This window comes from Sphingorhabdus wooponensis, from assembly GCF_003933235.1.
Classification (GTDB): Bacteria; Pseudomonadota; Alphaproteobacteria; order Sphingomonadales; family Sphingomonadaceae; genus Sphingorhabdus_B; species Sphingorhabdus_B wooponensis.
Window position 1 is genome coordinate 187,672 of the sequence record NZ_RWJI01000001.1, and the last position, 54,932, is coordinate 242,603.

Sequence of the window (54,932 nt, forward strand, 5' to 3'; positions counted from 1 at the left end):
CCGAATTGCCGATGATTAAGGCACCCGCACAGGCGCCGCCAATGATGAGCATTTCGGCCGGTAAGGCTTTCATCACCGGTGCCAAATTGCCGCCGGTAATTGCAAAGCCGCCAAACACCATGACGAGCAAAACAATGATACCGATGATGGCTAACATGGAAAATCTGGCCTCTGCGTGGAACTGTCGGCTGGTTAAACGGCTGGGCCCAGAGATTATTGCGGCAATTTAAGCAAGAAAATCCATTAAAGTCCGTCGGTTGATGCGCGCAAATGCACCCTGTGCGGCTTCAAGCGTCAATGTCATACTGTTCAGCTCAGCAATGGCTGTACTCAGGTCGGTGTCGGCAAGCTTAGAAAGTTCTTCGCTCAGCGTGATTTCCCGCTGCGTTGCATATTCCTGTAATCGGTCGAGCCGCGCCGCATTGATGCCGATTTCCGCTTGCGCATCGGCGGCATGGTTCACCGCCCCGCTCAGCGCCGTTAACGCTGCACCTATTAAGGGCATGTCGCCTGCCGCAATGGCGCTGGCTGCGTCCCGCATGATGTGCGTTATCGCGATGCCACCCGTTTCGAAAATGGCCTGACGGGGGGGCACGGGTGCGAAGGCGATGGCGTCGTCAAAGCGGATGGGGTTCGCATTGCCGTCTGGAAATAATGCCTCGCCAAGCGGAGACTTCACCGCCGCCATGGCCTCAATTTCATCGGCCATAGACACTATTTCACGCGACATGGTCGTGCGGTCAGACGCGCTCAGGCCGGCGCTTGCCGCAGAAATAGTAAGCTCACGCGTGCGTGCCAAAAGGTCGGACAAATTACGCAACTGCCCGTCGGCTTGCGCTGCAAGGCTGATTCCCAAGCTAATGTTGCGCGCGCGCGCGCTGTCATTGGTCTGTGTGCGGGTCAGGTCTGTTATGCGCGCTGCCGCCCCGGGATCATCGGATGCGCGTTGCAGACGCTTGCCGGAGGATATTTGCGTTTGCTTTGCGGCAATTTGCGCCGCCAGACGCGCTTGGCGGCTGACCTCTTGCGTCATGCGGCTTCCGGTTCCGTTAATCATCGCCTTGGCTTTCAGAAGATGTTGAGCATGGTTTGCATGGTTTCCCGTGCGACCTGAATTGTGCGGGCGGCCGCCTCATAAGCTTGTTGAAACCGCAGAAGATCTGCAGCTTCGCGGTCCAGGTCGACGGCGCCAACGGCATCGCGTGCGGCAAACGCACCGTCGCGCCGTCCGCTGGCGGCGGCCTCCTGCGCGCGGACGGCGGATGTTATCTGCGCCTGCTGTGTGATGAAGGCGCTGATATCCTGTTCAATACCGCTGCTCGCGCGGACGGCGTTGAAGGCCAGAATATTGCCGTTGCTGCCCGTGGCGTTCGCGGTCGCAACCTCTGCGATGGCCAGCGCGGTTGCCGTCAATTCGGCGGCGGAACCGTTATAATTCAATAATGGCTTTCCAGGCGCGCCATTGGCGTCGACGCCTGTCTGATGTGCGCTATTCAGCGTCGTACCAAATTGTGCCGCAAGCGCATCCAGTGCCGTATGTTGGCCGGATATATGGGCGGCGCCATCGGCCAAGCCCGCCAGCCGACCCGAGGCGGGTATTAGTAAAGTTGCTGGAGCAATGCCGAAAGACAAAAGCCCGCCTGTGGACACACCCAGCGTCACAGTGGCGACATTATCCCCTTCGACCAATGGATCGCCAGCAGAGGTGCGGACGATGGCGGCATTGTTCGCATCATAACCGACATCAATGTCGATTGCGGTGGCGATGTTCCCGACAAGGCGATCCCGTTCGTCGAGCAAGCTTGCTTCATTGCTTGACCCAGCGCGCGCGCGGCGCAGGCCGTCATTGACTCGCGAAAGCGCCGATAAGTCGGTGTTGAGTTGGTCCACGGCGCTACGCGCTTCCATCGCAACACCATTTGCGGCGGAACTTAATGCATCGGCCGTTTGCCGAAATGCACTGGCGCTGTCGTCGACATTGTTGAGAAATTGACGTCGTAAAGTGGCATCATTCGGATTGGCGCTGAGCTGATCTGCGGTTGCAAAAATCGCGGTTACGGTGGCGCTGATATCATTGCCGCCATTGCCAAGCGCGTTTTCGGTTGCGGATATCCAGTTCAGACGGGCTGACTGTCGCGCAGCCTCGCCCGAGGCGATGCGCGCATCATCGATCAGCCATTGGTCAAACTCGCGCGTGACACCCGCGGCGCTGACGCCGCCCGGGCGGAGATTGTTGCGCGATAGGCCCATATCTCTGGCGGCGGGAGATTCTTCTAACCGCACCGTCCGCCGAACATAGCCATCGGTTTGGGCGTTGGCGATGTTATCACCCACAACCGAGAGCGCGCGGCCATAAGCCTTGACGCCCGAAGCACCGATGGCGAGTAAGTCGCTCATCGTGCGGCCTTAAGTTGTTTTTCGACCAGATCGGCAATGCCGAATTGCCGCAATGCCGATATGCTATCGGCCACGCGCGCATCGGCCATTTCACGAAAATTGTCGGTGGCGCTTGAACCCATGATATCGTCGGCAAGCTTTGCCTTGCGCATGCTCGCCATCATCTGGCGGAGCATGACGGCTTCGAACGCTTCGGCAGCTTTGCGCAATTCTGGGTCAGGTTTTTGCGCGGCAATGGTCGGGGCGCTGATGGGTTTAAGCGTCATCATATGACCACCAGCTCCGCGCTCAACGCACCTGCCTGTGACAAGGCTTCCAATATGGCGACCAGATCGCCGGGTGAAACATTCAACCGGTTGATGGCTTTGACGATTTCGGAAAGCGACGCACCCTTATCCCATAGATATGCAGGGTTTCGTGTTTCTTCGACGCTAATTTCGCTGGATTGCTCAACCATGGTCTGGCCCGCGCTCAAGGGCGCAGGTTGCACCACCATCGGGTTCTCGTCGACACGGACGGTCAATGTGCCATGGCTGACGGCGGCAGGGCCAACGCGCACTGCGCCGTTTATGACGACTGTACCTGTCCGTGCATTGACGATAACGCGGGCAGGCGGTGCGGTGCGCTTAATCTCAATATTTTCGATGATGCCCATCAAACGAATGCGTGCTTCGCCGCCCACGGGCGTGTTGATGCGGATTGATGCGCCATCCATCGCGGCGGCCGTTCCTGCACCCAATTTCTTGTTAATTGCGTCTGCGACCAAACCTGCATTGCTGATGTCAAATTGCGCCAGATTGAATATCAAGCTTTCGGATTGCGCAAAGCCCGTGTCGACGGCGCGCTCCACCGACGCACCGCCGCTGATGCGGCCCGCCGACGGAATATTGACCGACAGTTTGGAACCATCGGCCGCATCGACGCCAAGCCCGCCAACCACCAAATTGCCCTGCGCCATCGCGTAAATTTCGCCATCCGCGCCATAAAGCGGGGCCATAATCAGCGTCCCGCCGCGTAAGGATTTGGCCTTGCCCAGGGCGGATACGGTAATGTCCAGCCGTTGCCCGGGTTTGGCGAAGGGCGGAAGCTCCGCTGTGATCATCACCGCGGCGGCATTTTTGAGCGCGGGGTTAATGCCAGCCGGTAAGTTGATGCCAAAGCGCGATACCGCGCCTTTCACGCCTTGGGTGGCGTAATCCAGGCTATCATCACCCGTGCCAGCTAGGCCGACCACGATGCCATAGCCCGTCAACTGGTTGGTGCGCAGCCCTTGAAACTGACCAATATCCTTAATGCGCTCCGCATAAGCCGGCGGCGCAAACAGCAAGGCAAGGCAAAGCAAGAGCGCGCGCATCAGAAGGGGCTCATTTTGGAAAAGAAACGTTGCAGCCAGCCCTGTTGGCTTGCACGGGCAATTTCGCCTTTGCCCGTGTAGAAGATACGCGCGGCGGCCACGCGTGTCGAAAGCACGCGATTATCGATGCTGATGTCGGCAGGGCGGACGATTCCGGTAAATTGCACATTTTCGTCGCCGCGGTTGAGCGTCAAAGCCTTTTCACCCTTCACCAGCATATTGCCATTGGGATAGACAGACGCGACGGTCACGCTCAATTCTCCGAACAGGGCGTTGGACTGGGCCGTTTCGCCTTTGCCGTTAAACGACTGATCGCCGCTTATGTTTACATCGCCGGCATTGAAGAAGCTCAATGGCCCGCTGACGGGCGGACTAAGACCAATACTGCCATTGCGGCCAGTGGTCGCACTGGTGCTTTTTGTGGCGCTGGTGCGTTCGACCAAAGTGATGGTGATGATGTCACCAACGCGGCTGGCCCGCGCGCCGGATGTGAGCGGGCTGTAATGGCCGATCTGGAAAATCGCACCATTGGACGACGCAGGCGATGGCGCGGCGGGCAAAGTCGGGCCGTAATCGGGTTCAGCCGCTTTGTTCTTTTTGGCCTCGGCGCTTATGGGCAGCGCCAGCAAGGCCAGCAGAATAAGGTTAAAGCGTCTGCGTGGCATTGCGCATCATCTCATCAGTCGCTTGGATCATCTTGGAATTGACCTCATACGCGCGCTGGGTTTCGATCATGTCGACCAATTCTTCGACGACATTGACGTTGCTGGCTTCCAATGCGCCAGAGCGCAGGCCGCCGCGTCCTTCTTCGCCCGCTGCGCCAATTTGCGGAGCACCGGATGCAGGGGTTTCGAGCAACAGATTATTGCCAATGGATTGCAGCCCTGCCGCATTTGTGAACCGCGCAAGTTCAAGCCGTCCGACCTGCGTCTGTTCGGACTGGCCTGCCACTTGCACAGAAACCGTGCCATCGGCGCCGACCGATATGGCGGTTGCGTCTTGTGGGATTTGGATTTGCGGCTGAACGGGCATGCCGTCACTGGTGACCAACGTGCCTTCGGCGGACAGGCTAAAGTCCCCCGCCCGAGTAAACGCATTGCGGCCATCGGGCATTTGTATTTGAAAATAGCCAGCGCCTTCGATCGCGAGATCAAGGCTGTTGCCCGTGTTGGTCAGCGTCCCTTGCGTATCAATACGCGCAGTGCCGTTGATTTGAACGCCCGTGCCAAGATTGGTGCCAATGGCATATTGGTTTTCCGCCGAAGACGCCGCACCCGCCACCGTCCTGGCTTGATAGGCCAAGGTTTCAAAACTCGCACGGTCGCGTTTAAAGCCAACGGTGTTCACATTCGCCAGATTGTTGGCGATGACCTGCATCCGCATATTTTGCGCATCAAGGCCCGTACGGGCGACGTGGAGGGCTCCATTAGACATCAGACTTCATCCTTTTCGGGCAGGTTTATTGGGTAAGCGACATGAGGTCGGCGGTCGCCGCATCCATGTCGCGTGCGTCGTTCAGCATTTTCAATTGCGTGTCCCATGACCGGCTGGCCTCAATCATTTCGACCAAGGCTTCGGTCGCACTGACGTTGGAACTTTCAAGGCTTCGCGTGATGACACGCGCATCGGGATCGGCCGGCAAAGTGCCGCCGCCGCGCACGCGGAACAGGCCGTCATTGCCCTTCACCACGTCGGAACCTGTTGGGCTAACCAACAATATTTGGTCCAATTGCTGCGGCTGTGTTGCATCGCCGCCCACGGGCACGATCCAGACGCGGCCTTGATCGTCGATGTTGATGGCGTCCGACGGCGGCAAGGTCAGTGGGCCCTGTGTGCCCTGCACAGGACGACCATCGCCTGTGGTCAGCAATCCTGTAGACGACAGCATCAGGTCGCCCCGCCGCGTGTAACCTATTTCACCATTTTCGGCTTGCACCGCCAACATGCCATCACCCGACAATGCGATGTCCAAATCGCGGCCTGTGGCGACCACGGTACCTGCCTTCATATCGGCGGCCTGCACCGCTTCGGATGCAAAAGCGCGGCTATTGAGTTGCTGGCCTTCGAGCCATAACGATTGTGCCTCGGCGAGATCGGCGCGGAAACCGGGGGTGTTGGCATTGGCCAGATTGTGCGCGATGGCCGTCTGCCGGGCCATGGAGCCGCGCATAGCGGTCAGGCTGGTATAAATAAGACGGTCCATCGTTCAGTCCTTACCGAATAGACACAATGGCTTGGGTCATGTTCGACGCGGTTTCGATGGCCTTTGCATTGGCCTGAAAATTGCGTTGCGCGGAAATCAAGGCGACCAATTCCTCGGTCACATCGACATTGGCGCGTTCCAATGCACCAGAACGGACGGAGCCTAAGGGGCCATTGGTGGGCGAATCAATGGCTGGTTGTCCGCTCTCACCCGTGGATTGCCAGTGCGCGTCACCAATAGGGCGAAGCCCCTCTTGCGCGGTAAAGCTTGCCATAGCAATTTTGCCCAGCATTTGGTCGGAACCATCGGCATAAGTGGCGGTGACAAGCCCATCAATGCCGATGGACACGTTGATGAGGGAGACATTCGGGTTGGTGGGTGAGGCGGTGGGCAGAACGAAGTTCGTCGCGCTGGCAATTGTTGCCGACGTCACATTGCCATTTGCATCCACCGGCAGCAATTGCAGTGTCGACCCAATTGTATCGACGACCTGGCGGTTGGTATTGACCTGAAACGCGCCATTACGTGTGTATGTAACCGCCGCGCGCGGCGGCTCACCGCGGGTTACGAAAAATCCTTCACCGGCAATGGCAAGGTCAAGCGTCTTGTCCGTTGCCTCCAGCGTGCCTTGCGTGAATTGCTGCACCACAGCGTTCAGGCGACTACCTTGCCCGGCCTGTGTTTTAGAACTTTGCGTCGGCGATCCTGCAAACACATCGCTGAATTGGGCGCGGCTTTTTTTAAAGCCTGCCGAGCCGACATTGGCGAGGTTGTTGGATATGACCGATAAATCCGTCTGTGCGCCCTTTAGGCCCGATAATGAGGTGAAAAATGACATGTCTATGCTCCCGCAGGTTTAGGTGTGGACGCGGCTTTGATGTCCGCCAGTAAAGCGGTCTGCGCGCTGATTTGTTCGGAGATGGATTTCAACGCGACATTCATTTCCGAAATGCCCGCAACGCTTGAAAATTGCGCCATTTGCGCAACCATCGCTTGGTTATCGACAGGGCTGAATGGGTCTTGCGCCTTCAACTGCGTTGTCATCAGCCGTAGGAAATCGGTTTGGCCCAATTTCTTTTCGGCCATGTCCTTTGACAAAACGGGCAGGTTTTTAGAATTTACTGGGGCTATGCTGGTCATGATTATGCCTTTCATTGGCCGAGGCGTAAGGTTTCGCTGATCAGGCCTTTTGCGGTGGCAAGGACCTGCACATTATTTTGATATTGGCGGGAGATTTCGAGCATCTCGACCATTTCGGCGGTGCTATCGACGGCCGCTTCCCAGACATTGCCGTCTTGGTCAGCCAGCGGATGATTGGGGTCATTGCGTTTGACGGGCGTCGCCTTGCTGGTATCGATGCGTTCAACCTGAACGGTCGCCTGACCTGCCTCCCCCATCACGGTGCGGAACACAGGTTTCATCGCGCGAAAGGCCTTGGCCTCGCTGCCCGATACTGTTCCCGCATTGGCAAGGTTGGTGGCTGATGTGTTCAGCCGGATAAGCTGCGCCGCCATGGCGCGGCCGCTAATGTCAAAAATGGAAAGTCCGTCGGCCATTTTCATTCCCCTTTCAGCGCGCGGGTGAGTGTGCCGATGCGGCCTTGGAGAAAGGACAGGCTGGAACGATAGGCCAGCGCATTTTCGGCAAAGGCGGTTTGCTCAGTCGCCATTTCAACGGTGTTGCCATCCAATGATGCCTGCAGCGGCACACGATAAAGCATTGCGCTTTCGGTCGACTGGCTATTTTCGGCGAGCCGGAGCGCCGAAGAAAAATCAATGTCGCGCGCTTTATATCCTGGCGTCGACGCATTGGCGATGTTCGAGCCGAGAATAGATAATCTTTGCTCACGCAGTTTCAGCGCGGTGGCATGAATTCCAAATATGTTATCCAAGGCCGGCATGGCCATTCCTTTCGTAGCAGCATCACGCCTGTGGGCGCGAACGAAAGGGATATTGCAATGGCTGTGCCAGTTTTAGAAAAACAACATAAAATCAATATATTATATTGAAATGACATGTACCTGACAGGCCCATGTCAAAATTCCGACGCGGCTTAATCGCGTCGCAGCAGGAACACCGCATGTTCCGCGAGGAGATTGGCAAGGCGTTCATTGCGCGGCTTGTCACCCGACAAAAACCATTGCCCCTCGATGCGAATATCGCGCTCGGCCAAAAAACTGCGAAAATCGTCGATGGTCACATGGTGAATGTTGGGCGTGTCATACCAACTGTGGGGAAGCTGCTCCGTCACAGGCATGCGTCCGCCAAACATATGGGCCAAACGCATGCGCCATTGTGCGAAATTGGGGAAGGAGACAAAAGCCTGCCGTCCAATCCGCACCAGATGATCCAACACGAGATCCGGCCTTTTGGTGGTCTGCAACGTCTGGCTTAAAATCGCATAGTCAAAGCTACCGTCGGGATAATCGGCCAAATCCGTATCGGCGTCGCCTTGCACCACCGAAAGGCCGCGTGCGACCGCGGTCGCAACATCGCGCGTATCTAGCTCCATTCCCCGCGCGTCGGCGTGCTTGGTGTCGCGCAATGCCGCCATCAACAGGCCATCGCCACAGCCGACATCCAAGATGCGGGCATGGGGGCGCACTTCGCGGGCGATAATCGCAAGGTCGGAGCGTAACGTGGTCACCGGCTTTCCCCCGCACGCAAAAAGCCGTCTACAATGCGGTTCATTTCGGGCGCTTCCAACAAAAATGCGTCATGGCCAAAGGGGCTGGACAGTTCCACAAAACTCGCTGCCGCGCCTGCGGCGTTCAGGGCATGCACAATGCGCCGCGATTCCGCCGTTGGATATAACCAGTCGCTGTCAAAACTGATGAGGCAAAAACGCGTTTTGGTGCCTGAAAATGCCTTGGCAAGCACGCCGTCATGCGGCTCAGCCAGATCGAAATAGTCCATCGCGCGTGTTATATAGAGATAGCTGTTGGCATCAAAGCGGTCGACGAAGCTAAGGCCCTGGTGACGCAAATAGCTTTCGACCTGAAAATCGGCATCAAAGCCAAAGCTTTTGGCATCGCGATTTTGCAAACGACGACCGAATTTCTCCGTCAGGCCCGCTTCCGACAAATAAGTGATGTGCGCCGCCATGCGGGCAACGGCAAGGCCAGCAGCCGGCGCCTCATGCCCATAATAAGCGCCATTGTTCCAGCTTGGGTCCGCCATAATTGCTTGACGCCCAACCTCGTGAAAGGCGATGTTCTGTGCCGAATGCCGCGCGGTGGATGCAATGATGACTGCTGAGCGGACACGTTCGGGGTAGAGGGCAGCCCAGCTTAATGCTTGCATTCCGCCCATGGATCCGCCCACCACGGCCTCCAATGTTTCGATGCCCAAATGGTTCAGCAAAAGCGCCTGCGCACGAACCATGTCGGCGATCGTGATAACGGGAAAACCCATCGCATAGGGCGCGCCTGTGACCGGATCGATGCTGGCGGGGCCAGATGATCCCATGCAGCTGCCCAGAACATTTATGCTAATGATGCAATGGCGCGCGGGGTCGATGGGTTTGCCGGGGCCAACCATCCGCGTCCACCAGCCTGCCTTGCCAGTAACGGGGTGGTTCGACGCCACATATTGGTCACCGGTCAGCGCGTGGCAAATCAGGATGGCGTTGGATTTGTCGGCGTTCAGCGTACCATAAGTTTCATAGGCAAAGTCGACAGGCGCAAATGCAACGCCGCTGTCGAGCTGCACTGGCCCAGGCAACTGTGTCTTTTTATCCAGACCGAAACGCGTATCATTCTGCATGAGGAACGCCATATCAGCGGTTTCGTGCGAAACAACAGAAACTCGCAAAAGAAGTGTTAGGGTCGGGACCACTTAAATATTTAATAGGTCCTGACACCAGCGCGTTGGCGACACGTTGCGCTTCGCCGCTGCCGCCGCTATGGCCGCGGGCATGAACACACCCATAGCCAAACCATGGATTGAAGCGATCAGCGCCTATACACCCGGCAAAGCAAAGTCGGACGATGGCCGCGTGCTGATTAAATTATCGGCGAACGAAAACCCGTTGGGGTGCAGCCCTGCGGCTGCGACAGCGCTGGTGGACAAAAGCACGTCTTTGGCCCGCTATCCTGACCCGGCTTGCACTGCTTTGCGTGAAGCATTGGGCGCGGCCTATGAGATTGATAGCGATCAAATCGTCTGCGGCACGGGTTCGGATGAGCTGCTGAACCTCATTGCCATGGGCTATGCGGGCGCAGGCGATGATATCATTTATGTCCGTTATGGTTTCTCGGTCTATGACATTGCGGCTCGCAAAGCGGCAGCCAATGTGATTGTCGCGCCGGACAAGGATTATGGTACCGATGTCGATGCGTTGCTCGCTTTGGTGACCGATAAAACACGCGTGGTTTTTGTGGCGAACCCCAATAATCCTACGGGCACATATACCGATGACGCCGAAATTGCGCGGCTGCATGCGGGCTTGCCCGGAAATTGCGTTCTGGTGCTGGATCAGGCTTATGGCGAATATCTGGAAGATGACGGTCCCGCCGCATTGGAACTGGCACGCCGCCATGACAATGTCCTGATCACGCGGACTTTCTCAAAAATTTACGGCCTTGCGGCAGAACGCATTGGCTGGTGCTATGGCCATGCGGGCCTGATCGCGACGCTCAACCGCGTGCGTGCGCCATTTAATGTGACAGCCGCAGGACAGGCGGCTGCGATTGCTGCACTTGCGGACACAGATTTCGTGACGCGCAGCCGTCAGCATAATGCCATATGGCGTGACTGGATGGTCACAGAATTTGCGGCCTTGTCCAACCATGGATTGAAGGTCATTCCATCCTGGGGCAATTTCCTGATGGTCTTGTTTGAAGGCACCTGCAGCGCAGAAACCGCATATCATGCGTTAATGGCCGAAGGCTATATCGTCCGCTGGTTGCCTGGGCAGGGGCTGGGCAATGGCTTGCGGATCACCATCGGCACGGAAGATGAAAATCGCGGTGTCATGTCGGCCTTGCGTCAGATTTTAGACGCGAACGCATAATGTTACCCTTTGCGCGCCTCACAATCATTGGCCTTGGGCTTATTGGCTCGTCGGTGGCGCGCGGGGTCAGGGCGCAGATGCCAGCGGTGCGTATTACGGGGCATGATGCCGACCCGGCTGTACGCAAACGTGCGGTTGCGTTGGGTATCTGCGATGATGTGACCGACACCTCGGGCGCGGCGGTGCTGGACGCGGACCTCGTCATTTTGTGCGTACCTGTTGGCGCGATGGGCGCGGTAGCGGCGGAGTTCGCGGCAGACCTGCCTGCCGATGCGATTGTGAGTGACGTGGGTTCGTGCAAGCAAAGCGTGGCAGAGGCGCTTTCTGCGGTGCTGCCGGACGCGATCATCATTCCGGCCCATCCCGTAGCGGGTACCGAAAAAAGTGGTCCCGACGCTGGTTTTTCCACCTTATTCAAGGGCCGTTGGTGCATATTAACGCCGCCTGAAAATGCGCCTGAAGTTGCTATTGAGCGCCTGCGCATTTTTTGGCAGCAGCTTGGCGCTGATGTCGAACTTATGGATGCGCGCCATCATGACATGGTTCTTGCCGTCACCAGCCATTTGCCGCATTTGATTGCCTATACCATCGTTGGCACAGCTGATGATTTGGAAGGCGTGACACAAAGCGAAGTGATTAAATATTCCGCCGGTGGTTTTCGCGATTTTACCCGTATCGCCGCGTCCGACCCCGTCATGTGGCGCGATGTGTTCTTGTCTAACAAGGACGCCGTCTTGGAAATGCTGCAGCGTTTTTCCGAAGATTTAAGCGCGCTGCAACGCGCGATCCGGTACGGCAAAGGCGATGAGCTTGAGTCATTATTTGCCCGCACCCGCAATATCCGGCGGTCGATTGTTGAACAGGGGCAGGATGATGATGCGCCTGATTTCGGACGCAAGCATTAGGGTCAGGACCACATAAATACACCTTCGCGGTATGCGGCCATTTTGACGCCGCGAAGGTGTATTTATGTGGCCCTGACCCTAAACGTTCAATGCATTAATGGCCGCATGCACGCGCGCCTCAATTTCCGCGCGTGGCAGGCCCGTCGGAAGCTCTTCGCCCACTTTATATGTTATCGTTCCTGATTTCCAGATGCCGGCCTTGCGCGGGCTTAACGTGCCACTGTTCACCGCAATCGGGACAACGGGTAGGTTGATAAGTTTATACAGTCCCGCAAAGCCCGACTGCAATGGTGGTTGGCTGCCAGGGGCAACGCGGGTGCCCTCGGGGAAGATTACGATTGGCCGTCCATCGGCAATCATTTTTTTGGCCAGAATGAGCATGGACCGTAACGCTGCCGCGCCGCCATTGCGGTCCACAGGAATCATACCATAGGCCCGTGCGGCTGGGCCCCATAACGGAATGTCGAACAGCTCCTTTTTCGTGACCACTGCGGGTTTACGAAACATACGGGGCATGTCGATGGTCTCAAACATGCTTTCATGCTTGATGGCATAGAGCACCGGTTTTTGCGGCAATTCGCCCTCAATCTTGATGTCGATACCCAATATCCGGCGGTAGCAAGCATATTGCCATCGCGACCAGCCACGCACGGCCCATTGCATCAACGGGATAGAGAACCATTGCGCGAAGAATGCGGTCACCACGAAAAACACCGATATGGTGTAGAATAGCAGGATATACACAGCAGACCGGATGACTGCCATCATGGCTTAAAGCCCAAGAAGCGACGCGACGGCGCGCAACCAATATTTATTATATTCCTTGAACAAGCCGCGAAGCGACGGTTGCGTCGGCACCGCATCATTGGTGACGGTGACGCCGCTGGGCAAGGCCCGGTCAAGTTCGAAGCGCGCACGGCGCATGTGCCAATCATGCGTAACAAGTCGAATAGTGCGCATATTGTTCCGCTTTGCCCATGCTGCCGTTTCCAATGCATTGGACCTTGTATCCACCGATTGGAAACCCAGCGCGATGCAGCATTGGAAATATTGGGCAGATTTGGGATATTGCGCCTCAAGCTCGGGCGGCTTCACATCGCGGTCCACACCGGAAATCAGCAATTTTTTGGACTTGCCCGATTCCAATATCTCAAGCCCGCGATCAATTCTGTGTGCGCCACCTGTCAGCACGACAACGCCATCGGTGGGTGCAATGGGCGCAGGCTGCGGCAACAGCAATGCAAACCAGGCAAAGCCCAGCATCCAGACCAACAATATGAAAGCGATGGACCGACTGATCATAAAATCTTCTTTAACGCAAAAATCGCGGTGAAGCATATCATAAGCATAGCAAGCGCTGTCACGGCAAGCGGAATGCGTGTGCGCATGCCCCATACAAGCCAAGGCCGGAGTGCAAAGCCGCAAATTCTTCATGCCGCAGAAGGCCTGTTATCGCTGGTGCACCGCGATTTGGCCAAAGCTTATTCCGTAACGGTCCGCCGCGGGAAAGGTGTCGTCCACAGCATTTTACAATACTAGGGTTGCAAGTCACAAAATGCTGCTGTTTATGATTTTCATGCTGCTTGTTTGCCCCTCTTGCCATACACGCTATGCTGTTCCTGACGATGCCTTTGGCGCGGATGGCCGCCAAGTGCGTTGCGCCAATTGCAAGCATGCATGGTTTCAAGCGGGGGCAGTTGTCCCGTCGGCGCCAGAAGCCGTCACCACGGAATCTTCCATCGCGGCGCCCGCCGAACCGCGTGACCCCGCGCCCGCTGCAGCCCCGCCAGAGGCCGCTGCAGCAGCGCCGGTTGAGGCGCCTTCAGGGGATGCCCCAGCGCCTGCGAACACCCCCTTGGCTTCGCCTGATCCTGCACCACGGTTTATGGGCGCGCAAACGGATGCAGATGACGCGCAGCCTAGTTTTCCGCGATTTGCGCCTGAGCAGGCGGCTACGCCTGATCCCGCACCTGTATATGTCGACCCATCGTTAAATGCGGGCAAATGGGCCGAAACAGAACCAAAGCAAAGCCGCTTTGCGCATGAACCACCCTTCAATCAACGCCGTAGCCGCACGAAGATATGGACTTTGGCTGCTATCATCTTCGCGCTGACGGTCACCTTCATTGCCACGGCCATCTCCTATTTCGGTATGCCAAATATCGGCCTTTCCGGCACGACAGAACAACCCGACCTAACAATCGTGCTCAATGATAATTTGGCGTTAAACGCGCGTGAAGACGGTACGCCTTATTTTATCGCCAGCGGCAGCATTGTGAACCCGACCGGGGTGAAGCAAAATGTGCCGGACATGCTGGTAACGCTCAAAGACGCGAGCGGTAGACCAGTCTATAGTTGGAAAATGAAAGCAAAAGTAAGCACGCTTGCGCCCGGCGCAAAGGTCGACTTTAGCGAAGCTCGGCTGGACGTTCCATTGGCCGCTAAACAGATTAGCGTCGGCTGGGTGCTTTCAAGCAACTAGGTCCTGACCCTAAACGCCGCTTAATTGGCGAGTGCCGCCCATGCATAAGCGATTTCGCTAACCGCTTCCCTTAATTCGGCTATATGTGCCACATCATTTGTCTGCGCTGCCGCATTCAATTTGTACACGGCGGATCGGTATATCCGTTGCAGCACGCCTGCAAGGTCACCGCCATTGGCAAAATCTATACTCGTTTCCAATGCAATGATGATCGACAAAGCTTTGGTGTGATGCGGGTTTCCCGAAATGGCTGTGCCGCGCTTTGCCGTGGCGGTTAATAGATCCAACGCATGCAGCAATTCTTCATATAATAAGCTGACAAGGCCGTGCGGGCTTGCGCTGGCAACGCGGCTTTGCAGTTCCATGTCTCGGTAATGCTGATTGGCAAAAGCTGGATGTGTGCGCGCAAGCATTTGGTTTAATCGTTTCCATTGTTCCAAAGCTTAATCTGCTGTTCCAGATAGCTTTGCGTTGCCTTGAGCGCGCCAATGCGCGCATCCATGCCGGCAAATTGTTTTTCAAGCCGACCGCGATAGGCAAGCTCGCGTGCTTCCATTTTGCTGCGGTTTTGCTCAATCGTTTCGGCTTCGCGTTTTAAGGCGGTCTTCACCATCTCCAACGGGCCATTGGCCGCAACGGCGGCATCACGCAAGCTGTCGAGCGCAATGGCTATGCCAGGGTCCGTGCTGTCTGATCGCCCCGCATCGCGCGGCGGATTGAACATCGCTTCAACGGCGTCGGGATTATCCCGCATCACCGCCTCTAATCGTGCCATATCAAGCGTCAGCGTTCCAAAGCGCGTCGTGGAAATGCCAATGTCGGATAGGCGGCTGATGCTGGCATGCGATGTCAGCGGCTTTGTGGCAAATCCGTTCAATTGCCGCTCAAATGCCCGTAGCGCGGCATTATTATTATTGGCTTTGCGTGCCGCCTCCATATCTTTTTTGAGGGTGTTAAACACCGCAACAAAGTCGTTAAGCGTTTGTTTGATGGTTTCAGATGGGCGCACGGCGCTGATCGCAATGGGCACAAGCGGATCAGCCTTTTTCAAAACAAGGTTCATGCCGTTAATGACGTCATCCATAGTGTTGGACGCGCGGCGATAGGCCACGCCGTCCAGTGTGAATGCGGCATCGCTCGCCGCTTGGCCCGTCGTCATGGCTGCAGTTGCAAAGCGTTGCAGGCTATTTGGCGCGCCTGCGTCAGCGGTTAAGGTAAATGCATTGGCGGCGCCGCTTTGGCCCTTGAGCACCAGGCGATATGTGCCTGCGTCGCTGATGACGCTTGCGGTGACGCCGCTACCGGCTGCGTTAATGGCAGAGGCCAGTCCGTCTAGACTGTCGTTCGCATTGGTGATGGCAATGGCATAATTATTGGCGCCAACGGTCAGGGTCATATTGCCTTGGCCAACAGATGCGGTGCGCGATACCACATTTTCCGAAAAGCTGCTTTGCGCCTTGGCCAAGGTTTGAATGACCAATTGCCCGCTAAAGCTACCCAATTGGTATCCCGATTGGGCATTGATGGATAATGCGGCCGGGTCCGACGCGACAATTTGGCTGCGCAAGGTCCCACCGGACGTTAGCGATTCCAGTGAATCGGCAAAGCTGTCGAGATCGCTGCGTGCTTGTGCAAGCGTGCTGACCTTGGCTTGGTTGGCCCGTGACAATTCGTCCAGGCGCGCCGCCTTTGGCTTACGTGATGCCGCGGCTAGGTCTGCGACCAACGCTGCGGTATCAATGCCGGAACCGAAGCCCAGGCTGTTTGCAATCGACGTGACCATGATGATTTCCTCACTGTCTTATACGGCCATATGGCCGCCTGATTTAGGCGCTCCGCCGTCCGTCCTGATCGAAACGCTTCGCCACTGGCACATCAACAATTGGCTTGGGCACATGCTGCCCGAAACTGGATTCCAATCGGAAGACAAAGGCCAATATGGCGGCGACCGCCGCGTACAAATCTTCAGATATGGCCTTGCCGGTGCGCGTGGTGAAATAGATGGCGCGCGCTAATTGCGGATATTCGAGCGTTGGCACATTTTTTTCGGCTGCCATCGCCTTGATCGCCAGCGCCACATCGCCGCGTCCCCGCGCGACCACAACGGGCGCGGCATCCGAACCGGGGCGGTATCGCAAGGCAACGGCAAAATGCGTTGGGTTGGTCAGAACAACATTGGCGTCCGCCATGCCCTTGCGCGCCGATGACATCATCACCTCTTGCTGGCGCAAACGTATCGCTTGTTTTAGCTCCGGCGCGCCGTCGCTTTGGCGCAGTTCTTCTTTCAACTGCTGCTTGGTCATGCGCAGCTTGCGATTGCGCTGTAACCATTGGATCGGCACATCGACCAAAGCGATGAGCGTCAGGCCAACGGTCAATATTGCGATGGTAAATGCTGTCTTTTGACCAATGATATCCACCGCGACGGCAGGATCAGCGGCGGCAAGGCCGGGCAGGGATGCGACCTCACCCGAAATGATCCAATATCCGGCATAGCCAAGTACGCACACCTTGGCGGTCGCCTTGAACAATTCAATCAGTCCATGCGTACCAAACATACGCTTGAGCCCAGCCAGCGGATTAATGCGGCTAGCCTTTGGCGCCATGGCCTTGCTACGCATGCCGGACGAACCCAGCATCGCCGGCGCGGCAAAGGCAGCGATGAGCGTCAGCAAAAGCAATGCTGCAAATGGCACGGCAATTTGCGCCATAGCGACAGTCAATGCGTCAAGCGGTTCAAAACGGTCGGGGTCGGAAAGGTCCAGTGACAAGCCGCTTTTCAACAAAGCCTTGCTCGCGTTGAAAAACCATGCGCCAAGGCCGATCAACCATGCGGCACCGGCGATCATCATCAACGCCGTGGCCAGTTCCCGTGACGCGAGCACATCGCCTTCTTTAACCGCATCATCCTTGCGCTTTTGCGTTGGCGCTTCGGTTTGTTGGTCTTTATCGGGTGCGTCAGCCACGGCCACCGCCAAGGATTTGTGCCTGTTCAAGCCCAAGGCGAAGCGCATTGCTGAGCATATCGGCCATCACGGGCATTGAAATACCCAATAATAATATGCCCGCCAGCAATGCCGCAGGCATGCCCACGGCAAACAAGTTCAATGTCGGTGCCGATCGCGCGATCATCGCCATAATCAATTGCACCAGCACCAAGGCAAAGCCGACAGGCAGGGCAATTGATAGGCCAGCGGAAAAGGCCAAGCGGCCAAATTCCACAACGCTGCCAATTGCGGAGAAAGACAGCCATGCTTGCCCGGGGGGAAGCGCGCGATAACTTTCGGCTATGGTCGCAATCAACGCCAAATGGCCGTCGGCGGCAAGGAACAGGAACATCGCAACCATCGACAGAAACTGCCCAACGGCTGGGCTGGATTGGCCAGTTGCCGGGTCGGCCATGGAGGCAAAACCAAGGCCCATTGCGTTGCTGATTGCCTCACCAGCCACTAAGGATGCGGCAAAGGCGATTTGGATGACAAAGCCCATCGCCAGCCCTGCCATTACTTCTGCCGCGATCATGAAAAAGCCGGGAACGGAAACTATCCCCGCCGCAGGCAATGTCATATTGGCCATCGACGCCGATGGAATACCGATCGCCAGTGCCAGTACGAGGCGAAGCTGCACGGGCACGGCCTGCGCCCCGAACATGGGGGCCGCGACAAAGGCGGCACCCGGACGGATCATCGCCACCATCCAGACCAGCAATTGTCCTTCCACATTTTGCAGCCCAGCCGGAATCATCGCACCAACAAGGGAATTTGCGCAAATAAATCGCGGGTAAAGTCGGCCAGCAGGATCATGATGCTGGACCCAGATACCGCGAGCGCAATTGCGACAATGATGAGCTTGGGGACGAAGCTTAACGTTTGTTCGTTGATGGAGGTCGCGGCCTGAACCATACCCAAAACCACGCCAGCAATCAGCGCAGGGATAAGAATGGGGGCCGAACCCAGCGCCAATATCCAAAGCGCGCGTTGCGCCACGTCGATGAAAAAATCCTGATCCACAGGCTACATCACAAATGAACTGGCCAATGACCCCATGGTCAATGCCCAGCCGTCCACGAGAACAAATAATAACAGTTTAAACGGCATGGAAATAATGGTCGGCGACAGCATCACCATGCCCAGCGACATCAACGCGGATGCGACGATGAGGTCGATAATCAGGAAGGGTAGAAAAATCATGAATCCGATTTGGAACGCGGTTTTTAATTCGCTGGTGACGAAGGCGGGCAGTAGAATGGAAAAGGGAACGTCGGCGGGCTTGGCAAATTTGCCTGCCCCTGCAATTTCGCTGAACAGGGCAATATCGGTCTTACGCGTCTGTTTAATCATGAAGCCATGCATCGCGCTGGCCGCAGTCGACAATGCCTGTTCAAAACTGACTTCATCACGGCCATAAGGTTCGAGCGCCTGTGTGTTGATTGTGCTCAACACCGGCTGCATCACAAAAATGCTGAGGAATAAGGCAAGGCCAACCAGCACCTGATTTGGCGGTGTTTGTTGCAGCCCAAGTGCCTGACGTAAAATCGACAGGACAATGATGATCCGGGTGAAGCTTGTCATCATCAGGACCAAAGACGGCAATATTGTCAACAAGCCCATGAGCAGGAGGATTTGGAGCGATAGTGACAATGGTCGCCCGTCGCCCGCCACAGTGTCCAGCGCCTTTTCCAAGCCCATTGCACTGGGCGCAGCCAAGGTAGATTGGCTGGCAAAAAGTGCAAAAAGGCAAATGCAAATGCTTACAAATCTAAGCATGCGGAGCGCCCTGTTTGGTCGAAGCCAATATGTTAATCCCGCTGCGCGATGCGCCTAGCAAAAGTGTATTCTGGCCAAATTCGACGACCAGAAGCCGCCCATTGCTGCCCAAGGATACAGCGTCGACCACGCGCACGGCGCGGGTGGGTGCGGCGTTCATCGGCAGGCCAATCTGCAGCTTTTTCCAAAGCCATAAGGAGCCCCATGCCAATCCGCCAACCAAGGGCAGGATGAGCAACAGGCGTCCGAAATATTCCAATATCACGGTCGCGCCTCCATGCTGCCAAGCCGTTCTCCATCCGGGGCAACGTCCAGCACGCGAATGCCAAAGCGGCCGTTGGTCTCGACGATTTCGCCGCGCGCGACCAACGTGCCGTTGACGAAGAGGTCGAGCGGGTCATTCACTTGCCGGTCAAGCTCCAGCACGCTGCCCTCGCTCAGTTCGAGCAAGGACGCGAGCGTCAGGGATGCGGAACCAACTTGGACCGTTACGCACACATTTATGTCGGCCAACATGTCCAATTTGACCGCGCGGTCAGCGGGCCGTGTATTGGGGGCTTCAGTCATGTCACTCATGGTCAGAACCTTCCATATTTTCGATTTTTAACGCCGTGCGGCCATTGGTCTCGCCAATTGTTCCGCGTGCAAATCGGCGGCCTGCCACCAAAAGTGGAACATCGGCGGGCAGCATCACGGGTAAGATATCGCCCGGTCGAAGAGACAAGAGCCGCGACACCGGCACTTCGGTTTGCGTCAAAATAGCGCGCGCAGGCAGCGGAACGCGCAATGTCGCGCTCTGCATTTTGTCTTTCCATTCTGGGTCAGCGGGTACCCCGCTTGGGTTCGCTTCGGCAAAGCGCATGACCATTTTCTTGGCATGGGCGTAGCCAATGAACCCGTGAATGGCATTGGACCCAAGGGTGGAACATGCCACGTCGATTTTGGCCAAAATTATGCTGTCGCGATATTGCGGCAAATGGAATGCCTGCACATCGGTCTGCATGGGCAGAGCCGTGACGGTGTCGGAAATAACAGCCTGCAGCGCGGTGTTAACATAAGTGAGGAAATGTGCGTTCAGCCGCAGCGCAAGGCGCATCTCGGACGCGCTGAACTCTTGCCGTACAGGCACTTTGCCTAACCCGCCATATTGCACATCGAGTATCTGACTGATGAGCTGACCGGGGACCACCAGCACCAGATCGCCTGCATCCTTGCCCAGCGCGAACGGCATCAACAGGCTGAACGCAGGTTGCGATGGATACCATTCGGAATAGCGCGCCTCGGTCACTGATTGCACCTTGGCTTCAACCTGCTCATGACCTGCCATAAAGTCGCACATCGCATCGCCCAGATTTTCGCAAAGCTTTCGGAGCCAGCCAAAATCATCAGGGGCAGTGGTGCGCTGCCTTAAGAGAAGCGACGCACTCATTGGATGACCAGATTCGAAAAATAGACATTATCGACGCCGCCAAAGCCCTCTTTTTGGCGCAATACGTCATTAATAGCCGCCGTCAGGTCACGTTGCAGCATTTGCTTACCCTGCGGGGTCGACAGGGCTTGCGCATCCTGTTGCGATAACACCATCAAAATGGCTGAGCGGATTGGAACGCTTTGGCGCTGGATATTCTGGACAACTTTGCCGTCATAATATGTCGACAGGCTGAGGCCCAATTGCACAAAGCCTGCACCATCGGCCAGATTGGCGGTGAAGCTTTGGTCGAGGTTTACATATGTCACCTCATATTTGCGTGGGTCCACGGGTACGCGATCATTTTTTACCGCAACCGTTCCTTCTTTCAAAACGGGCGCCTCTCCCTCGGCAGCGACGGCGGGTGGTTCGGGATCTTCACTGCGCTCCACCAATTTTGGACGGTTCGGGTCAATATCTTCGGTCTGTCCGGTGATGCCTCCGGCCAGATAGATTCCGGTCGCTGCGCCTGCCCCAATCAGTCCGAGCGCGGCCACCAAAGCGATAATGACCTTCTTCTTACCCTTTTTGGGTTTTGTCGCGGGGTCGGAGGATTTTTGCTTGCTCATATAGTGTCTTTCAATCAGGCGAAGCGACCTTGGGCTTTGGAAGAAGCCTTGGCCTGCGCTGGGGTGGAATCATTGTCGGTACGTTGGTTATCGGGCTGTGGGCCCTGTTGCTGGCCATGCCCGTTTTGCCGGTTGGACATATCAAATTGGCCGAGTTTCAGACCCGCATGGCGCAGGTCTTCAATCAACCGCGCTTGCTCTGTTGCTATGGCTTGCGCCGCCGCTTGGGTGCTGGTCTCCAGCCGGATATCGACCTTGCCATTGTCTGTAGTCACGGCAATATCGAGTTGACCCAAATGTTCAGGGACCAGCGTGAAGGCCAATTGGTTGTCGCGTGTTGCATGGTGGACAATGTCCCGCGCGAGCGCGCCAACCCATTCCCCATCTGCTGTAATGATAAGCTGCCTAAGCTCCGCGATCGGTGTGCCAGTGGGGGCAACTATGGGTGTGACTGATGCCGGTGTCGGCTGGATGCCAGGTGGCACTTCAAAGCTGAAAAAGCGGGCATCAGCCATGCTTAGATTGAGCGATGGCAAAGGGGAGGGCAATTGCGGTTTGTTTTCGGCGTTGCGCAGGGGGGCGGCCATGGCATCCGGCTGCGCATTCGGCAGAGCGTCCATTTGTGTTACGAGTTCTTGAGGCGCGATCGGTCGCCATTGGACCCGCGTTCCGTCCGATGATTTGGGCGGTTCTGTTGCATTGGGCAGCTTGCGTGCGTGCGGCGCAAGGGGCGTAGCAGGCGTAACGGGCACATAAAAGGGTGGAGGAGTTGGCGGGGCTGTTTGGACCGTAGGTGCGGGAATAGGTGCAGGCTTCGATACGTTCTGTATCGTTGTCGGCGGAGCAATCGGGGGCGCGGCGGCTTTGACGGGCGCGCTGACGGACGGGGGCGTTTGCACCACCGATAGCGGGACAAACTTGGGTTCAATCTGGGGCAACGACGCGTCAGGTTTTTCCGCCGCCACAGGTTCTCCATCTTTGATGTTTATTTCGGGCACAGGTGCTTGGGGCATGAAAATGGCCGTGGTTCGGGTTTGTACTTCGGGCACTTTTGCTTCCGGCACGGCAATGATCGTGGCAGGTTTCTCCGCCACGGGCGCTGTTGTTTGGGGCAGGATAATGACCTCCGTCCAACGCTTGGTTTCAGGCGCAATTGCTTGCGGCAAAACGTCTGTCTCGGCCCCGTTCTGCACTTCGGCCAAGGGAGGCACAGCAAGCGGTATCGTGGCCGCGCAGATCGGCGCTGTCGCGGGTGCCGCACCCTTGACGGGCAGTTGGGGTAATGTGTCGGCCAGCGGGACGGATATGTCCAACAGATCCTGAAACACCCCATTCGTCGGTGCAGGGCCAGACATTATGGATAATAGGGCAGGCGACATTTGCGCGGTCACTGGGTTCATGACATGCGCTCGCTTTTGTTGGTCTTGCGGAAAATTGCGGCGCGGCTTTGGCGGTCCGCGGCATGTTTGGCATCTTGTGCAGCCCCATTGGCGGCAAGCTTCTCAATGGCCGTTTCGCGCTGCCGTGCGGCGACGACAACCTGTTGCTGACGATTGCGAGCATCCTGTGCATTTTGCCTTGGTGCGGCAAGCGCGCGTTGTGCGGAATCCAGACGTGAGGACAGCTCACATACCGACCGCAGCATCAGGCCATTTTCTGTGCCGACCGATATTTGGGCCGCCGCACGAATGGCCGAAATGCGGTCCCTAAGATCGGTGAGATTACGCAATTCTTTTTCGCATCGGTGCAATTGCAGCTCCGCCATTTGCCTTTGGACAGCGCGCACTTTCAATATGCGCTGCCAGCGTTGTGCATTAGCCATCATGCGCCCATCCCTTCGACCAGTTCAGCGCGGGCATCGGCAAAGGGGGCGACAGACTGCATGGGTTGGGTGATGAAATTCAGCATCGCTGGCCGCTGGGCAATCGCGTCGTCCAGCACGGCATCACTGCCTGGCGCATAGGCGCCGAGCATGACCAGATCGCTATTTTGTTCATAGCTTGACCATAATTGCCGGAACCGCGCGGCCGCCGCCAAATGGACCCGATCCACAATGTCGGGCATCAAGCGGGACAAGGACCGGCCAACATCAATGGCGGGAAAAATGCTGCTTTCGGCAAGCGTGCGCGACAAGATGATATGGCCATCAACAATGGCGCGCGCGGCGTCGACAACGGGGTCTTCCAAGTCCCCTCCGTCCGCCAATACCGTGTATATCGCGGTAATCGAACCACCCGACCGGCGATCCACACCTGCCCGCTCGACAAGTTGCGGGATAAGCGCAAGCGCGGAAGGGGTATAGCCCTTCATCGTGGGCGGCTCCCCCATGGCGAGGCCGATTTCACGCTGCGCATGGGCAATGCGCGTAAGGCTGTCGATCATCAATAAAACGCGCTTGCCCTGATGTGCAAAATATTCGGCAATCGCCGTTGCCCGCATGGCCGCGCGCAAGCGCAGCAGCGGCACTTGGTCCGCTGTCACGGCGACAACAACCGATTTGTGGCGGATATCCGGTGTAAGCTTGCCCTCCACGAAATCCGATACTTCGCGCGCACGTTCGCCGATCAGGCCGATGACGATGATATCGGCATCAATGCCTTGCAATATCTGCCCCATCAGCACTGATTTGCCGACGCCAGAGCCCGCGACAATTGCCACACGCTGCCCCTCACCAATGGTCAACAGGGCGTTTATCGCGCGGACGCCAGTGTCCATCGCGCGCACAACACGGCCGCGGTCGAGCGGGTTGCTGTCTTCACCCGCAATCTTTTGCCGGCCGCTGCATGACGGCATGATACCACCATCCAATGGGCGGCCTTTTGCATCAATGACACGGCCAAGCAGCTCTTCGCCGACTTCAATCATGTCATGCCGACCATTGGGATAGACGGCGGCGCCGCTGGCGATGTTGCCAACGTCTCCAAGCGGTTGAATGATCGCACGCTGCCCTTGAAAGCCGACAACTTCGCCCTCGGCAAAATCGCCATTTTCGGCCTGCATTCGGGTGCCAGTACCAAGCGGATATGGAAAGCCGCTGACTTCGCAATATTGCCCAGTCAACGCCGCCAAACGTCCCACACGGCGCGGGTCCGCATCGCACAAGGTGGCAACGCCATGCCGCGTAGAAAGGATTGTTTCCAAGCGCGTCATCCTGCGACGCGTCCGTCATCGCCAAGCCTTTGCGACAGTCGTTCAAGCGCAAAAGCAGGGCCATGTTCAACCCATCCATCGGAACATTCAATACGCAAAGCGCCACGCGGCAATTGCGGGTCTGCGGTAAATGGCAGGGGCAGTTCAGCATCGGACAATAAGGCAAGATCATCCGGATGCATGCGTAAATGCCGGTTCTGGTCCGCCTCGGTTAAAATGGCTGTCGCAGCCTCGATTTGTTGCGCCAGAAAAGCCGCGTCAATCGGCAAATCGCCGATGATTTTGGTGACGATGCTGCGGATGATATGGTCGAGCAAGAAGTCAATTTCGGCATTATCTTCTGGCCGCAACGCATGTGCCGCCGCCAGCAAATCCTGAAGCTGTTTGCGCTCAATCGTGAACGCGGCCTGCGCCATTTGCTGCCCATCGGCCAGACCACGCGCATAAGGGTCTTCGGCGTCATCTGCGGGGGCGGCAAAGGGGAATTGCAAATTGCGCGGACGAAAATCCCGGCGTTCGCCAAAATATGCGGTGAGGGAGAGTTTGACAGTTTCAGACATAGTCATTGCTCTGCTTTCCAAGCATGATCTCACCCGACGCAGCCATGCCACGGGCAATGGCGACCACTGCTTTTTGCGCGTCTTCGACATCGGCGCGGCTGACCGGACCCATTTCGGCGATTTCGTCGCTGATGGTTTGTGCGGCGCGTGCGGACAATGTGCTGAGGATCTTTTCGCCCAAGGCCGGGTCTGCACCCTTGATGGCCAGTGCCAGACGGTCGGCTTCGACATTGCGCATGACCGCGCCAAGCGATTTGGTGTCGAGCTGTGCCAAGTCGGCAAAAATGAACATGCCCTCTTCAATGGCATCGGCCAGAATTTTGTCCTTTTTGCGGATAGTCTTCAAAAGCTTTTCGGCTTGCGGACGGGGCAAATTATTGACGATTTTTGCGACTTCATTGTGCCCGCCCATGTTGATGAGCGGGTTGCTGGCGCTGGTTTCGGCATAATCTGCAAGAATGGCTTCAATGTCGGAAATGGCGGCGGCGGGAACAGGACCTAAGGTCGCGGTGCGAAATAATAGATCGGCCTGAACAGCCTCATCCAAGCCAGCAACCGCCTCTGCGGCGACTTCTGCGGGTAATGCTGACAGGATGATCGCGGCAAGCTGCGGATGCTCTTGCGCAACCAGCGTCGAAATCGTGGCGCTGTCCAGCCATTGCAATGCTTCCAGCGACGGCGGGGCGGCTTTTGCGGGTGCAATTTGGGTCCAGAGGCGGTTCGCCGTGCTATCGCCCAACGCCATATTCATCATGCCGCGAATGCGCACGGGCGCGCCAACGGCCAGTTGCGATAGGTCGCGGTTGTTGCTGACAAAAACCTCTAACGCGCCTTCCACATCATTTTCGGTGGCGCAGGATGCTTCGAACATGCCCTTGGCCAAGGATTTGACTTCAGATGGGTCCAGATGCTGCAAAACTGCCGAACTGTCGCCGTCCTCCAGCAACATCAACAATATCGCCGCAGATAGACCGCCATCGGGCAGTGGTGCGGGTTCGGGAAGGACCATTTCGTCAAGATCATCATCCATTGGCTGGTTTTCCCAACATTTGACGGACGACGAGCGCGGCGCGTTCCGGATCTTGGCGGACAAAGGCACGCACAAGCTTTGCGCGCGCTTCATAACTTGGTGCGGCTTCAATCATGTCGATCGTTATGGTGCCATTGCCCGGCCGAGACCCCTGCTGCGCCGCCGCGGCCTGCATCAATTTTTGTTCCGTTTCTGCCAGCTCTTTAGATGCGGCCATACGTGCCTTGACGGCCCTCACCAGCGGGCGACCAATAACGAAAAAGGCAAGCAATGCGCCGAGCACCCCGCCCACTTGCTGCACCAAGGGTAAGAACCATGGCGCGTCCCAGAAATTAACGACGACTTCGGCCTCTTCGGCAAAGGGGCGTGCAGAAATGGCCACAACATCGCCGCGTTCGGCCTTAAAACCGACCGCGCCCTTCACTAGATTTTCGAGCGCCGCAATCTCCGCAGGTGTGCGCTTTTGCGCGCCCTTGCCATCGCGCAATGCGACCGCAACCGACAGGCGGCGTAACGCGCCTTGCGGGTTATGAGTGACGGCTATTTCGCGGCCAACATCAAAGCTACGATTATAGGTTTCTTCGCTTTGTGTTGGATTATTGCCGGGCGCTCCGCCTTCTGGGGGCTGTGCGACAAGCGCATTTGCAGGCGGCGGTTGATTGGCCAATGCGCCGGGTATACCGCCCGCTTCTTCTGCCGTGCCACTTACGGACTTATTCCCTTCCTCGCTGCGCAAGGCACGGTCATTTTCGGGGTAGGTTTCCCTTGTGGACTGGCTTTCGCTGGTATCGACATCGGCATGGACCTCGACCGAAAAATTGCCGGGGCCCGCAATTGGCGTCAGCAACGCAATGACCGCCTGACGATAGCGCTCCTCCATCTGCATTTGCAGTTGGAACATCCGGTCGTCTGCACTGGCTTGATCGGAGGAGAGCAACGCACCGCTCTGGTCAATCACCGATACGTCTTCGGCGGACAAATTGGGGACCGATGACGCGACCAAATGGCGGATAGCGCGCACTTGTGCCGCCGACAGGCTGCGCCCTTGCTGCAGCGTCAGCATGACTGATGCCGCGGGCTCCTTATTTTCGCGGACAAATACGCTGGCCTCTGGCGTGGCCAGATGGACGCGCGCGGTTTTTACCGCATCAATCGCTTCAATCGTGCGCGCAAGGTCGGCTTCGCGCGCGCTGCGCAATGTTTCGCCTTCTACCGCGCGGCTTGAACCCATGGGCAAGGACGCCATCATTGCGTCACCGGTTGGCTGCGCCTTGGGCAGGCCTTGACCGGCAAGCAACATCCGCGCCTCGTGCACTTTGCCTGCATCCACGGAAAGGGCGCCCGTGGCGGGGTCAAGGCTGTAGCTGATGCCTGATGCCTGCAACGCATCGGCAACCGCGGCCTTGTCCGCTTCGGCCAAGCCTTGGAACAAGGGCGTTTGCGTAGGTGTGCTCAGCGCGAAATAGGTCAACGCCGCAAGCCCCAACGCACCTGTTAAGGCCAGCGCGGGCAGTGCCTTGCGCACAGCCGGCTGACGCGCCATGCCGCGTAGACCGTCAAAACCGAAATTGGCGCCTGGCGTCACATTGCGCGCCAATGCACCATTGTTCATCGCCGCGTCGGGTGCGAGTATCTGTTGATCGGCCATGCGTTACACCGGCATGTTCATGATGTCGCGATACGCGGACAACAGCTTGTTACGGACCTGAAGCGTGGCTTCAAAACCAATTGAGGCCTTTTGCCGCTCGACCATGACCGAGACGATGTCGTTGGTCTCGCCGCGTTCATAAGATGCCGATAGCGCGCTCGCCTTGCCCTGCTGCGCGCTTACGACTTGCAACGCGTCGGTCATGGTTTGTGCAAAGGGCGTTGTGGATGCCACCGCTTCTGCGGGTACATCACGGCCGGCCGCACGGCGCAGCGCATCATTCTGGTTCAAGATGGACGAGCGCATCTGCAAAAGTCGGCTCTGGTCGATCGTCGACATATACTCGGGTCCGCAGGCGGAATTGCCTTTGCGCAGACGATTGCAAATGATGTGCCAATTTGCCGAAAGGCGCAGTCTTCCGACCTATATGGCGTGGTTGACGGCTGCTCTCGCCAAATTTCCGACGCGGGTGATTAAAGCGATGCAGCAACGCGCCGTTTCTTGATGCCGAGGCTGCTCACCCCCCTGTCGGGCTGCCCATACCGAGGAATAGCAAAGGATTTATCATGACAGTCATCAACACCAATGTCAGCGCGCTTCGCGCGCAAAACGCATCGCGCATGGCGAACAACACGCTCAGCACCGCCATGGAACGTCTTTCGACCGGAAAGCGGATCAATGGCGCGAAAGACGATGCCGCTGGCCTTGCCGTCGCCACCCGCATGGACGCGAAAATACGTGGTCTCAGTCAAGCGGTCCGTAATGCCAATGACGGCATTTCGCTGGCCCAAACGGCCGAAGGTGCGATGGCTGAGATATCAAATATTCTTGTCCGGATGCGCGAATTGGCTGTTCAGTCTGCCAACGGCACCATCACGGATGACGATCGTGCTATCATCGCGACTGAATCCACTGCTCTTGTTGCTCAAATCAACAATATTGCGGCGCGAACCGACTTCAACGGTTCTGTGTTGCTTGATGACGACGAGACTTTCAGCATCCAGACGGGCGTGGAAACTGGCGAAACGGTCGATATTGACTTGGTGGCGATGGATGATGCGGGGCTAGTTATTGATGATGTCGACCTCTCCACTGCAGAAGATGCAAGCACGGCACTTGATTTGTTGGATACAGCGATAGACCTCGTAGCTACGCAACGCGCCAATATTGGTGCGGCGCAGAACAGTTTGACCGTGACCGTCAACAATCTGACATCAACGGCCATGAATTTGACGGAAGCAAAATCGCGCATGGAAGACGCAGACTTCTCTGCAGAATCGACGAAGCTGGCTTCGGCGCAAATCCTTGCACAGGCGTCGACCGCTATGTTGGCACAAGCCAACCAAAGCCAGCAGGGCGTTTTGAACCTGCTACGTTAAGGTAAAAGGCACAACAAGGCACGCTCCTAACTCCCCACAGGAGCAGGCAATAGCCCGATGGCCCAGTATTTGGTCATCGGGCTATTCTACATAAAGGCCACTTGAACTCATGGACGCTCTTGGCTATGCGCAGCCACGGCCTAAGCGCCAATTGCCGCCTTAGCTCAGTTGGTAGAGCATCGCATTCGTAATGTGTTGGCGAACACCCCATTTTTCCCAGAAATGCATTACTTACAGTGATTTAGACACACTTGCTGTTGTATAGTTTTTACTATACAACAATTTCATGAGCAAAGGCATTGTAAAAAATAGTCAAAGTCGTGCTGACCCGACAATGCGTGACCGCACGCAGCCAATCCCGAGTTCGCTGCAGAAGGTGACGGGGTTCGGTACGCTCACGATTTACAAAATGGCGGCGTCTCCATTCTGGTATGCGCGGTACTACGAAGACGGAAAAATCGTTCGTCGCAGTTTGAAGGTTGCGGACAAAAAGGAAGCGATCAAGGCTGCCAAGAAGGTCTTTGTTGATCTCAAGCATCGCAAGATGAACAATCTTCCGTTCACCAAAACGAGTGGCTTTGAAGTGTGCGCTCGTGGTCTTGCCAAAGAGAATGAAGCGCGGTTCAAGCGTGGTGAATTATCAAAGCAGAAAATTAGTTATGACGCAGGGCGTCTGGAAGCTGACTTGCTACCGCACTTTGGAAAGTATGAGATTGCGGACATAGATTACAGCGTCATCAGCGATTACATCAACAAGCTCAGTACGCCAGATCGTCCGCTTACGATAAACACGCTGAAGATACATCTCTCCCACATAAAGACGATATTAAAGTACGCTCAGCGAGTTGGAGTGATAACTGGGCTTCCAGCGTTCCCGCGTCTCAAAACGACTGACACAGCCCGTCCTTGGTTCAACAGCAAAGAGTATAGTACGCTTCATTCCGTCTGTAGGTCACGCATTGGTACGAAAATACGGGTAGATACAAAGGCTGGAAAGTTCCTGCGCAATGTCGAGATTACACAAGATGTGTATGATCTCATCATCTTCATGACGAACTCGTTCATTCGTCCAACGGATATAAAGGTGCTTCAACACAAGCATGTTGCGATTATTCGCGGCAAGGACACTTATCTGCGTCTGACTCATCCACCGACAAAGGGTCATGGAAGCCCAGTCGTGACGCTCAAAAAGGCTGTCGAGGTTTATGACGGATTGCTGGAGCGTCAAAAGGCAGAAGGCTTTGGGAAGCCAGATGACTATCTGTTTTGTCCACAGCAGTTGAACCGTGATTATGCATTGCGGGATATCACACGGCAATTTGATCAAGTGTTGAAGGTTGCTGGGTTGAAAACGGGCTCAAATGGCGATGCAAGGACGCTCTACAGCTTGAGGCACACATGTATCATGTTCCGCATGATACATGGAGAAGGCATTGATCTGCTTACAATTGCCCGCAGCGCACGAACCTCTGTCGAGATGATTGATAGGTTCTATGCCAAGCATCTCACTGCCGAGATGAACATCGCTCAGTTGCAGAGTGGCGCTATAGACTGACGGTGAAAGTCGTTAAAAAAAGGCTGGGAAATTGAGCTTATTCCCGCTAATGGACACGCCATTGCCGCCTTAGCTCAGTTGGTAGAGCATCGCATTCGTAATGCGGGGGTCGTAGGTTCGAATCCTATAGGCGGCACCATTTTTCCAATATAAATCAATATATTGTTGGCACAGCGGATGGAAATTCGCAGTCATTTTGTTGTATGGTTTTGGGCTAATTCTGTGGTGTGAGTATACAAAAAGCCCCGCACAAATGGCGGGGCTTGAACTCGTTTAAACGAGGTTGTCGGGTAACCCGACCATGATGGTTAAGCAGCGATCATAAGGGCATCATTGGTCTGAGTGGTTGTCGGGATTATTTTGCCTGCGCTGCGAAGATTAAATGCTAACCGCAGCGTTGCCCCCATGATCTTCCGTGCATCATATTTGCAATTAGTAACAATGTTACAAAGATACTGTTCGCTTGGAGCAAGTACCTTCTGATCAAGAAGGACTGATTGCATCACAGGAACCCAACGATTGGCTTCTGCAAACGGCATTGCAATCAAATGGGAGCGGCTCTTGATGCTGTTCTCGATCTTGCTGATGCTATTTGTGGTCATGATAAACACGGATGTATCGCAGTTCATGACTGACTTGATGGACGGCAAATAACGCGGGTTGAGAAGGTCAAATTCATCGAAGATGAAATACCGAAAGCGGGCAAGCGGCATGAATTGTGTTTGATATGCAATTTTCTCAATTAGCTCTTTGGCATCAGTAGTAGCCGTAATTTTGTAAAAATTATAATCCACGGCAGCAGCGTTTGGCGCCCCAAAGCTATCAATCGCAGCAGGCAAAATACGAGCAAGTGCCGATTTTCCTGTCCCATTTGGTCCGTAAAAAATGATACCGTTCACACCAGAAAATGGGAAGGGCATCAAACCCGTTACAAGCTGCGATACGAGTTCTTTTGCTGTGTCACTGCCGTAAACAATGTCATTGATGCTCTTGGGTGAATATGCGTTGTTACTATGAGACATTTCAGTTTCCTTTGAATAAAAAAGGGGAGGCATTTTGCCTCCCCGTTTGTGCTGCATAATTTACGCTGCAGCAGCAAAATCAGTGTCGTTCACCGCTGCATTTATGAGAGCGTCGAGTTCATCAGCTTCCGATGCTGGTTGCTCTTCGTCTGCCTTTTTTGTCCAAGTTTTATGCTCAGCATTGTAGATTGCGGTGAGCACTGCGTTTGTGACACCTTCAGTTTGCACAACCGAGTTGATGATCAAAGTACCGTTGACATCTTGCGTTGCCACAAGAATGACGTGCTTACCGATTGCTCCACAGTCGAGCTTCGAGGAAATTGCCTCCTCATCAATTACTGCAAGGTTCACATGTGCAATCTGCCTTACCGCAGCGCCAACCTTGTCTACTTTTGGAGCGCCACCGTTCGTCTGCTTACGACGAACTTCCTCGACACCACCAGCATCACGTAGGAACTGAGGCAGATCCTGCACCTTGACCTTTTGAGCAAGTGCTACACGCAGCGCCGAACTGTATGAGCTTGCACGACGACGGTCTGCGCCGAATACTACTTTGATTATATTTGTCATCGTGTGCGATTTTGTGTCGATGCCAAGATTGCGCTCAATGTTGTGACGCTCAATCGCAGCTTTGAGCTTTTCGTTCTGATCCTTGTCAGAAGCCATCAACGAGTAGAGGTGATAGCAACGCTGCAAAATGACATAAAGCTGCTCGTTTGCAGTGCGATGCACTCCATTGAGCCAGATTTCTTGGTCTGCAACAAGGCTAACAATAGTGTTGTATGCGTTACTGATGACAGGGGCGACCCATTCAGCTTCGCCAGCGTCAACCGAGACAGTTGCGTTAGCTGGAACGGTTATGCTGGGCATTGCAGCGATTTCAGCGATGTTGAAGTTTACGGTTGTTTCAAGTGTAGTAGTCATGATTAAGGTCTTTCATATTTTCGGCTAGCACCATGCTGCCGATGACCTGCAAATAGGATTCGAGAGGGCAGCTGTAAAAACGCCACTCTGGAATTAGTTCTGTGCCAGAAGTGATGAGTGAGGCTTAGCGATGTATGAAAAGATGCTGCATGGACGCAGGATTCTGTATTTCCGTTATGCGCCACCCGTCACCAATCTCGATGACATCAGCGCCCGCGACACGCTGCCAAACGATGAAAACGATCCTGGCTACATGTGGAGCGTTTATTACTACTGGTGGGCATTTCTGCGTCTGAGCAAAGCCTATAAGGAATGCTGTGAAAATGACGGCACGGGCGATCTAGCCGATGTCTACACCTACTTCGGTGATGTGCGTGATGATGATTTCATGCGCTGGTGGACCAAAGGTGGTCATCCACAAGCCAGTAAGTATCGAATGCACACGGGACGCAGAATCTTTTCCCATGGCATTCGCTTTCCGATCAGGGAGATCAATGACCCCTTGCTCGAAAAAGAGCAAAATGCTGACCGCGTCGTGCTGAGCATTCCTGTAGATGGTGATCTGAGCCGCCTCACTGCTGAGTTCCAGCGGTTGATGCGCCCCGTTGTGGAAGAGCATATTCGCACACACGGGGAAAAGAAGGGTGAAGCTCTGTTCGAAGTAGTTTCTAAGAACCCTTCGCTGAAATCCCTGCACAAGATTCTGACAGCGCGGCAGACCGAGAAAGACAATCCTGAGCTTACGCGGCTTCAGTTAGCGGAAAAGCTAGGCATCACTGAAAGGGTCGTCGGCGATGTTGCAGCCTATAATGCGCTGACACGCTTGCTGAAGAAGGCTGAAGTACTGATCCGAAATGTTGAGCGTGGGCGTTTCCCCGACTTCACCGACTACAAAGATGGCGAACTGCAAGAGCTTCCCCGTGCTTTACGCCGGAAACCAGCTAAACGCACGGAACGCATTGTCGTTATTGAGGACGGGGAAGAGCTTTCGCTATTCTAGGTGTGTCGGGTTACACGACCACACTAACTCAGATCAAACTCCACGCTGTCAGCGTCAACCAATGAACGGCATTTGTTACTCATTTTTACAAGCTGCTGTGCCAATGGCTGATAGCGTGGGAGCACTTCAAATTGTTCAGCAGCATTCTGCAATCTACTCGCACATATTGCGACTGCGCCGAGACTTGGTTCGGACTGCGATGATCGCAATTTACGCATATAGCTATCGGAACAGCCAAGCCAATGCTCGGAAAATTCGCTCTCGCCAGAAACAATCTGCTTAGATTTAAGATACCCAAAAACTTCCAAAATAGTGTCTTTTTTCATAGTTTTCCTCACTCCGTGATAAATACACTGTCAAAGGTAGAGTGAGAGTTTCTCAATCTATTTATCAAAAGTGAGGTTAAGGCTGGCGCGCCGATTGTAATGCGCTGCAAATCCGTTCTTGGCATGGCTCTAGGGCATTGTGACGGTAAGCAATTCGTGGAACTCACTACACGGCTTCATTGCACTACCCATCGCTTTGCGCTGGATGCCTGAAACGACGACCCTTTGAGTCTGTAGCGTTTGCAATGTCGAAATGGTTGGAAGTCTTGGAAAATAAATTAGACCCCCATAGGCTCAAAGTGAGTGGGAAAGACACTTTACCCCACAAGATCAATGCCAATAGCCGCGATATGAGCTGGCATGATCTGCGTAAGACGGCGTGTAATAGGAGATCGCAAAACCTGCCTCTCTCGTGATTGTATCACGAGTTTCGTCTATATCGTTTAAGCATACCTCAGCGAATGTATAATTCATCATTGCCCCGAAAGGGGCAGTGGTATGGCTCCCTAACGAATGCCTTACCCCGAGTATGTTTACCGAAAACAATTTCAAAGAATTCTAACCGTAAGAATTTCGCTTCTGCGTAATGTGAGCAGAGCAAAGCGATGCGAACATAGCAGCAAGCGAATGTGGGACAGCGAAGCTGGAACGCATGATTATGCTGATCAATGACGATCCAAGTCTTCATTCCCTCTCATTAACAAATCTATCATTCCTAATGAAAATCGCTGAGGTCATTGGAAACCAACAAAATCAGTTTGGAGATTTCTGATAGGATCAAATGTCTGATTAATTTATATTTCTCTCATACGGAAAGTTAATGAGAGATAGGCAAAATGGCAAAAGCAAAGGTTCTTACTAAAGACGAAATCAAACGAGTGATGCGTATCGCTGACACAGGGAACAACGGTCTGCGTGACCGTGTTGCACTGTCGCTCAGCATCTTGGCTGGTATGCGCATCGGAGAAATCGCGGCACTTACGATTGGCGACGTTCGCGGGATTGATGATAAGTCTGTAGAGGTAATCAATCTCAGCAAGCATCAAACGAAGGGCAATCGCTCACGGCGTGTCTTTATTTCAGACGAGCTTCGCAAAATCCTAAATCAATATCTCGCAAAGATCAGCCAGCTTGATGAGAGCAAAGCGTTCATTCGCTCATCGCGGACTGGCAACCATTTTAGTAACATCAGTCTCAGCTTACGCTTCAAAGCTATCTATGCAGCTGCTGGTATCAAAACGAGCAGCCATTCTGGAAGAAGGACATTTGCTATCAGATTGAACGCAGCTGGCATTGGGATGGCTACAATTCAGCAAGCTATGGGTCACGCGAACATCGCTACGACTGCTGGATATTGCTGGGTCAGTGATGAACAATTGGCGAACGCGGTCAACGTAATCTGAGGTGTCCTCAAGTTAGAAAGTCATTTTGTCGATAAAAGAGCTGAAACACCAAACGTTGACTGCCCGTTCGCTGAAACTAATAAAAAGTCGACAATCCCGTCGTTATTAATTTCAGTCGGGAATATGTAGTCATACGAATTTGGCTTAAACTCAGAGTTCCATGATATGGATGATGGTTGTATCGAAACTTGTGATGCCGTCCTTCCGTCTATGATTATACCGCCTCTGATACCGAAGGTATCAATTCGGCTCTTTTTTATTAACCTTGTCTGAAAGAATATACCCTTTCTTCCGCTGGTATCCATCTCCGTGATAATGAACTGGTTTGAGACCCAGTCCGAAAATTCCGCAGTGTCCACGTTTGGAAGAGAATACTTAGAGGATATACCTAAATCATTGTTAACTAATTCGAAGCTTGAGTCAGACTTCTGAGCGAAATAAAGAATCCGCTGAAACTTAACGCCTGAAATAGATTCAGCGAGTGCTATAAAATCTTGACGACCATCATTGTTGAAGTCGAACACTTTGATTGCGTTATACCCCTCGCTGTCATTCATGTCGATCGTTGTGGGTGTGCCGCGAACTGATAGGCAATCGGTTTTTATAGGTTTCCCGTCTCTGTCTAGATAGACGACCGATCCTTGATCAGCGCGGGAAAAGCCAGCAGTTACGAGATATGGCATTGAGATCGCCGCAAACGAGCCATTAGCTAGCTTTATTAGCGCTGAACTGCCTGAGTTTTTCACGATATCACCGGGAGATGCACACAGATTAGCAGTTAGATTTATAGATCCGTGCCCATTAGCGTTTGAAGCGAACAAAATTAAACGCTTGTCAAGCGAGAGCAGGTTAGAAACGGCGAAATCTAATTTGCCGTCATTGTTGATATCCAATGGATTATTACTCGAGTGCCAAAACTGTTTTCCAAGCTCTTTCGCAAACTCAGTTACAGACCACACGCCATTAACTTTATCCATTCTCCATAGATATGATAAATCTAGGTTATCAAAGTTCCCAAGCTCACTTTCTCGTCCTGAATCACTCATGACAAGACTATTTGAACCGTAACCAAAGTTACCTTCAATTATATCATTAACAAATCCTGCAATATATTTCGGAATAATTGGATTTTTGTCTACAAATATTCGATTTTGCGAATCGAAAGACAGTGTCAAAAAATCTTGATCATTGGGTGATCTTGTTTTTGTGTTAAATTCTCCACCAGATGGAAACATAAACGATTTTTTGGGATAACCGTAGAGGTCAAATGCCCCGTACCCTGCGCGAGTACGATAATTGCCTATTGTCTCTCTCGGCACCGTGACAGAATTAACGGTCTCCACCCATCTCAATGTCGATGAAAGAGACGGAGCAGGCGGCGCAACTGGTGCTGTCGTTGTTGGTATTTGAACTGGAGCTGGGCTGGCGCTATCGCCACCGCCGCCACAACCTGTCAGAGCTAGCGTTATCGCAATAACTGATAACCAACCTTGCTTGTTCATGCCTAGCTTCCAATAATTTCGTTATTGAAAGTTTGTTACATCTGGACAGGTTGGATGCAATAAATAACGCTGACTATCGGGTTTTATCGAGGTGATTTCAAACCTACATGAACGCTGGGGGCACCGGAATGCAAATGATTCAGCAAGCTAGCATCGCAATGACAGCAGACTGCTGCTGGGTCAGTTATGAGCAATTGGCGAATGCCGTTAATGTGGTCTGAGAGTAACCTTTCTCACCAGCCCTTAAACCAATAACTCAACACAGATTCAGCAGGCTTATTTCTGATGCTGGCAGAGAAATCATAGCAAGTATCATTGACCACGTCTTTTTTTCTAGGGTTATCTATGTAGTGATATCCCCAGCTAAATATTCCTTTTACAATACCTGAGCCGTCCGAGCTCTGTTCATTGACGATTTCAGCAGCCGATTGATAAATGTCTGCCTGTGTTTGATAGTTCCGCGTTTCTGATTTGAAATATGAACATGGGTACGCAGACTCAATGTATTCATTTGTGACGAGTCCAGAATGGACAGAAGGCGTACCAATCATCAAAAATATCGGAACTTTCGCGGAAGATATCGAGGCAATCTGATTTTTTATATTTTTTGTAATTCGTGTTCTTGGCTGAGCGTCCAATAATGTTTCGCCGTTCTCGGCAAAAATTGGGCTGTAAAGGCTGAGCCCTACCTCATCAAAAAGCTTGATGAACGCAGTGCGTTTATTGACATCCGAAATGTTAAGAAAGCCGTTAGTGCCAGCGCCTGTTCCAGAAAAATATGATATTTTCCCACTGAAACCAGCGTCTCTGACGGCTTTGATAAGTGCAGCCCACCTAGAATTTCCTCTAGTTACCATGTAGTCTAGATTGAAACCGAGTACAAATTTCGTCGCACCAGCTCTCTGCGCAAGCGCGGCTCTTTCTGCCAGAATTGACTTATAGGCATTAAACCAAGCATCCCAAAATGGATCGTCATCAGAGAGCTTACTAATCGCGGCACCAAATTTAGGCACAGTCCAAGTGTCATTCCCCAGAGTATCTCCGGGATAGATCCCCATCATAACTGTAAAATCCATGCCACGTGATCTGGCTAAATTGCCCATATCTAAAATCACTTGGTCGGGCGGAAAATATTTGCCGACAAGTACAACGGACTTTGCGTCTACATCCATCGTTTTGATGATAGCGGAATCAGCATAAACAACATTGTTCCCGCCGATATTTTTTATTCTGTCAAAGGTGGTGGGGAAATATCCTCCGTTGTAATAATCCATAAGCCAACCGCCAGCATCATGCGGAATGATTGCCTTTGTAAAATTCGGCTGTTTGTTAATTGTATCGGCTTTGTATAATCCGATTTGTATCGGCGTACTGTCTTGCGCTGTGTAAGGATACCAAGATGGTTGATACCCCACTTTAGTCACGGAAAGCTGAGAATATTCGCCAGCAGATTTCGGTGTTTCAACGCTAACAGTTTCTTGAGTTAGGCTGGCAATAGCTGAGGTCACCGATGCTGGATACGCGACGGTTAGCGACCGCTCATATGTTTGGATATTTACAAATGTGGTTTGAGGCGCCGCTGGAGCAGGCGGCGCAACTGGTGCTGTCGTTGTTGGTATTTGAACTGGAGCTGGGCTGGCGCTATCGCCACCGCCGCCACAACCTGTCAGAGCTAGCGTTATCGCAATAACTGATAACCAACCTTGCTTGTTCATGCCTAGCTTCCAATAATTTCGTTATTGAAAGCTTGTTACATTTGGAGAGGTTGGATGCAATCAATAACGCTGACAACGCCAAAGGGAGCTTTGTCCACTCATCAAACTCTTTATCTTCGTCCCAACGATTGACTGCATAGTAGTGAATTATCTCACTCTTCTCAGGTGTGAGAGGAGGTTTTTGGACAGTGATAACTGGGTTATTTTCGAAACCACTCACGTAAAACACCCTCAGCGGGCTTGTTTCTAACGGTGAAGCCAATGTTCGGGTATGCAAAGCGCGGATAGAGGTTGTCCGTAACAAAATAGTCGTTGGCAAAAACCACTAAATTATTCGTGTTTAAGCCTTTAACATAATCAAGCTGAGCTTGAATTACGATTGCCTGAAGCGCGAAATCCACCTCCGTTTGCTTCTGGATGCATTGTGAATTGGACAATTCAAGAGCGTTAATTGCAGCCGTGCAGCCGGTTTCCTCAAGGTAGCCAGGTTCCGAGAGCGCATTGCGTCGCGATTGTATGCCAACGGATAGAAACAACGGTTTGCCGAACTTAAGCAGACCAGTGATGTTGCTGTTCAAGGTCGCTTTGTATGATTGCGGTGTAAGCACGTCGCTCTCTGCTAAGGTCCATGTTTTATTGGACCACATGCCAGTTTCTATAAAATCGATCTGCCCCAGATATTCGCTGCCAAAATCAAACCAATCATTATCGGTTATGAATGTCTTCCCTTTGTAAACGCTTTTTACATCCTTCGCGATCTTGAGATAGCTGTTATAAAACAGAGCTTTTTCGGCGCTTGTTTTTGCCTGTAAGGTATTGAATACACAGAAATTGCAGCCCATGTCCCAAACATCTATACCGATGGAATTATAAAAAGCAGCTCGTTCCCGCATGAATGAGCCAAACGCGCTGAACCATTTTTCATAATTTTGAAGGTTGTTTTCAGGTGTCGGCTTAAAATACCCTTGCCTGTCTCCAAAAACCTGAATCTGGTTCCATAAGACAACTTTAAGACCGGCCCTGTGAGCTGACTGAACAAAGGACCTGAGGTTATCGTCTGAGATAGGACCGAAACTGTCGTCCGCGTCAATGATCGAATAGGATCCATTTTGGTTTTCCGTAATCCAATTCCATTGGGTGATTTTCACATAACCAGCATCTAATCTAGCAATCCTTTGAGCCGTTTTCTCCAGCTCCTTTTTCAGAGCTCCTGCGCCGTTGTTACAACCATTAGGAGCATCTGCTGATCCTTTCAGAACAAATGCAGGGTTGTCGTCCAGCATTATGTCTTTGATGGTGACGCCACGACCGATTGCCTGATTTAAGGGGGCGCCAGTCGCTTGAGGCAGCGATCGTCCTCTTAGCCATGATTGTGGATATGTGACTACGTCCAAATCAAGCTTACAAGGATCGGTTGCGAAGTCTTTTGGATCAGTCGTGGGGACTGTAAAGCCATTCGGATAAGGAACAGACGTAACGGTGCTAACAGAGTAGAGCGGCGTCGTGGGAAGCGCAGGCGATACTGGGCTAGGAGCAGGTGAAGGGCTTAGAGTTGGTATCTGCACGACATTGGTATCGGAGGACGAAGAACCGCCTCCGCATCCAGCAAGTGCTAACAGCGTAGACGCCAGTACGATCTTCCAACCTTGCTTCTTCATAAATAGATTCCAATTATTTTATAATTGAAAGCTTGTTACATTTGGAAAGGTTGGATGCAATAAGGAACGCTGAATATTCGGTTGTATAGTATATCGCCTTGAACCAAACTCTTATACTTGGTTCCTTAGGCTCCAATGCTCCAACAAAAGTGGCTGTGATCTGTAGCAGTTTACCCTTGCACCCTGCTCTCGTTGCGATAACATCATTTCAATTCTGGAAGAAATTGTCGCGATATCGCGAGGGGGGCGCATGACAAAATTCTCACTTCTTTTGGGGCTAGCTGTTTTATGTTCGGCCTGTCGTAACGAAGCGCCATCAAGCGCTGAAAATCAAATTGCAGAGCCCGCTGGAGCTGAGGCAAGCACTCTTGCACAGAACCTAAATAAATGGTTTCCGATCGCGGATGAACTAACTGATTGCAGCGAGCTTGCATTCGTTGCGGCCGAAATTTTCAGCAATTCACGCCAAGCAGATATTGCCGTCGGCCTCGACAAAGCCATAGAAGAGCAGCAGATTTTGTCGGCCCGACTTCGGCTACTGGCTATTAAAGTGGCCACCTTTGACGGAGCTTCCGAGCAAGATTACATCAAACATTTAGTTGCAAGAGGACCGCAATATGCGCGGTTTATCGCCAACCCGTCGTCCTTCGACCAAGATGCCGCTGCTCAGTCGAAGCTCAATTCCTGTATGCAAACCATCAATTCTGACCCAAGGATATTAGAGCAGAGAAACATAGTTTTTCAGATGTCGCCACAACAGCTTATGAACTAGTGCCATGAAAAGAATTCTCTACACTGGTTTGCTACTACCCGCGATCTCGTTGGTAATTTCAGCTTGCGGTAACTCAAGCGAAAGTGCTGAATCCGCTGCCGCCGATGCGATCCAAAATTCCACATCAGTTGCAACCCCAACTGCTCCTTTAGTAGCAATTTCCGAAGTCAATTGGCTTGATAAAAATTCGATAATTGCAGCAGCGCCCAGTGTTGAAGAGGGCATGACGAATACTCCGCTCGGAAACGCGTTTCCGCGTCTGAAAATCGATACGTGTCAACTAATTGATAAAATTGACTTCTATGGTGATGATTCGTTCTCACTTCGAAGAAATGATGTGCCCGAGGGTTTGAGGAAATTTGCACTGGTTAAAAGTAGTATTGGCGATTTTATAATGTTTCCAGATGGATCTTTCGTTGGCGGATATGGAAATACCAACGAAATACTTATGACGAATATAAAAGGTTTTCCTGAAAGCATGAATTTTGCGGAAGAGGCATATAAGTCATTTGATTTCGTCCAACTTCCTGAACTTGTTGTGGATGGCTATCTAAACGTTCAAACTTGGAAGATTGATCATCCACGAGATACGGATGAAAATAGTACTATTTATTATGACGAGGTAGGAAATCATACACTAATCATATTGGGAGTATCGGGAAAAATCAGCAGCTATATGCCTGGTACAAATATACCTCGTCATCTTTTTCTGCCTGATCTAAGATATGCATATTTTCATGATACGAGATATATATCTAATGAAGATGAATATAATAACTGGATTGGTGTCTGCACTACCACACTCAATGTAGAGTGATCACATTCAACTCTCTTGAATAAATAGCTGCGATATCAAGTGCTGAAGAATAGTTGAGAAATATGAAAAAACATAGCTGGAAAGCCTTTATTCTCTACGTGCCTCTTGTTATGAGTGGCTGCGCGGACAGTTCAAATGACTCTTCTGGCCAATCCATGGATCAACTGAGAGCTGAACTTGAAAAGTCTGCTGCCGAGCTTGAGGCAATGCAAAAGTCGCTGGAGGCTGAGCGTGTTCAAGCGGAGCAAGAAATGCGAATGTTTCCTGATGGGACTTACGAATATTCTTCGCTTGTAACCGGAGGATATCAAGAGTGCCGCGCGAACACTCGATGTCTGACACTCGCCGAATATGAAAAAATATGCAGCCGCGTGTCTGGTATAACGGTTGGGCTGGCTAATTCCTGGACGTTCGATGGTTCAGGGGGTGAGGCTTTCAATCAACTGATCCGTGGGGGCAGCATCGAAAGCATTGAGCCTCGATGGCTGGGGAAAGAATCTTGGACGGAAGACTCTGGCGTTGAAGGCGCATGCGAAGTGAGGATCCAAGTATCAGGCATATTTGATGGTTCTTCAACTCGTGAAACAGGAACGACACATGCTAAGGAGTTTGTTGTCACTGACGGAGACGTTCTACTTAGTCGCGGTAGCATCTCAGGAATGGGCATTTAGAGATTATGGAATCCTTCGCATTTTGCACTACACACCAGAGCGCAGTGAGGCCTTAAATGCGCGGTTGGTTGAAAACTGCTCTTCTCCATGCGCTTTTGATTTTTGCCGTTGCAACAACATTCGGCCAATCATCAGCGTATGCCCAATCTAATGTGAGCTCAAAGTCCTATAAATTCTATGTTCTTTATGAAGAATTTGAGGATCACGATAAAGCGAGAGACTATATATTAAACTACGATCTAAACTCGGTAATAGTCTACTCTGAGGGCCTATACTTCGTTGCAAAAGGTCCTCTCACAACTCAGGAGCAGATCTCATCTGCAATAGCTGAAGTTGGTCGAAAGGCGCGTGAGCAAGGCATTTGCAGGCGTTTCGATTCTACTCCCGCGGGGCGTGCGCCGCGAGCATATATGTCGACGGGCTTCAAAAGAAATTACAGCGATTACGATCCTCAGAAATATCTCGGAATAACTGAGGTAAATCTTAATGATGATAGACCGATCCCCGTTTTCGATCTCTCGGGAATATCCGCTTTTCTCGGAACGAGGGTAAAATTCTATCAAGCGGTTGAATGTCCCGTTTCTGAGGTTAATCGGGATTTTTGGGAACTGACTAATGGCGAAATGAGTCGCCAATATCTCGACATAACGGACATCAGGCAGTCAGGAAACTGGCGATCTATCGATGTTATCCAAGATTATGATTATGCTGCAAATGCTCGAGACGACAAAAATAAAAAGTTCAATTATTTTTCCAAACAACTCGAATACGTTTTTGAATGTGGTTTGGAAGAAGTAAATTATGCTATTATTCAAAATGAGATGTATTTCATTGGAGGTTTCACCCAGGGTGAAATGATACATCATTCAGAGTATTTTCGCGTATCTGACTTAAGATTGCCTATAATAGCTGAGGCATTGTTTAAAGTTTGCTCTATGCCTTCGCATAGCGCAGAGATCCAATCTTTAGCTATGTATGCCGAACAGATCGCCAAGACGAGAGCGAAAGATGAGGAGCTGGCGGCAAAGGCGTACGAAGAGTCGGTGAAACAGGCTGAATATGAGGATGCAAATGCTCCTCGAGGTTATTTTTTAAGCTGCTCGGGCGACGAAGAATATCAGAATACAATCGTTCGGGCTTTCAACTGCAAAAGCTATAATTCCATTCTATCTTCACTGCAGTGGGCGTGGCAGACACTTAGGCAGCAAAAGCCTGAGTTTGAGGACACTTGCTACGATGCGATACTGCAGCTGAAAAAGCTGTCTTCCACTGCGCCGCATGTAATTCCTGACGCTGCATCAGGATTTCTCACACGGTGTAACATCGGTTTGGCGTGGGTGAATGGCCCAAGCAAAGCACAGTCGGCTCGTCGGGCAAAGTAGCAGCGAGCGTAAAAGGCGGCCCAATGCAAATTGCTTCGAATTACCTCGTGAATTCATTTCTTAGGGTTTCGTGTTCATCGACTGGTGCGTAGTAGTGGACATTTCACCCTTCTCAGGTGTCAGTGCGCTTGTCTCAAGCCTGATGATTAAGTCACGTTTCAAACCGTGAGTGCCAGCCTTAAACAGCTCCAGCCCACCTTGCATATAGAGTTCAAACAGACTGTCGTGCAGCCGCTTTTGGCTTTGGATTAGCTTGTCTTTCATCGTGCAATTGCCTGCGCAGCTTTGCGAAATGCGACCTCATCATTCTGTGCCCCATAGACATACCCACGCAACGCTCGTTGTTGATCAGTGGGTGATGGCTGAGCTTGCTGTTTCTAGGACGATTGTGCTGGACGCTCCTGAGAACGGTCCTCTGAGTCGTTTTGGGGCTGTGGGGTATCATCAATGCTTAGCTTTGGCTTAGGCTGCTTCTGGGCTTTCTGAGGAGCAGGCTTCGGCGGCTTTGCTCTGCTGCTTGAGCGACACTGTTGCGCAAGCGCCGTGTTTCTCTCAGCTAACTTTCCATACAGTTCCCCTGCCACAGACAGAAACAGGTCAATGTCCTGCTTGATCGTCTTGCTCTCTTCCTCTGACGATAGCTGCACAACCATCGCCATCCATCGTTTCAATTCTTCTCTTGCGTCCATATTTTACACTCCTTGATGAGTGTATTTATCACTAAGTATCAGGTGTTTGGTAAGGATCAGGATAGGATCATATCTCCAACGGCAGCATGATCGTCATCTCAATAAGGAGATGTAACGATGACTATGAATATCCTAAAAAGCCTTTCGCTGTCGGTTCTCCCGACCACACAGCGCATTAGCCCAGAGCAGCACCGACGGAACAAGCTTCTCACTAAACTTGCTGAGCAAAAGTTGATTGCTGAGGCTGATCGTGAAGGAATCCTGCCGAACATTATGCATCGTCGCTGGGTGATAACAGACGGTGGTTCTAAGGCACTTGTTGATGTGCCTAAACGCATCAAGCGTTGGTGGTTTCAGGATGCGGTAGGTAACTGTCTGCTTGCGATAAGGTATGGCAACAAGGTGCTTGAACTGGAGAAGGGTAAGGGCGCTATCATTGTCGGGAAACCCGACCAGCTTATCCCGACAATCGACAAGATCATTGCTGCTATCAACGCGGGTGAACTGGATGCTTTGCTTTCAGAAATGGGGCTAACGCGCCCAATCAGGAAAGTGCAAAAGTGATGTGTGGGTCGTGTTGCCCGACAATGGCCATACGACCACCTAACGCTCTTTCGCTCAAAAGCTCATTGCGCGGGCATCAGATTGGGGGGCGTATTCATTCAGTTGCATTGTGTCGATAATTTTCCCAGACACTAGCCAAGAGTTATTTAGGCGCAATTGGTCGGCACGTAAGAGGTGAAGTATGGGAAAGCCGAAGTTCAGTTTGTTGGCGCTTGGTATAGTGTTCTCCTTAAGTGCGTGTGGCAGCGATACTGCGCAGCGCAGCGCAGCGCCGCCAGTGATTATCGCGCCTACGCCTACGCCTCCGACTGCACCGCCTCCGCCACCTGCTCCTCCGCCTTCGAGCATAACATCCATTGAACGGGACATTGCGCCAGCGCTTACCAACGCCGCGCTTACCGACAATTTGTCAGCCCATTTTGCAATTAACCCAGCATCGGCATCCATGCGAAATCGCCTGTTCGTGATGTTGCCTGGAACTACTGCGATTCCACGCTTCTATCGCTTAATAGTTAGGGCAGGAGCGGCGCGTGGCTTTCACAGCATAGGCTTGACCTATCCAAATGATGAGGCAGTTGGGACAATCTGTGCATTTTCTCCGCGATCTGATTGCGCAGGCGAGGTACGCAGCGAAATTATCACGGGTATTGATACAAGTCCGCTGGTGTCAATTTCCCAATCAAACTCCATCACAGGACGCCTCGTTGCACTGCTGACATACATGCATAGCAACTATCCAAATGAAGGCTGGAGCCAATATCTTGTAGGCGGCGCTCCGAACTGGTCGCTCATAACCGTTGCAGGCCATTCACAAGGCTCAGGACATGCCGCTTTCATGGGCAAGCTTCATGTCCTTGATCGCATAGCAATGTTTTCGGGCCCAGGTGACACTGGCAATGCAAATGGTTTGCCTGCTCAATGGACTAGCTTGCCCAATGCAACGCCCGCTGCGCGCCAATATGGTTTTACGCACCAGCAAGATGAACTCGTGCCGTTGGCTGCGATTGAGTTGAATTGGAGCCAAATCGGTCTTGGTGTCTTCGGGGCATCAACGTCTGTCGACGGACGCGCTGCACCTTTTGGCGACCGACGACAATTGACGACCAACATCGCAATTCCTGTAAGTCCATTATCGCCCTCGACTGCTCCAGCGCATAGCGGCACTGTGGTTGATGTTGTTACGCCGCTAACATCTGCGGGAGAGCCACTATATCTGCCCGTCTGGAACTACATGGTGTTTCCATAAAATGATGTGTGGGTCGTGTTACCCGACAACGTGAATATTACACGGATTTTTAGCATCAGCTAAACTGACGCTGTGACTTATCTGGCTGTAATTTCACATAAAATATGATCGGGTAAACACGACCAACATATTGAAAATGGGGTATTTTTCTAATTTATACTATACAACAAACTATACAACTATGTGACAAATGCACTGTAAATGCATGGTTTGTGCATTATTCGTAATGCGGGGGTCGTAGGTTCGAATCCTATAGGCGGCACCATATTTTCCATGATGCGCACTTTATCGCGGAGACCGTGTTTCGGCCCGCTATTTTTTGCCTTTGCGGCCTTTCCGGGCGGCATATTTGGCATCGCGTTCCAGCTTGCGTTCTTCTTCGGTTTTTGTGGGCACAGAAGGTTCTGCCGACATTTGTGCGCGTTCTAGCTTCGCGGCTTTTTCCAGTTCGCGTGCCGCTAGCTTTTCTGCGCGAGCCTTCGCTTGCGCCTGTTCGCGCGCTTCGGCGGCGGCGCGCCGTGCGGCAAGCGTTGCTTCGTCCAGTTTCGGTTTTGCGCGCAGCCGGTTAACGGCGTCCAGCTTCGCCTTATTGGCTAAGGCTGCACGCTCTTGAAATGACGGCTCTTTATATGAAGACATATTTTTGTGTGATCCATTGGGTGTGATGGGCGCCGCAGCCTAAGCCAAGGATTACCGTGAACAGCGCCTTAGGGATAAAGCTGCCAGACAGCAAATTGCAATCCGCTTAGGGTTCACGCCAAGGTGACAAGTCCAATGACTGCGCCGGTCATGGCAGAGGCCATATTGCCCGCGATCCAGCTTTTCATGCCAAACGCCGAAACCTCCGCGCGTCGTGTGGGCGCGAGCGTGGCGATGGTGGATACCAACAGGCCGACGCTGGCAAGGTTTGCCACCCCGCATAAAGCATAAGTGATAATCAGCTTGCTGCGCGCGTCAAATGTGCCGGCGGGCAGGGCGGCGAGATCCAGATAAGCGACATATTCGTTGAGGATGGTCTTTGTACCCATCAAGGCGCCGGCAGCGGGGGCTTGGTCCCATGGAATGCCAATACTCCACATCAACGGCGCGAACAGCCAGCCAAAAATGCGTTTGAGGGTAAGGGGCTGTGCATCCATTTGGGGCAGCAGGGCCAGCAATTGGTCGGTCAAATTGACCAATGCGAACACGACGATGATGATCGCGATGACGGCCAGCACCAATTGAATGCCCTCCATCGTCCCTTTGATGACTGCGTCCATGCTGCTTTCATATTTCAGGTCGGCGTCGGCATCTTCTGCGCTGATGCTGCCGTCGCCGGGGACCATCAGGCGCGCAATAAGCACGGCGGCGGGTAAGGAAATCAGCGAGGCAACAATCATATGGCCCACGGCGTTCGGCACCGTCTTGGACAAAGTGGTGGCATAGAGCACAAGAATAGCGCCGGAGATGGTCGCCATGATCAACACCATGATCATGAACAATTCGGAACGGCTCATCCGTTCAAACCATGCGCGCAACACCAGCGGGGATTCGACCACGCCCAAAAACATGGTCGCGCCGCCGCCCAGTCCCACGACGCCGCTAACGCCTAAGGTCTTGCGCAAGGCCCATGACAGGCCACGAACCGCCGCGCGTAAGATGCCCCAATGCCACAACAAAGCCGAAAGCGCGGAAAAGACGATGATGAGCGGCAATATTTGAAACGCGACGATGACCGGCTGTTCCACGCCGGGCTTGAGCACAAAGGGAATGGGCGCGCCGCCGGTATAACCAAACATATAGCTGGATCCGACCAATGTCGCCTTTTCCACGGCCGCCACGGCATTATTGGCATAGCCGACCAAGGTCCAGATGAACGGCACGCGGGTGACCGCCAACGCGAGGGCGATTTGCACAAAAAGCGCGCCGAAAATCCAACGCCAAGACGGCCGTGCAGCGCGATCTTCGGACAAGGCCCACGCCAATGTCAGGATCAGCGCGATGCCGATTAATCCCTGTCCCTGCTGCAAAACCGCCATGCCATCGTCACCCCAACTGCGCTTGAGCCTTGGCTTAGCCGCTTTTGACTGCAGACGTTACCCCAAAAGCGGGGATGCTGCCTTTGCTCCGCTTAAGTGGGCAGGACGCGTTGCAGCAATCCCCTTAATCACTGACGGCTTAGTCATCAGTCCGCGTTATAGGCTTGCTCTCCCGTCCAAAAAATGTCTGCTCGAAGCCCAAGCTGCCAAATATTCGACCAGCTACGCTGGCCCCATCTGCAGAGGACAGATTGTGCAACCGCTTCTCAGATTATTTAGGATTAGTAGCCTAGTTACGCCCGGTTTATTCGATCAGTAATGTAGCTGAATGCCATCCCGGATAAAACGAGCGCTGAAACCGCTATAAAATAGCTTTGTATGTCGACCTTTTGGATATTTTTATCAAAAAAATACCAGACCGCTACAGCTGAAAAGAGCACCGCGAATAGCGAAACCAACCTTGCCTTTTTGATTGTCCTTTTAAAGGATCCTCTTTGCTGGAACGAACCCAATACCGCACAGTGCTTTAGAACTGTGCGGTAGTTGTAAAGGTTACTTTTTCTTCACTTCCTTGGAATCTAATTTCGGAGTGGTTCCCGCGCCTCCCGAACTTGCAGCCCAGCCGGCCCCGATCGCCACTAATCCCATGGTCATTGACACCATAACAAAAGCTGACGCTCGGCCAAGGTTAAGGCATTGCAATCGCTGCGTCTCCAGACAAGCGATTGCGGTTACCGGCAACGGCTTCAGGCCGGAATAACATACGCTGTCATGAACTTGCGAAGCGCGCGTATACCACCACTAAAGGAAAGCCGGCTAGGAACGAAAAAGACATTCTAATCGCTAGCGAAAAATCAGTTTGCGCAAAAAGGTAGCCAACCAAGATCGCGATCATTGGAACCATAATGAGCCCCTCAATCACAGCCAGAGATTTGACAGAATCACGCTTGCTCACAAGAGCTACCAAAGGAAATAGGCCCATAAGTTACTCCTGATGAAAACGAAAATTTACACTAAACCATTTCTTAATTTTTATTTCTCGTACTGTCGATTCTTCCCGAGGCATAGGCACCAGCTACGCCTACCGCTGCACCAACGATTGCCCCAGTCCAAGTTCCAGTTGCCCCTGCAATTGCACCTCCGACCATTCCACTACCTATCGCAGCCAAAGCTCCGCCAAAGGTGGCACCAGTACCATTGCCGTTTCCAGCGTGCCCGGCGATGTAATTATATCCGCCAAAGATGCCCCCGACAACGCCCCCAATCGCTCCTCCGGCAGCGCCTACGCTCCCAGATACGATCCTGATTTCATCAAAGCTCAATTCCTGAATTCCGTCAGCGGGTGCAAAGGCGGCATGTTTATCCATATACGACATAAGCGCTTCTCCATCTTGCATGGGGCTACGTCATTGCAACCCGAGAGCAGGCTGCTCCGCCGCCGCCAAATTGTCGAGGGTTCAGAGGGCTTAAATTTTCGTATACTAATCGTTGGTATATCAAAAATGGATCGCGCGCGCAGAACGGCGTCTCGCTCTGGCGTGCATATTTGGTCCGCTGCGCATCGAACGATAGACGCGACAGACCTCAGCCTGCGTTGGGGCGACGATAAAGTTAAAATACGCAGCATCTAAAAAAGAATACCCCTGTCGCGCAGAGGGCCACGATGCGCGCCCTTATATTGTGCCGCTTAAGTGGGTAGGACGCGTTGTAGCAACCACATGACGGCTATGCCGCCAATGGCATATGCGCTGACCAGCTGAACGCGGGCGGCGTAGAGCGCATGTACGCGACGGAGCGCCCATAAGACCAACATCGCCACGGCGACGATGACAAGCTGCCCCGCCTCAACGCCCAGATTGAAGGTTAGCAATGCCATGGGCACTTCGCCCTGCGGCAATCCGATTTCGGCCAATGCCCCAGCAAAGCCAAAGCCATGGAGCAAGCCAAAGAGAAAAGCGACGACCCATGGAAAACGCTCTGACAAGCGTAGTTCACCGGGTTTGCGTTTGACGATTTCGACGGCGAGGAAGACAATCGATAAAGCGATTGCGGCCTCAACCGGCGGGCCGGGGACGCTGATAAGTTCATGCGTTGTGGCCACCAAGGTCAGCGAATGGGCTATCGTGAAGGCCGTTACCGTTGCCGCCACGCGCCATGCGCCATTGAGCAAAAGCACAAGGCACAGCACGAACAACAAATGGTCATATCCCATCAATATATGTTCGACGCCGGTCACAAAATAGGTCCGCGCGACCTGCCATCGGTCGGCCTTTTGCAGGATTACAGCCGATGGGCTGGCAGGGGTTAGCCGGGCGGCTTGCGTGATGCCATTAGCGGATTGATAGCGCAGCAAGGCGTCGGCTGGTGTATTTTCCATCCCACTTAAGCGGACCGAGCGGCCAGCCAAACTTGTGTCGCAGTCAATATCCCAACGCGCCAGCAAAGCGGCGGCGTCCACACTGCGTACCGGTTCGGTTGCCTTACAATCATTGGGAAAAACGGGAACCACGCGCGCGGCAAGGCCGGGCCTTATGGGTGCTTTCCATGTAATTTTATATTGGTGCGCTGCGGTTTCCCGCTCGCGGATTTCCAAATAGCCCGGTTGTAAATCGTCCGCGCGGGCAACCGACGTGAAGCCACTGGCGAGCAGGAGCAAAAGGAGAAAGCGGACAATCACGGCTTGGCGATACGAATGTCATATCCGTCGAGCAGCGCCTGATAGGCGGCCGCTTCGCGTGTGGCCTGCGTTTCGGCACGCCAGTCATTGGACACGCGCTGACGAATGTCGGACAAAGGCGGTGTCCCCGAGGCAACAATGTCGCGCACGCGCACGGCGTGCCAGCCAAAACCAGATTGGACTGGTCCGCTCCAACGCCCTTTGGGCAAAGTGCGCAGACTGTCGGCAAAGCCATCGCCAAATTCGCGGCCAATGCTGTCCGACGCCGCCTTTTCCAGGCTTGCTGATACGCTCAACGGCTGCGCCTGCACTTGCTTTCCGGCGTTCAGGGCAAGGATGGCTGCTTTCGCGGCCTCTGCATCGTCGCCCAAAAATCTCTGGTCAAAACTGAAGGCCGGTTTTTCGGCATAGCGGATTGTGTTGGCGGCATAGAAGCTTTGCAACGCGGCTTCGGTTGGTTCCATATTCTGGATTTCGGCATTTGCCAGAAATTCCATTTTGGCGCGTAGACGGCGGCGGATGACGGGATCATCGACGTCGAGGCCAAGGCGCATGCCTTCGCGAAAATAGATTTCTTCTTTGATATAATCGCGGATCAGGCTGTCGAGTTGCTCTTGGGTGGGCGCGCGCCGCCACGTCTGTTCCCATACTGACGCCAGCCGGGTAACGTCTGCTTCATTGATGGTGATGCTGCGGTCGAGGCTGTCTTCCCCGCCAAACTGCCCCATCAACAGGAACAGGGCCGACCCTGCGCCAAGGAAATGCACCAAAGGCTCTCGCAGGGCCTGCTTCATCCAATCATATGTCATAATATGCTAACCCCGGGGCCAGGACGTTCCACCATGATAAGCGGCGCGTCGCCCTTTGGCGTTTTATAAGCTGATTCAATTTTGGCCTGCACATCTGCCACACGCGCACGCGGCATGATCGCCACAGCTGCGCCGCCAAATCCTCCACCCGTCATTCGTGCGCCCCCTTGATGGCCAATCGCATATTGCAAGATCGCTACCAAATCATCCATCGCAGGAATAGTGATTTCGAAATCGTCGCGCATCGATTTATGGCTTTGCGCCATCAATGTACCAAGCGTGACAAGGTCGCCTTTGGCAAGCGCATTGGCTGCGTCCAAGGTCCGCTGATTTTCGGTGATGACATGGCGCGCGCGGGCCGTGGTGACCGCGTCGAGATTGGCTGCGGCCAACATGTCCAAATCCGCGTCACGCAGGGCGCTTACCCCCATCGCTGCGGCCGCCGCCTCACACTGCCGCCGGCGCGCGTTATAATGCCCGTCCACCAAACCGCGGGTGACGCCGGAATGGACGATCATGATGGCGACATCATCGGAAAGGGGGGCGTCAGTTAACTCTAAGCTGCGGCAGTCGATCAACAGCGCATGGCCCGCCTTGCCTTGCGCCGAAATCAACTGGTCCATGATGCCGCATTGGGTACCGACAAAATCGCACTCCGCTTTTTGTGCAATTTGCGCGAGGCGGCTGTTGTCGATGCCGATGCCGTTCAGCGCCAAATGGGCCTTGCCCACCGCCACCGCGAGCGCCGCGGATGAGGACAGGCCAGCGCCTTGGGGCAGGTTGCCCGCAATGGCCATTTTAGCCCCGCTGAGGGCGTGACCTGCATTTTGCAATGCCAATGTCATGCCGCGCACATAATCGGCCCAGGGCTGCTTTAAATTGCGTTCTGGGGGTGTTTGCAGACTGAACGTGTCGCGCGCATTGTCGAAGTCCGCAGCGACCACTTCGACAGTGTCATCATCGCCCGTGCTGATCGCCACCATATTGGCAGGGCCAATCGCGCAGGGCAGGACAAAGCCGTCATTATAATCGGTATGCTCACCAATCAGATTCACCCGCCCGGGCGCCCGCACAACAAGGTCGGGGGCATGGCCATAATGTTCCGCAAAGGTGGCGGTCACACGATCCAATAGCGCTTGGTCGCGTGTGTTCATCGCTGGCTCCGGTAATGGATTTTGTCCGTGGCGCGTAAATGTGCGGCAGCGGCCTCCGGTGTCAGGTCGCGTTGCGCTTCGGCCAGCATTTCATAACCGACCATGAACTTGCGGACACTCGCGGAGCGCAACAAGGGCGGATAGAAATGTGCATGCAATTGCCAATGCGGGGCATCGGGCGTTGCGCTGGGTGCGCCATGCCAGCCCATGGAATAAGGGAAGCTGGTCTGGAAAAGATTGTCATAAGCGATGGTCACCGCCTTCATGATATCCGCGAGAGCATCCCTTTCTTCTGGCGCGAGCGCGTGCATGTGCTGAACGGCAAAACGCGGCAGTAAAAGGATTTCATATGGCCAGCTTGCCCAATAAGGCACGACCGCAATCCAATGGTCATTCTGTGCCACCGTTCGCGCGCCGTCATCCGCCTCTTGTGCGGCATAGGTTAGCAGCATTGCCGATTGATGTTGTTCAAACCATTCCGCTTGCGCTGCATCCTCACGCTCGGGTTCGGCGGGAACATAATCGGTCGCCCAAATCTGCCCATGCGGATGCGGGCTGGAGCAGCCCATCATCGCGCCCTTATTTTCGAAAATCTGGACATAAGCATGGACAGCGGAAAGCTCTTTTTCCTGCGCGGCCCAACTATCGACCACAGTACGGATGTCGGCCACCGGCATTTCCGGCAACGTCTTTCCATGGTCCGGTGAAAAACACATTACTCTACAGGCTCCATTGGCAAGAGCCGCACGAAACAAGGGTTTGTCTTTTTCTACTCTACACCCTGCGCTGGGCATCAATGCGGCAAAGTCATTGTCGAAAATAAAGACATTTTTGTAGTCAGGATTGCGCAATCCGCCCGCGCGTTCATTGCCCGCGCATAAATAACAATCGGGATCGTGCGCCGGCCGTACGGCGGTGTCTTGTATATCTTGCTGCCCCTGCCATGGCCGCTTGGCGCGGTGCGGCGATACCAAAATCCATTCATTTTTCAATGGGTTGAAGCGGCGGTGGGGCTGCTCATGGAATGACATTGGGAAGTGTCCAATCAATCGGCGGGAGCCCGTTGCTAACCAGAAAGGCGTTGCATTGCGAGAAATGTTTGCAGCCCAAAAAGCCGTTATGCGCCGACAAAGGCGATGGATGCGCGGCCTTCAACACGAGATGGCGACCGCTATCCACATGCGCCGCCTTTTTATGGGCATAAGCGCCCCACAGCATGAACACGACGGGTTCTGCCTTGTCGTTCACCAGCGTAATAATTGCGTCAGTAAGCTGCTCCCAGCCCTTTTTACTATGCGACGCGGCTTTTGCCATTTCGACCGTGAGAACGCTGTTGAGCAGCAGCACGCCTTGCCGCGCCCAATGCTCCAAAAAGCCGTGACGTGGGCGGGGGATACCCAAGTCGCTTTGTAACTCTTTGTAAATATTGAAAAGACTTGGCGGAGGGCGCACGCTCGGTGGCACGCTAAAACACAGGCCATGCGCTTGCCCCGGCCCATGATACGGGTCTTGCCCCAAAATGACGACGCGCACTTTGTCCAGCGGCGTGAGTTCAAGCGCACGGAACCATGCGCCCTGCGGCGGGTAAATCGTCTTGCCTGCGGCAATCTCGGCGGCGAGAAAGCCTTGGAGCGCCAAGGTCTCTCCTGTAGCAAGCGCCGCCTGCAGCGGCGTCTGCCAATTTTGTGGTAGCGCGAAAGCGGTCATTCGGCCTTGGGCGGTGCCGTCAGCAAATCGGTCCAAGCCTTCGCCTCTTTGGATGTGGCAGGGCCAAGCAATTCCATTGCATGGCGCAAACGCTCGCGAATGATGTCGCGGCCCAAATGCGCAATCGCGTCGAACAAAGGCACACCCTGCGCACTGCCGGTGATGGCGATGTAGAAGGGACGAATGACGTCTTTCAACTTGGCGTCGAGAACCTCGGCGGTACGGCGCAACGTGGCTTCAATGCCTTCGCGGTTCCATTCGATCATATTATCGAACTGCTGCAAGCCAAGGGTATAGGCCGCGCGCTGTGCATCTTGCTCAAGCTTCACACCATCGCGCAGGCGCTCTACGGTCATGCCGTCAATCCGGTTCATGAAGAACATCGCGGTCAGGCCAC

The 54,932-nt window shown here is 53.5% G+C and carries 63 protein-coding genes and 1 tRNA gene (2 of these 64 only partly in view); 14 read left to right on the forward strand and 50 right to left on the reverse strand.

Annotation, left to right across the window (positions count from 1 at the left end):
• The 14 genes from motA to metX form a co-directional block, all read right to left on the reverse strand.
• Window positions 1–157: the start of a flagellar motor stator protein MotA gene (gene motA, locus D7D48_RS00950; protein WP_125229513.1), read on the reverse strand. The gene continues 707 nt to the left of window position 1, outside the view; 157 of the gene's 864 nt are visible here — the first part of the coding sequence; it begins with the start codon at window positions 155–157; its stop codon lies off the left edge, out of view.
• Window positions 158–226: 69 nt separating this feature from the next.
• Window positions 227–1,057: a flagellin gene (locus D7D48_RS00955; protein WP_125229514.1), complete on the reverse strand. Its 831-nt coding sequence runs from the start codon at window positions 1,055–1,057 to the stop codon at window positions 227–229.
• An 11-nt stretch (window positions 1,058–1,068) separates the two neighbouring features.
• Window positions 1,069–2,397, reverse strand: a complete 1,329-nt coding sequence (gene flgK, locus D7D48_RS00960; RefSeq protein WP_125229515.1) for a flagellar hook-associated protein FlgK — start codon at window positions 2,395–2,397, stop codon at window positions 1,069–1,071.
• Window positions 2,394–2,666: a rod-binding protein gene (locus D7D48_RS00965; RefSeq protein WP_245964294.1), complete on the reverse strand. Its 273-nt coding sequence runs from the start codon at window positions 2,664–2,666 to the stop codon at window positions 2,394–2,396. Before D7D48_RS00965 ends, flgK begins: the two co-directional genes overlap by 4 nt.
• The gene (locus D7D48_RS00970) at window positions 2,663–3,751 is read right to left on the reverse strand and encodes a flagellar basal body P-ring protein FlgI (RefSeq protein WP_125229516.1); all 1,089 of its coding nucleotides are present in this window, start codon (window positions 3,749–3,751) and stop codon (window positions 2,663–2,665) included. Before D7D48_RS00970 ends, D7D48_RS00965 begins: the two co-directional genes overlap by 4 nt.
• On the reverse strand, window positions 3,751–4,416 hold the full coding sequence (locus D7D48_RS00975) for a flagellar basal body L-ring protein FlgH (protein ID WP_125229517.1): 666 nt from the start codon (window positions 4,414–4,416) through the stop codon (window positions 3,751–3,753). The genes D7D48_RS00970 and D7D48_RS00975 overlap by 1 nt, the downstream gene beginning before the upstream one ends.
• Window positions 4,397–5,185, reverse strand: a complete 789-nt coding sequence (gene flgG, locus D7D48_RS00980) for a flagellar basal-body rod protein FlgG (protein ID WP_125229518.1) — start codon at window positions 5,183–5,185, stop codon at window positions 4,397–4,399. Before flgG ends, D7D48_RS00975 begins: the two co-directional genes overlap by 20 nt.
• A gap of 25 nt (window positions 5,186–5,210) precedes the next feature.
• The gene (locus tag D7D48_RS00985) at window positions 5,211–5,954 is read right to left on the reverse strand and encodes a flagellar basal body rod protein FlgF (protein ID WP_125229519.1); all 744 of its coding nucleotides are present in this window, start codon (window positions 5,952–5,954) and stop codon (window positions 5,211–5,213) included.
• 10 nt (window positions 5,955–5,964) lie between these two features.
• Window positions 5,965–6,792: a flagellar hook-basal body complex protein gene (locus D7D48_RS00990; protein ID WP_125229520.1), complete on the reverse strand. Its 828-nt coding sequence runs from the start codon at window positions 6,790–6,792 to the stop codon at window positions 5,965–5,967.
• A 2-nt stretch (window positions 6,793–6,794) separates the two neighbouring features.
• Window positions 6,795–7,094 carry a flagellar hook assembly protein FlgD gene (locus D7D48_RS00995; RefSeq protein ID WP_125229521.1) on the reverse strand — a complete coding sequence of 100 codons (300 nt, stop codon included), beginning with the start codon at window positions 7,092–7,094 and terminating at the stop codon, window positions 6,795–6,797.
• A gap of 11 nt (window positions 7,095–7,105) precedes the next feature.
• A complete protein-coding gene (gene flgC, locus D7D48_RS01000) occupies window positions 7,106–7,510 on the reverse strand; it encodes a flagellar basal body rod protein FlgC (RefSeq protein ID WP_125229522.1) in 405 nt (134 codons plus the stop codon).
• Between the two features lie 2 nt (window positions 7,511–7,512).
• Window positions 7,513–7,854 (reverse strand): flagellar basal body rod protein FlgB, encoded by a 342-nt coding sequence (locus D7D48_RS01005; protein ID WP_125229523.1) that lies wholly within the window; start codon window positions 7,852–7,854, stop codon window positions 7,513–7,515.
• A 152-nt stretch (window positions 7,855–8,006) separates the two neighbouring features.
• Window positions 8,007–8,600, reverse strand: coding sequence for a methionine biosynthesis protein MetW (metW, locus tag D7D48_RS01010; protein WP_125229524.1), 594 nt, complete (start codon window positions 8,598–8,600; stop codon window positions 8,007–8,009).
• Window positions 8,597–9,718 (reverse strand): homoserine O-acetyltransferase MetX, encoded by a 1,122-nt coding sequence (gene metX / locus D7D48_RS01015; protein WP_425452499.1) that lies wholly within the window; start codon window positions 9,716–9,718, stop codon window positions 8,597–8,599. The genes metW and metX overlap by 4 nt, the downstream gene beginning before the upstream one ends.
• 151 nt (window positions 9,719–9,869) lie before the next feature.
• On the opposite strand from metX, the gene hisC reads away from it, so the two are divergent.
• Both hisC and D7D48_RS01025 read left to right on the forward strand, forming a co-directional pair.
• Window positions 9,870–10,967, forward strand: coding sequence for a histidinol-phosphate transaminase (hisC, locus tag D7D48_RS01020; protein ID WP_125229526.1), 1,098 nt, complete (start codon window positions 9,870–9,872; stop codon window positions 10,965–10,967).
• The gene (locus tag D7D48_RS01025; RefSeq protein ID WP_125229527.1) at window positions 10,967–11,872 is read left to right on the forward strand and encodes a prephenate/arogenate dehydrogenase family protein; all 906 of its coding nucleotides are present in this window, start codon (window positions 10,967–10,969) and stop codon (window positions 11,870–11,872) included. The genes hisC and D7D48_RS01025 overlap by 1 nt, the downstream gene beginning before the upstream one ends.
• A gap of 78 nt (window positions 11,873–11,950) precedes the next feature.
• Here D7D48_RS01025 and D7D48_RS01030 read toward each other — a convergent pair whose 3' ends face one another.
• Both D7D48_RS01030 and D7D48_RS01035 read right to left on the reverse strand, forming a co-directional pair.
• On the reverse strand, window positions 11,951–12,640 hold the full coding sequence (locus D7D48_RS01030; RefSeq protein WP_125229528.1) for a lysophospholipid acyltransferase family protein: 690 nt from the start codon (window positions 12,638–12,640) through the stop codon (window positions 11,951–11,953).
• 3 nt (window positions 12,641–12,643) lie between these two features.
• Window positions 12,644–13,174, reverse strand: coding sequence for a YdcF family protein (locus D7D48_RS01035; RefSeq protein WP_125229529.1), 531 nt, complete (start codon window positions 13,172–13,174; stop codon window positions 12,644–12,646).
• A 253-nt stretch (window positions 13,175–13,427) separates the two neighbouring features.
• Between D7D48_RS01035 and D7D48_RS01040 the strand changes: the two genes are divergently transcribed.
• Window positions 13,428–14,354: a zinc-ribbon domain-containing protein gene (locus tag D7D48_RS01040; RefSeq protein ID WP_125229530.1), complete on the forward strand. Its 927-nt coding sequence runs from the start codon at window positions 13,428–13,430 to the stop codon at window positions 14,352–14,354.
• 20 nt (window positions 14,355–14,374) lie between these two features.
• Here the strand turns inward: D7D48_RS01040 and D7D48_RS01045 are convergent, their stop codons facing one another.
• The 17 genes from D7D48_RS01045 to fliE are packed head-to-tail and all read right to left on the reverse strand — an operon-like array spanning window position 14,375 to window position 27,884.
• Window positions 14,375–14,794 (reverse strand): flagellar export chaperone FliS, encoded by a 420-nt coding sequence (locus D7D48_RS01045; protein WP_221738611.1) that lies wholly within the window; start codon window positions 14,792–14,794, stop codon window positions 14,375–14,377.
• On the reverse strand, window positions 14,773–16,137 hold the full coding sequence (gene fliD, locus D7D48_RS01050; RefSeq protein WP_125229532.1) for a flagellar filament capping protein FliD: 1,365 nt from the start codon (window positions 16,135–16,137) through the stop codon (window positions 14,773–14,775). Before fliD ends, D7D48_RS01045 begins: the two co-directional genes overlap by 22 nt.
• Window positions 16,138–16,180: 43 nt before the next feature.
• Window positions 16,181–17,320, reverse strand: coding sequence for an EscU/YscU/HrcU family type III secretion system export apparatus switch protein (locus tag D7D48_RS01055; protein ID WP_125229533.1), 1,140 nt, complete (start codon window positions 17,318–17,320; stop codon window positions 16,181–16,183).
• Window positions 17,313–18,098: a flagellar biosynthetic protein FliR gene (gene fliR, locus D7D48_RS01060; RefSeq protein ID WP_125229534.1), complete on the reverse strand. Its 786-nt coding sequence runs from the start codon at window positions 18,096–18,098 to the stop codon at window positions 17,313–17,315. The genes D7D48_RS01055 and fliR overlap by 8 nt, the downstream gene beginning before the upstream one ends.
• On the reverse strand, window positions 18,095–18,364 hold the full coding sequence (locus tag D7D48_RS01065) for a flagellar biosynthetic protein FliQ (RefSeq protein ID WP_125229535.1): 270 nt from the start codon (window positions 18,362–18,364) through the stop codon (window positions 18,095–18,097). Before D7D48_RS01065 ends, fliR begins: the two co-directional genes overlap by 4 nt.
• 3 nt (window positions 18,365–18,367) lie before the next feature.
• Entirely contained in the window at window positions 18,368–19,120 is a 753-nt protein-coding gene (fliP, locus tag D7D48_RS01070) for a flagellar type III secretion system pore protein FliP (RefSeq protein WP_125229536.1), read from the reverse strand.
• Window positions 19,113–19,385: a FliO/MopB family protein gene (locus tag D7D48_RS01075; protein ID WP_245964295.1), complete on the reverse strand. Its 273-nt coding sequence runs from the start codon at window positions 19,383–19,385 to the stop codon at window positions 19,113–19,115. Before D7D48_RS01075 ends, fliP begins: the two co-directional genes overlap by 8 nt.
• A complete protein-coding gene (fliN, locus tag D7D48_RS01080) occupies window positions 19,382–19,696 on the reverse strand; it encodes a flagellar motor switch protein FliN (protein ID WP_125229537.1) in 315 nt (104 codons plus the stop codon). Before fliN ends, D7D48_RS01075 begins: the two co-directional genes overlap by 4 nt.
• The gene (locus D7D48_RS01085; RefSeq protein WP_125229538.1) at window positions 19,689–20,549 is read right to left on the reverse strand and encodes a FliM/FliN family flagellar motor switch protein; all 861 of its coding nucleotides are present in this window, start codon (window positions 20,547–20,549) and stop codon (window positions 19,689–19,691) included. Before D7D48_RS01085 ends, fliN begins: the two co-directional genes overlap by 8 nt.
• Window positions 20,546–21,157, reverse strand: coding sequence for a flagellar basal body-associated FliL family protein (locus tag D7D48_RS01090; protein ID WP_125229539.1), 612 nt, complete (start codon window positions 21,155–21,157; stop codon window positions 20,546–20,548). The genes D7D48_RS01085 and D7D48_RS01090 overlap by 4 nt, the downstream gene beginning before the upstream one ends.
• Before the next feature lie 14 nt (window positions 21,158–21,171).
• A complete protein-coding gene (locus tag D7D48_RS01095) occupies window positions 21,172–22,557 on the reverse strand; it encodes a flagellar hook-length control protein FliK (protein ID WP_125229540.1) in 1,386 nt (461 codons plus the stop codon).
• Window positions 22,554–22,982 carry a hypothetical protein gene (locus tag D7D48_RS01100; protein ID WP_125229541.1) on the reverse strand — a complete coding sequence of 143 codons (429 nt, stop codon included), beginning with the start codon at window positions 22,980–22,982 and terminating at the stop codon, window positions 22,554–22,556. The genes D7D48_RS01095 and D7D48_RS01100 overlap by 4 nt, the downstream gene beginning before the upstream one ends.
• The gene (locus tag D7D48_RS01105; RefSeq protein WP_125229542.1) at window positions 22,979–24,307 is read right to left on the reverse strand and encodes a FliI/YscN family ATPase; all 1,329 of its coding nucleotides are present in this window, start codon (window positions 24,305–24,307) and stop codon (window positions 22,979–22,981) included. The genes D7D48_RS01100 and D7D48_RS01105 overlap by 4 nt, the downstream gene beginning before the upstream one ends.
• Window positions 24,304–24,867, reverse strand: coding sequence for a FliH/SctL family protein (locus D7D48_RS01110; RefSeq protein ID WP_125229543.1), 564 nt, complete (start codon window positions 24,865–24,867; stop codon window positions 24,304–24,306). Before D7D48_RS01110 ends, D7D48_RS01105 begins: the two co-directional genes overlap by 4 nt.
• Window positions 24,860–25,897, reverse strand: coding sequence for a flagellar motor switch protein FliG (locus D7D48_RS01115; protein ID WP_185739743.1), 1,038 nt, complete (start codon window positions 25,895–25,897; stop codon window positions 24,860–24,862). The genes D7D48_RS01110 and D7D48_RS01115 overlap by 8 nt, the downstream gene beginning before the upstream one ends.
• On the reverse strand, window positions 25,890–27,545 hold the full coding sequence (gene fliF / locus D7D48_RS01120; RefSeq protein WP_125229545.1) for a flagellar basal-body MS-ring/collar protein FliF: 1,656 nt from the start codon (window positions 27,543–27,545) through the stop codon (window positions 25,890–25,892). Before fliF ends, D7D48_RS01115 begins: the two co-directional genes overlap by 8 nt.
• Before the next feature lie 3 nt (window positions 27,546–27,548).
• Entirely contained in the window at window positions 27,549–27,884 is a 336-nt protein-coding gene (fliE, locus tag D7D48_RS01125; protein ID WP_125229546.1) for a flagellar hook-basal body complex protein FliE, read from the reverse strand.
• A 227-nt stretch (window positions 27,885–28,111) separates the two neighbouring features.
• On the opposite strand from fliE, the gene D7D48_RS01130 reads away from it, so the two are divergent.
• From D7D48_RS01130 to D7D48_RS01140, 3 genes are all read left to right on the forward strand, one after another.
• Complete coding sequence (locus D7D48_RS01130) at window positions 28,112–28,924, forward strand: flagellin N-terminal helical domain-containing protein (protein ID WP_125229547.1); 813 nt, start codon at window positions 28,112–28,114, stop codon at window positions 28,922–28,924.
• A gap of 286 nt (window positions 28,925–29,210) precedes the next feature.
• Window positions 29,211–30,479, forward strand: coding sequence for a tyrosine-type recombinase/integrase (locus D7D48_RS01135; protein ID WP_125229548.1), 1,269 nt, complete (start codon window positions 29,211–29,213; stop codon window positions 30,477–30,479).
• Between the two features lie 63 nt (window positions 30,480–30,542).
• Window positions 30,543–30,618 (forward strand) — tRNA-Thr (locus tag D7D48_RS01140).
• A 169-nt stretch (window positions 30,619–30,787) separates the two neighbouring features.
• Here the strand turns inward: D7D48_RS01140 and D7D48_RS01145 are convergent.
• Both D7D48_RS01145 and D7D48_RS01150 read right to left on the reverse strand, forming a co-directional pair.
• Window positions 30,788–31,501 carry an AAA family ATPase gene (locus D7D48_RS01145; RefSeq protein ID WP_185739744.1) on the reverse strand — a complete coding sequence of 238 codons (714 nt, stop codon included), beginning with the start codon at window positions 31,499–31,501 and terminating at the stop codon, window positions 30,788–30,790.
• 60 nt (window positions 31,502–31,561) lie between these two features.
• Window positions 31,562–32,425, reverse strand: coding sequence for a hypothetical protein (locus tag D7D48_RS01150; protein WP_125229550.1), 864 nt, complete (start codon window positions 32,423–32,425; stop codon window positions 31,562–31,564).
• A 130-nt stretch (window positions 32,426–32,555) separates the two neighbouring features.
• Here D7D48_RS01150 and D7D48_RS01155 point away from each other — a divergent pair, with 130 nt between their 5' ends.
• Entirely contained in the window at window positions 32,556–33,425 is an 870-nt protein-coding gene (locus tag D7D48_RS01155) for a hypothetical protein (RefSeq protein WP_125229551.1), read from the forward strand.
• A 23-nt stretch (window positions 33,426–33,448) separates the two neighbouring features.
• On the opposite strand, the gene D7D48_RS01160 is transcribed toward D7D48_RS01155, so the two are convergent.
• Window positions 33,449–33,751 carry a DUF6626 family protein gene (locus D7D48_RS01160; protein ID WP_125229552.1) on the reverse strand — a complete coding sequence of 101 codons (303 nt, stop codon included), beginning with the start codon at window positions 33,749–33,751 and terminating at the stop codon, window positions 33,449–33,451.
• Between the two features lie 836 nt (window positions 33,752–34,587).
• Between D7D48_RS01160 and D7D48_RS01165 the strand changes: the two genes are divergently transcribed.
• Complete coding sequence (locus D7D48_RS01165; RefSeq protein WP_125229553.1) at window positions 34,588–35,154, forward strand: tyrosine-type recombinase/integrase; 567 nt, start codon at window positions 34,588–34,590, stop codon at window positions 35,152–35,154.
• 20 nt (window positions 35,155–35,174) lie between these two features.
• On the opposite strand, the gene D7D48_RS01170 is transcribed toward D7D48_RS01165, so the two are convergent.
• The 3 genes from D7D48_RS01170 to D7D48_RS01180 all read right to left on the reverse strand — a co-directional run bounded on the left by D7D48_RS01170 (window position 35,175) and on the right by D7D48_RS01180 (window position 40,029).
• The gene (locus D7D48_RS01170; RefSeq protein WP_125229554.1) at window positions 35,175–36,656 is read right to left on the reverse strand and encodes a hypothetical protein; all 1,482 of its coding nucleotides are present in this window, start codon (window positions 36,654–36,656) and stop codon (window positions 35,175–35,177) included.
• Window positions 36,657–36,889: 233 nt separating this feature from the next.
• On the reverse strand, window positions 36,890–38,371 hold the full coding sequence (locus tag D7D48_RS01175; protein WP_125229555.1) for a glycoside hydrolase family 113: 1,482 nt from the start codon (window positions 38,369–38,371) through the stop codon (window positions 36,890–36,892).
• A gap of 200 nt (window positions 38,372–38,571) precedes the next feature.
• Window positions 38,572–40,029, reverse strand: a complete 1,458-nt coding sequence (locus tag D7D48_RS01180) for a glycoside hydrolase family 113 (RefSeq protein ID WP_125229556.1) — start codon at window positions 40,027–40,029, stop codon at window positions 38,572–38,574.
• Between the two features lie 250 nt (window positions 40,030–40,279).
• On the opposite strand from D7D48_RS01180, the gene D7D48_RS01185 reads away from it, so the two are divergent.
• The 4 genes from D7D48_RS01185 (at window position 40,280) to D7D48_RS01200 (ending at window position 43,671) form a co-directional block, all read left to right on the forward strand.
• Window positions 40,280–40,801 (forward strand): hypothetical protein, encoded by a 522-nt coding sequence (locus D7D48_RS01185; protein ID WP_125229557.1) that lies wholly within the window; start codon window positions 40,280–40,282, stop codon window positions 40,799–40,801.
• Window positions 40,802–40,805: 4 nt separating this feature from the next.
• Window positions 40,806–41,618 (forward strand): hypothetical protein, encoded by an 813-nt coding sequence (locus D7D48_RS01190; RefSeq protein WP_125229558.1) that lies wholly within the window; start codon window positions 40,806–40,808, stop codon window positions 41,616–41,618.
• A 62-nt stretch (window positions 41,619–41,680) separates the two neighbouring features.
• Window positions 41,681–42,289: a hypothetical protein gene (locus tag D7D48_RS01195; protein WP_125229559.1), complete on the forward strand. Its 609-nt coding sequence runs from the start codon at window positions 41,681–41,683 to the stop codon at window positions 42,287–42,289.
• A gap of 56 nt (window positions 42,290–42,345) precedes the next feature.
• Entirely contained in the window at window positions 42,346–43,671 is a 1,326-nt protein-coding gene (locus tag D7D48_RS01200) for a hypothetical protein (protein WP_125229560.1), read from the forward strand.
• Window positions 43,672–43,731: 60 nt separating this feature from the next.
• Here the strand turns inward: D7D48_RS01200 and D7D48_RS01205 are convergent, their stop codons facing one another.
• Window positions 43,732–43,935: a hypothetical protein gene (locus D7D48_RS01205; RefSeq protein ID WP_125229561.1), complete on the reverse strand. Its 204-nt coding sequence runs from the start codon at window positions 43,933–43,935 to the stop codon at window positions 43,732–43,734.
• 548 nt (window positions 43,936–44,483) lie between these two features.
• On the opposite strand from D7D48_RS01205, the gene D7D48_RS01215 reads away from it, so the two are divergent.
• On the forward strand, window positions 44,484–44,924 hold the full coding sequence (locus D7D48_RS01215; RefSeq protein ID WP_185739745.1) for a DUF6641 family protein: 441 nt from the start codon (window positions 44,484–44,486) through the stop codon (window positions 44,922–44,924).
• A 54-nt stretch (window positions 44,925–44,978) separates the two neighbouring features.
• Here D7D48_RS01215 and D7D48_RS01220 read toward each other — a convergent pair whose 3' ends face one another.
• Entirely contained in the window at window positions 44,979–45,371 is a 393-nt protein-coding gene (locus D7D48_RS01220; protein WP_125229564.1) for a hypothetical protein, read from the reverse strand.
• 19 nt (window positions 45,372–45,390) lie between these two features.
• Here D7D48_RS01220 and D7D48_RS01225 point away from each other — a divergent pair, with 19 nt between their 5' ends.
• Window positions 45,391–46,170: a BPSS1187 family protein gene (locus tag D7D48_RS01225; protein WP_425452538.1), complete on the forward strand. Its 780-nt coding sequence runs from the start codon at window positions 45,391–45,393 to the stop codon at window positions 46,168–46,170.
• A 312-nt stretch (window positions 46,171–46,482) separates the two neighbouring features.
• On the opposite strand, the gene D7D48_RS01230 is transcribed toward D7D48_RS01225, so the two are convergent.
• The 9 genes from D7D48_RS01230 to gltX form a co-directional block, all read right to left on the reverse strand.
• Window positions 46,483–46,809, reverse strand: a complete 327-nt coding sequence (locus tag D7D48_RS01230) for a DUF6481 family protein (RefSeq protein WP_125229566.1) — start codon at window positions 46,807–46,809, stop codon at window positions 46,483–46,485.
• A gap of 113 nt (window positions 46,810–46,922) precedes the next feature.
• A complete protein-coding gene (locus D7D48_RS01235) occupies window positions 46,923–48,188 on the reverse strand; it encodes a NupC/NupG family nucleoside CNT transporter (RefSeq protein ID WP_125229567.1) in 1,266 nt (421 codons plus the stop codon).
• A gap of 1,025 nt (window positions 48,189–49,213) precedes the next feature.
• On the reverse strand, window positions 49,214–49,564 hold the full coding sequence (locus tag D7D48_RS01240) for a hypothetical protein (RefSeq protein ID WP_125229568.1): 351 nt from the start codon (window positions 49,562–49,564) through the stop codon (window positions 49,214–49,216).
• A gap of 311 nt (window positions 49,565–49,875) precedes the next feature.
• Window positions 49,876–50,865: a HupE/UreJ family protein gene (locus D7D48_RS01245; protein ID WP_125229569.1), complete on the reverse strand. Its 990-nt coding sequence runs from the start codon at window positions 50,863–50,865 to the stop codon at window positions 49,876–49,878.
• Window positions 50,862–51,674 (reverse strand): peptidyl-prolyl cis-trans isomerase, encoded by an 813-nt coding sequence (locus D7D48_RS01250; RefSeq protein WP_125229570.1) that lies wholly within the window; start codon window positions 51,672–51,674, stop codon window positions 50,862–50,864. The genes D7D48_RS01245 and D7D48_RS01250 overlap by 4 nt, the downstream gene beginning before the upstream one ends.
• Window positions 51,671–52,828 carry a galactokinase gene (gene galK / locus D7D48_RS01255; protein ID WP_125229571.1) on the reverse strand — a complete coding sequence of 386 codons (1,158 nt, stop codon included), beginning with the start codon at window positions 52,826–52,828 and terminating at the stop codon, window positions 51,671–51,673. Before galK ends, D7D48_RS01250 begins: the two co-directional genes overlap by 4 nt.
• Window positions 52,825–53,859 carry a UDP-glucose--hexose-1-phosphate uridylyltransferase gene (locus D7D48_RS01260; RefSeq protein ID WP_125229572.1) on the reverse strand — a complete coding sequence of 345 codons (1,035 nt, stop codon included), beginning with the start codon at window positions 53,857–53,859 and terminating at the stop codon, window positions 52,825–52,827. Before D7D48_RS01260 ends, galK begins: the two co-directional genes overlap by 4 nt.
• Window positions 53,846–54,535 (reverse strand): uracil-DNA glycosylase, encoded by a 690-nt coding sequence (gene ung, locus D7D48_RS01265; protein ID WP_125230825.1) that lies wholly within the window; start codon window positions 54,533–54,535, stop codon window positions 53,846–53,848. The genes D7D48_RS01260 and ung overlap by 14 nt, the downstream gene beginning before the upstream one ends.
• Window positions 54,532–54,932 carry the 3' portion of a glutamate--tRNA ligase gene (gene gltX, locus D7D48_RS01270; RefSeq protein ID WP_221738612.1) on the reverse strand. Its footprint extends 1,129 nt past the window's final position, so the window shows 401 of its 1,530 coding nt (coding positions 1,130–1,530); the start codon falls outside the window, past its right edge; it ends in the stop codon at window positions 54,532–54,534. Before gltX ends, ung begins: the two co-directional genes overlap by 4 nt.

Bases quoted from the DNA above. Each gene is read 5' to 3' on its own strand.
- D7D48_RS00955 (WP_125229514.1), bottom strand. From the start codon at position 1,057: ATGATTAACGGAACCGGAAGCCGCATGACGCAAGAGGTCAGCCGCCAA.
- flgK (WP_125229515.1), bottom strand. From the start codon at position 2,397: ATGAGCGACTTACTCGCCATCGGTGCTTCGGGCGTCAAGGCTTATGGC.
- D7D48_RS00965 (WP_245964294.1), bottom strand. From the start codon at position 2,666: ATGATGACGCTTAAACCCATCAGCGCCCCGACCATTGCCGCGCAAAAA.
- D7D48_RS00970 (WP_125229516.1), bottom strand. From the start codon at position 3,751: ATGCGCGCGCTCTTGCTTTGCCTTGCCTTGCTGTTTGCGCCGCCGGCT.
- D7D48_RS00975 (WP_125229517.1), bottom strand. From the start codon at position 4,416: ATGCCACGCAGACGCTTTAACCTTATTCTGCTGGCCTTGCTGGCGCTG.
- flgG (WP_125229518.1), bottom strand. From the start codon at position 5,185: ATGTCTAATGGAGCCCTCCACGTCGCCCGTACGGGCCTTGATGCGCAA.
- D7D48_RS00985 (WP_125229519.1), bottom strand. From the start codon at position 5,954: ATGGACCGTCTTATTTATACCAGCCTGACCGCTATGCGCGGCTCCATG.
- D7D48_RS00990 (WP_125229520.1), bottom strand. From the start codon at position 6,792: ATGTCATTTTTCACCTCATTATCGGGCCTAAAGGGCGCACAGACGGAT.
- D7D48_RS00995 (WP_125229521.1), bottom strand. From the start codon at position 7,094: ATGACCAGCATAGCCCCAGTAAATTCTAAAAACCTGCCCGTTTTGTCA.
- flgC (WP_125229522.1), bottom strand. From the start codon at position 7,510: ATGGCCGACGGACTTTCCATTTTTGACATTAGCGGCCGCGCCATGGCG.
- D7D48_RS01005 (WP_125229523.1), bottom strand. From the start codon at position 7,854: ATGCCGGCCTTGGATAACATATTTGGAATTCATGCCACCGCGCTGAAA.
- metX (WP_425452499.1), bottom strand. From the start codon at position 9,718: ATGCAGAATGATACGCGTTTCGGTCTGGATAAAAAGACACAGTTGCCT.
- hisC (WP_125229526.1), top strand. From the start codon at position 9,870: ATGAACACACCCATAGCCAAACCATGGATTGAAGCGATCAGCGCCTAT.
- D7D48_RS01025 (WP_125229527.1), top strand. From the start codon at position 10,967: ATGTTACCCTTTGCGCGCCTCACAATCATTGGCCTTGGGCTTATTGGC.
- D7D48_RS01030 (WP_125229528.1), bottom strand. From the start codon at position 12,640: ATGATGGCAGTCATCCGGTCTGCTGTGTATATCCTGCTATTCTACACC.
- D7D48_RS01035 (WP_125229529.1), bottom strand. From the start codon at position 13,174: ATGATCAGTCGGTCCATCGCTTTCATATTGTTGGTCTGGATGCTGGGC.
- D7D48_RS01040 (WP_125229530.1), top strand. From the start codon at position 13,428: ATGCTGCTGTTTATGATTTTCATGCTGCTTGTTTGCCCCTCTTGCCAT.
- fliD (WP_125229532.1), bottom strand. From the start codon at position 16,137: ATGGTCACGTCGATTGCAAACAGCCTGGGCTTCGGTTCCGGCATTGAT.
- fliR (WP_125229534.1), bottom strand. From the start codon at position 18,098: ATGATTCCGGCTGGGCTGCAAAATGTGGAAGGACAATTGCTGGTCTGG.
- fliP (WP_125229536.1), bottom strand. From the start codon at position 19,120: ATGCTTAGATTTGTAAGCATTTGCATTTGCCTTTTTGCACTTTTTGCC.
- fliN (WP_125229537.1), bottom strand. From the start codon at position 19,696: ATGAGTGACATGACTGAAGCCCCCAATACACGGCCCGCTGACCGCGCG.
- D7D48_RS01085 (WP_125229538.1), bottom strand. From the start codon at position 20,549: ATGAGTGCGTCGCTTCTCTTAAGGCAGCGCACCACTGCCCCTGATGAT.
- D7D48_RS01090 (WP_125229539.1), bottom strand. From the start codon at position 21,157: ATGAGCAAGCAAAAATCCTCCGACCCCGCGACAAAACCCAAAAAGGGT.
- D7D48_RS01095 (WP_125229540.1), bottom strand. From the start codon at position 22,557: ATGAACCCAGTGACCGCGCAAATGTCGCCTGCCCTATTATCCATAATG.
- D7D48_RS01100 (WP_125229541.1), bottom strand. From the start codon at position 22,982: ATGATGGCTAATGCACAACGCTGGCAGCGCATATTGAAAGTGCGCGCT.
- D7D48_RS01105 (WP_125229542.1), bottom strand. From the start codon at position 24,307: ATGACGCGCTTGGAAACAATCCTTTCTACGCGGCATGGCGTTGCCACC.
- D7D48_RS01110 (WP_125229543.1), bottom strand. From the start codon at position 24,867: ATGTCTGAAACTGTCAAACTCTCCCTCACCGCATATTTTGGCGAACGC.
- D7D48_RS01115 (WP_185739743.1), bottom strand. From the start codon at position 25,897: ATGGATGATGATCTTGACGAAATGGTCCTTCCCGAACCCGCACCACTG.
- fliF (WP_125229545.1), bottom strand. From the start codon at position 27,545: ATGGCCGATCAACAGATACTCGCACCCGACGCGGCGATGAACAATGGT.
- fliE (WP_125229546.1), bottom strand. From the start codon at position 27,884: ATGTCGACGATCGACCAGAGCCGACTTTTGCAGATGCGCTCGTCCATC.
- D7D48_RS01130 (WP_125229547.1), top strand. From the start codon at position 28,112: ATGACAGTCATCAACACCAATGTCAGCGCGCTTCGCGCGCAAAACGCA.
- D7D48_RS01135 (WP_125229548.1), top strand. From the start codon at position 29,211: ATGAGCAAAGGCATTGTAAAAAATAGTCAAAGTCGTGCTGACCCGACA.
- D7D48_RS01145 (WP_185739744.1), bottom strand. From the start codon at position 31,501: ATGTCTCATAGTAACAACGCATATTCACCCAAGAGCATCAATGACATT.
- D7D48_RS01150 (WP_125229550.1), bottom strand. From the start codon at position 32,425: ATGACTACTACACTTGAAACAACCGTAAACTTCAACATCGCTGAAATC.
- D7D48_RS01155 (WP_125229551.1), top strand. From the start codon at position 32,556: ATGTATGAAAAGATGCTGCATGGACGCAGGATTCTGTATTTCCGTTAT.
- D7D48_RS01160 (WP_125229552.1), bottom strand. From the start codon at position 33,751: ATGAAAAAAGACACTATTTTGGAAGTTTTTGGGTATCTTAAATCTAAG.
- D7D48_RS01165 (WP_125229553.1), top strand. From the start codon at position 34,588: ATGGCAAAAGCAAAGGTTCTTACTAAAGACGAAATCAAACGAGTGATG.
- D7D48_RS01170 (WP_125229554.1), bottom strand. From the start codon at position 36,656: ATGAACAAGCAAGGTTGGTTATCAGTTATTGCGATAACGCTAGCTCTG.
- D7D48_RS01175 (WP_125229555.1), bottom strand. From the start codon at position 38,371: ATGAACAAGCAAGGTTGGTTATCAGTTATTGCGATAACGCTAGCTCTG.
- D7D48_RS01180 (WP_125229556.1), bottom strand. From the start codon at position 40,029: ATGAAGAAGCAAGGTTGGAAGATCGTACTGGCGTCTACGCTGTTAGCA.
- D7D48_RS01185 (WP_125229557.1), top strand. From the start codon at position 40,280: ATGACAAAATTCTCACTTCTTTTGGGGCTAGCTGTTTTATGTTCGGCC.
- D7D48_RS01190 (WP_125229558.1), top strand. From the start codon at position 40,806: ATGAAAAGAATTCTCTACACTGGTTTGCTACTACCCGCGATCTCGTTG.
- D7D48_RS01195 (WP_125229559.1), top strand. From the start codon at position 41,681: ATGAAAAAACATAGCTGGAAAGCCTTTATTCTCTACGTGCCTCTTGTT.
- D7D48_RS01200 (WP_125229560.1), top strand. From the start codon at position 42,346: ATGCGCGGTTGGTTGAAAACTGCTCTTCTCCATGCGCTTTTGATTTTT.
- D7D48_RS01205 (WP_125229561.1), bottom strand. From the start codon at position 43,935: ATGAAAGACAAGCTAATCCAAAGCCAAAAGCGGCTGCACGACAGTCTG.
- D7D48_RS01215 (WP_185739745.1), top strand. From the start codon at position 44,484: ATGAATATCCTAAAAAGCCTTTCGCTGTCGGTTCTCCCGACCACACAG.
- D7D48_RS01220 (WP_125229564.1), bottom strand. From the start codon at position 45,371: ATGGATGCCGATGCTGGGTTAATTGCAAAATGGGCTGACAAATTGTCG.
- D7D48_RS01225 (WP_425452538.1), top strand. From the start codon at position 45,391: ATGTTGCCTGGAACTACTGCGATTCCACGCTTCTATCGCTTAATAGTT.
- D7D48_RS01230 (WP_125229566.1), bottom strand. From the start codon at position 46,809: ATGTCTTCATATAAAGAGCCGTCATTTCAAGAGCGTGCAGCCTTAGCC.
- D7D48_RS01235 (WP_125229567.1), bottom strand. From the start codon at position 48,188: ATGGCGGTTTTGCAGCAGGGACAGGGATTAATCGGCATCGCGCTGATC.
- D7D48_RS01240 (WP_125229568.1), bottom strand. From the start codon at position 49,564: ATGTCGTATATGGATAAACATGCCGCCTTTGCACCCGCTGACGGAATT.
- D7D48_RS01250 (WP_125229570.1), bottom strand. From the start codon at position 51,674: ATGACATATGATTGGATGAAGCAGGCCCTGCGAGAGCCTTTGGTGCAT.
- galK (WP_125229571.1), bottom strand. From the start codon at position 52,828: ATGAACACACGCGACCAAGCGCTATTGGATCGTGTGACCGCCACCTTT.
- D7D48_RS01260 (WP_125229572.1), bottom strand. From the start codon at position 53,859: ATGTCATTCCATGAGCAGCCCCACCGCCGCTTCAACCCATTGAAAAAT.
- ung (WP_125230825.1), bottom strand. From the start codon at position 54,535: ATGACCGCTTTCGCGCTACCACAAAATTGGCAGACGCCGCTGCAGGCG.